Origin of the sequence: Nitrosospira sp. Nsp18 (genome assembly GCF_900103145.1) — a bacterium.
Classification (GTDB): Bacteria; Pseudomonadota; Gammaproteobacteria; order Burkholderiales; family Nitrosomonadaceae; genus Nitrosospira.
On record NZ_FMWY01000009.1, the window covers coordinates 56,599 to 113,801 of the forward strand.

The window sequence follows — 57,203 nt, forward strand, 5'->3', positions numbered from 1 at the left end:
TCATCAGTGATCTCACCTCGGCGGATTCGGGGAAATTCATCGCTTATGATGGTAAGCCAATTCCGTGGTAAGCGCTTGCTCTCCAGCATAGCCGCCGTTGTTAACCGATACAATCTTGCCAGTTAACAGTTACCCGCAAGTAAAACCTGCTTTCATCCGTCGATAGAGGCTTGGTGAATTCGGAGAGTTGCGTTTTCGTAGCGCTTATTCAACGATTACCGCCGTTCCACTAGCCGAAACCATCAGCATCCCATTTTCCTTGCCCATTATCTCGTAATCGATATCAATGCCGATTACCGCGTTTGCACCGAGGTCCTGAGCGCGTCGCTGTAGCTCGTCAAGTGCGATTTCCCGCGCGCGCTGCAGCTCTTTTTCATAGGTTGCGGAGCGTCCTCCCACAAGGTCACGGATTCCGGCAAAGAGGTCTTTGAACAAATTGGCGCCGAGGATCGCTTCGCCGGCGATGACCCCGCAGTATTTCGTGATGCGCTTTCCCTCTATGCTCGGGGTAGTGGTAAGTTGCATAAATCTCCCGTTGACGTTCTTCGATAAAATAAATAATAAGTCATGATGGCTATCCGTAAGGCGTATCCCGCTGCAGGCGCCGTTACTGCGGCGTGGCTGGTTTCGGCCTCTTGCGAAGCTTTTTCAGGGGGCGCTTCCCTTGTGTACCATCACGGGATTTGAACTGATCAGGGGTCGGCATCCCTTTGCGCCGCACGTTTCGCTCAGCAGAAGAACTGCGCTCCGAGGCGTTTCGTTCCGAAGCGTTTCTCTCTGCGTTGTTCCGCTCCGAGGTGCTTCGCTCGGAAGTCATGGCGCGATTGACGGGAGTAAGCGTAATTTCAAGCTCGTTGATCTCATCCCATTCGGCCTCGGTACGCTGTCTTTCCGGAATAGCAAGAAGCTCTTGCAAGCGAATATTAGGCGGACTCGGCTGTAGTTTATCCATGGTATATTTAATGCGATGCTCTACTGATAATTATTATCATTTATAATAAGATTTGATCGATCTCACTGTTGATATCCGGAGTAAATAACGATGTTAAATGCCTGGTTAAAAAAATATCTGAACAAGACTTGCATTGAGCGCATGGCTGGCAACTTTACCGGAAAAATCGGGAGGACGACAAGGGTCCCGACGGAGGCATCATCGTACGCTTCTACGATGATGCCGGGGATCGCGATGCAGGGAATATCCCATTTTACCTATAAAATACATTATAGGTCGCCCTCACGCCCTGGTGGGAAAACTCGGAGGCTTATTCAACGGTTCTTCAGCCAATATATTACTGCAATATTTTGCTGTGCCATTTTCTTTGGCGCCAGCGCATCTCACGCAGAGCAAGTAGTAGTCTATTCCGCCCGGATCGAACAGCTCATCAAACCAATGTTCGACGTTTTCACCAAAGATACCGGCATCAACGTAAAATTCGTCACTGACAAAGAAGGCCCATTGCTGGCGCGCCTCAAGGCGGAAGGAAAAAACACACCTGCCGACATGCTGATCACCTCGGATGCGGGCAATTTGTGGGAGGCCGCTCAAGAAGGACTGTTAAGACCTGTCGAGTCAAAAACGCTCCACGCAAATGTTCCCGCCTACCTCCGTGATCCCCAAAATCAGTGGTTCGGCCTGTCCGTGCGGGCCCGCACTATCATATATAACACACAGAAAGTAAAGCCTTCGGATCTTTCTACCTACGAAGCGCTGGCTGAGCCTCAATGGAAAGGACGGTTGTGCCTGCGCACTTCCAAGAAAGTATACAACCAGTCGCTGGTCGCGATGATGATCGCTGAGCATGGCGCGGTCAGGACCGAAGAAATTATCAAAGGCTGGGTCGCCAATCTCGCTATCGATCCATTGTCCGACGAAACCAAGGCAATGGAATTCGTCGCCGCGGGACGATGCGATGTCACTATAGCCAACAGCTATTACTATGGCCGCCTGATGCAAAAAAACCCGGCATTGCCACTTGCGATTTTCTGGCCTAACCAGGAAGGCAGCGGCGTTCACGTTAATATCTCAGGGGCGGGGATTACCAAATACGCGCATAACGCACCCGCCGCAAGCAGGTTGCTTGAATTTCTGTCATCGGAAAAAGCCCAGAATCTCTTTGCCGACGTGAATATGGAATACCCTGTCAACCCCAGGGTGAAGCCCGACCCCGCTGTCGCAGCCTGGGGCACCTTCAAGCAAAATACGATAAACGTAACCACAGCCGGGGAATTGCAGGCAGAAGCGGTAAAACTGATGGATCGCGCGGGCTATCGATAAGGCGTCAAGGATGTGAGAGATGAAACGCTTAGCTCAACGGAGACTGATTCAGGCACGAAAAATGGCTTTTCAAGCGCCTCAAGCTCCGCCTATCGGGTCTCACACGGCTGGCGTCTAATCCCCTTTCTGGTAGCTGCGGTAGTGCTCGTACCCGTTGGCACGGTCATCTCGTCCTTGTTCGTACCGGCAGGCGATGTCTGGCAACACTTGGTTGAAACGACACTGGCCGGCCTGTTGGTCAATACATTCTGGCTCGCCGTGGGCGTGTCTGCGGGTTCTGCATTGCTGGGGGTGAGCCTGGCCTGGTTTACCGCGGTGTGCGAGTTCCCCGGTCGTAAATTCTTTTCGTGGGCATTATTACTGCCGCTTGCCATTCCCGCATATGTTACCGCGTTCGTGGCTTTGGGCCTGTTCGATTACATCGGCCCGGTGCAAACGGCGCTGCGCGCCTGGTTGGGGCCAGATAGATTCTGGTTTCCGGATATACGCAGCAGGCTGGGCGTTATCATTGTCATGGTCCTGGCGTTTTATCCTTATGTTTATTTGCTGGCGCGAAATGCGTTTCTCACTCAAGGCAAGCGCTCGCTGGAGGCTGCCCAGTCGCTAGGCTTTAATCGCACGCAAGGATTTTTCAAGCTGGCGTTGCCCATGGCGCGCCCGTGGATTGCAGGCGGGACAATGCTGGCGCTAATGGAAACGCTTGCCGATTTCGGTACGGTAGCGGTTTTCAATTACGATACCTTCACCACTGCTATTTATAAAGCCTGGTTTGCGATGTTTTCCCTCACCGCAGCCTCCCAGCTCGCCTCACTGCTGATTGTCATCGTTTTTGCCGTGATAATTGTGGAGCAGCAATTTCGTTCACGCATGCGCTATGCCGAAACCAGGCAAAGTGCAAAGGCGACTCCCATCCCGCTCTCCGGTTGGCGCGCATGGCTGGTTTCAGGGCTTGCGTCAGGCACGCTTTTTTTTGCGTTCCTGTTGCCGGTCATGCAACTGGGCATTTGGGCCGTGGGCGTTGTCGAACGTGATTTCGACCAGCGTTACGTGGAATTTCTCTGGCATTCGCTGCTATTATCCACTTTTGCCGCCCTACTCACTTGTGCCGTCGCGCTGCTCATGGTCTACGCCGCGCGACGTTACCCGGACACCGCCACTCGCGGCGCAGTGCGCATATCCACTATTGGATATGCTCTGCCCGGTGCCGTTCTCGCGGTTGGAATTTTCATCCCCATAGCCTGGCTGGATAGCTGGCTGAGCGAAATGGCTATGCAGTTATTTCATATAGAAACCGGTTTGCTCATCCAAGGCACTCTTTTCACGATGCTGATTGCCTATATGACGCGCTTTCTCGCCGTCAGCCACAGCCCCATAGACAGCGCCATGCAGCGTGTGACCGGCAGTATCGATGAGGCAGCCATGGGACTTGGTTTGAGCGGATGGGCAACACTATGCCGCGTACACTTGCCCATTCTGAAGGGTGGAATATTCACCGCCGCCGCGCTCGTATTCGTGGATGTCATGAAAGAGATGCCCATCACGTTGATGACCCGGCCTTTTGGCTGGGACACCCTCTCCGTGCGGATTTTCGAAATGACGACGGAAGGCCAATGGGAGCAGGCCGCATTACCTGCCGTGACGCTGGTACTGGCAGGCCTGCTTCCCCTGATATTTTTTATGCGGCAAACCGAAAGTTGATTTGAACGATTGCCCATGAACGCGCTGCTTGAGCTCAAAAATATCCGGCATGCCTATGGCCGGCAAACAGTCGTAAACGACTTATCGCTCGTGCTAAAAAAAGGCGCCATCGGCTGCCTGCTGGGGCCGAGCGGGTGCGGCAAGACAACGGTATTGCGATGTATCGCCGGGTTTGAGCCCATCTCGACCGGAGAGATTGCGCTCAATGGCGTAGTCATAAGTAGCGCAGGTTTTGTCTTGCCGCCGGAACGGCGGCACATCGGCATGGTGTTTCAGGACTATGCATTATTTCCTCATCTCACCGTTCTGGCCAATGTTGGCTTTGGCCTGCATCGGATGCAAAAAACGGAGCGCGCGGCACGCATCCACGAGATATTGAAAACCGTAGGCCTTGCTGATGTAGGAGGTAAATATCCGCATCAACTCTCGGGCGGTCAGCAACAGCGCGTGGCCCTCGCGCGGGCGTTGGCGCCGAAGCCTGATTTGCTGTTGCTGGATGAGCCTTTCTCCAATCTGGATGTGACACTGCGTGGCCGCTTGAGCCTGGAGGTGCGCGACATTCTCAAGAGTCAGAATGCTACGGCTATTTTGGTGACACATGACCAGGACGAGGCTTTTGCCATTGCCGACGAGATCGGTGTCATGCACCAGGGCGAAATCCAGCAATGGGATACCGGCTACAACCTCTATCACAGGCCCGCCAACCGGTTCGTTGCAAATTTCATCGGCCAGGGCGTTTTTCTCCCCGGCAAAATACTGGATCCGCATCACGTGGAAATCGAGTTAGGGACGCTGGCAGGAGAGGTCCCGCATCAATGCATGCCGGACTGCCAACTATGCCGCGAGGGAAATCCCGTGGATGTGCTCATACGCCCGGATGACATTGTGCATGATGACGCCAGCCCCCTTCAAGCCGCCGTGATGCACAAGGCTTTCCGCGGCGCCGACATCATGTACACGCTGCGCCTGCCCGGCGGTGGAACTGCCCTATCACTGGTACCTAGCCACCATAACCATGCAATAGGCGAGAAAATCGGTATCAGGCTGGAGGCGGATCACGTTGTGGCGTTCAGCCAATCTACATCTAGCTGAAGCCTCAACGCAACCGCGTTAATCGCTTATCGGTTCCCGCAAAACTTGAGCGAAACGCTCGTCATGTTTCCTGATTCAGCGCGTACCCAGCCTTACAGGGGAGTGCTGAAACTTCAAATCTGCTCGTTGGGATCAGATTCCACCATCGCGTTGCTCTCGTGGTTTCGCTCCCGCCGGTTTTCCGCCGGCGTGGCGTAATCGCGCGGGGCAAGTTTTGATGCCATTTGCCGGTGAAAGGCCGCCTGCTTTATGTCTTCCTCGGCGGTTCGCTTGTATTTGTGCAGCAAAGCTGCGGTATGCGATTGTTTATCTTGTGCCTGTCTGCCATAAAGATAGCTTTTTTCTTCATAATGCTGAAGCAGTTTCTTTTGCTCCTCCGCCTTTTTCAGCATTTCTTGGGCGGTATTTTGGTATTGCTTCGCCAGTTTATCGTGGTCGGCATAAGTTTTCGCGCTCTTTCCAGCTCTGTGAATATTGTCATTCTGCGCTTCGAGAGGACTCATTTGCGCGCAGGAAGCCAACAAGCCAAGCGCAGACAAGATCACAACGAATGTTCCTGATTTTGTTTTCACGATGGAACCCAAATAGAATGAAGGTAGCTTCATGCTAACTCGGTTCATACCACCAAATATATTGGGGAAACCCTGGTTTTTTGCTAAGGGAAACCCTTATACAACTTTTATATGGCAGAAGTTGCTATATAAATGTTGACAGTATATGGGTCGCCCAAGAAAACCAGACAGAAACATCGGACAATCTGACGTAAAACCCAAGGCAATGCCTGCTATTGCGGTTCGGAAATCCAGTGGGTGGCATAACGTATCAAATCCGCACCGTCTTTCAGGTTCAATTTGGTACGAATGTTGAAGCGATGCGTTTCGATAGTTTTAATACTACGGCTAAGCAACTTGGCAATTTCCTGACTGCTATGCCCGGATCCGATCAAGTGCAGTACCTCGAACTCGCTCGGGGTCAGACTGTTGACCAACGGTTCAGATTCCGAATTTCCGGTCGCCACCCGGTTCAACAGCCTAACGTGCATGGGCTTGCTCAGATAAATATTCCCCCTTAACACCTCGCGGATCGCAGTTATCAGCACTTCACCCGGCTCCTGCTTCATCACGTAGCCACGCGCGCCCGCCCGCAAAGCGCGTTCAGCATACACGCCCTCGTCGTGCATGGAAACGACGAGTACGGGTAATGCCGGCATCGGAATGTGTATGCTTTTTATGACCTCAAAACCAGAGAGGGTTTTGAGAGACACATCCATTAAAACGATATCGGCATGTTGCCCCGTTTTGAGGGTGGCTAATGCCTCTTCGCCGTCGCCCGCCTCACCAAATACCTCCATGTCCGGCTCAAGATTGATGAGCATCGCCATACCATGCCGCAACATGGCGTGATCGTCCACCAGCATTACTTGTGCTTTCAAGGCCGACATACCGGGAAACTCCTACACCATTCGCATTTCCAGCCGCACTTCCATTCCCCCTTCGGGGTGTGACAGGAATTCCAATATCGTGCCAAGCTGCCTGGCGCGATATTGCATAATTTTAATACCCATCCCCGGGGTCGCCCCATTTTTTTTGTTAAAACCGGCAAAGCCGCCGCCGTCATCGCGTATCGATAGGCGGAGCATTCCTTCCTCTGAAATCAGCGAAATTGTCACATGCTGCGCGCGGCCATGGCGTATCGCATTATTGGTAGCCTCCTGAGCAATCCGGTAAAGGTTAAGCGCAAAATTCTTATCCTTGATAATGACATTATTTTTGCATATCAAATCACAGGTAATCTTATAGGTAACTGCGATTCTCGAAGCGAATTCCCGCAACGCGTCCATCAGGCCATTAGTCTCCAGCTCAAACGGAAGCAACCCCTGCGCGAGCTGCTTGCATTGCATCACGGCGACCTGTGCCTGGGCGGCGATGGACGCGGCAACCGTTGCCACATCCCCACTTCCCGATACGGATATTTTTTTTTCCAGCGCCTTGGCTTGATATCCAATCGCCGCAATCTGCTGCCCGAGATTATCGTGCAATTCCTGGCCGATCGAACGCTGGTGCTCTTCTGCTATGGAAACCAGTGTCTGTTCCAGACGTTTGCGCTCAAGCCATCTCTCCAAATCGGTCGCGACCGCGTCGATGAGCCGCTGCTCTTCCGGCACCAGGAATGGCGTATCTTCCGGATAGAACACACGCAACTGGCCGCAGAGCTCGTTGTTCGCGTTAATCTTCGATTGCAGTTCGTGTGTGCAGCCCTGGCCGTAATTATCAGAGGTGAAGCACCTGCCATCAAGTTCGATCAAGGCGGTGGCAATCTCCGGGAATTGCATGGCGGGTATCAGGTGCTCAAAAATCTGCTGGCAGACATTATCCACCGACAGTTCCAGCCCCATACCCCGGCGAATTTCGTAGAGACAGGTGATTTCTTTAAGACGCTCGCGCAGCGCCTCGTCGATCTGTTTCCGCTCAAACCACCTCTCCAAATCGGTCGCGACCGCGTCGATGAGCCGCTGCTCTTCCGGCACCAGGAATGGCGTATCTTCCGGATAGAACACACGCAACTGGCCGCAGAGCTCGTTGTTGGCGTTAATCTTCGAGTGCAGTTCGTGCTTGCGGCCCTCGCCGTAATTGTCAGAAGTGAAGGGCCTGCCATCAAGTTCAATCACGGCGGTAGCGATTTCCGGGAATTGCATGGCCGGTATCAGGTGCTCAAAAATCTGACGGCAGACGTTATCCACTGATAATTCCGGCCCCAAGCCCCGTCGAATCTCGTAGAGACAGGTAATTTCTTTCAGACGCTCACGCAGCGCCTGGCCTGCATTTGCATGTTCGTCCATAGGGGGATGGACCGCATCCGCATGTCTTTTATCCTGGCTGGTCATTAACGGCTTTCATCATTCGATCAATTCAATCTCCGGTTTCGCCCGTCTCATGAAATGTACTTGAATATTTCAGCCTATTTTATATCAGCCATACGCTTCTAGTGGGTTCATTGCTATACCGCGAGGGGAATCGCCTGGACGTCCATACGCGAGGATGACATCTTGCATGATGACGTCAGCCTCCCTCAAGTCGCGTGATGCAAAAAGCTTTCCCCCGCTCGCCGATATTATATGCACCGTGCCCCTACCCGGCTCCAGTATGTACTGTTGCTGGTACTCAGCCATGAAATCACGCAATATGCGACAAAATCGGTATCATGCTGGAGCGGACCATGTCTCCGCATTCGGTCAACTTGCACCCGTAACTGCACAACCATAACCGCAACCTGAATGCTCTACATATTCAGAAAAATAGCTCACTGGTTGGCGTTACTTGTTAAAGGGACATAATGTGTAAGGGCGGCAATAAGCGTAGCGTATTGCGCTGCACGAGTGATCAGGATATAAAAATGGAAAAAGATTATTGGCAGGAACGCTGGAAGCAGGAAGAAACCGGCTTTCACCAAAACGAGGTTAATCCGTATTTGCGCCAATACTGGCAGGAGTTACATCTTGCCGCCGACAGCGAAGTGTTCGTGCCGCTGTGCGGCAAAAGCCGGGATATGTTATGGCTGAGTGAACACGGATATGCGGTGCTAGGTGTGGAAACCAGTGCGGTCGCAGTGCAAGCATTCTTCAAGGAGAACGGCTACATCCCGAACCACGCCAGCAGCGAAAAATTCGACCGCTATGATGCGAACAGCATCCGAATCCTGTGTGGGGATTTTTTTGAATTGAGCAAACACGACCTGGCGAAAACGCGCGCGGTGTACGATCGCGCATCGCTAATCGCGCTGCCGCCTGAAATGCGCGAACGTTATGCTGATCACCTGTTGAGCATCCTGCCGCCTGCAACGCAAATCCTGCTGATCACTCTGGATTATCCCCAACTGGAAATGGCGGGCCCGCCGTTTGCGGTTTCTGCGAACGAAGTCGAAACGCTCTACCACGAGCAATTCACGATACGCCAACTGTCGCAAATGGACGTGCTCGCGCAAGAACCATGCTTTCAGGAACGTGGCTTGAGTCGGTTACAGGAAAGTGTCTTCCTTCTGGCACCGCATAAATAGCGAAACTGGGCAGCTATTTCAAAAATCGAGTATCTTCCCTAATCGACTACATAATTCGGGCAGCATTTTCCCCGAGCGGAATGCTGGAATGACTACCAATACGAATGGAGAGTCAAAATCTTGCACAAGCAATTTCAATTTGAATTTCTTGCCGCGCGAATCTCGTCAGCCAGTTGCAGCACGCTCATGGCGTAATTCACGCTGCGGTTATAACGAGTGATGACGTAGAAATTATTGAAACCCAGCCAATGTTCGTTTCCGGTTTCATTTTCCAGTTCGATCAGCGTAGCCTGGCGGCCACCCGGTAGGGCGACTTGCGGCGCAATACCCAATTTTCTCATTCTTTCCACGGTATATGCTGGTCTTTCCCCTGTGTATATTGCCTCCCGGTAGTTTTCGCCGTTGACGAGGGCGGACGCGACTATCGCTTGCTCTGTTTCCCAGCCGTAGCCCTTCAGATAATTGGCGACGCTGCCAATCGCATCCACCGTGCTGCCCGACAAATCGACCTTGCCATCATTATCGAAATCCACGGCATATCGCCGATAGCTGCTGGGCATGAATTGCGGGACGCCGATAGCCCCTGCATACGAACCTTTGATGCTCAGCAGGTCTGAACGCTGTTCCCGCCCCAGCAGCAAGTAATGTTCCAGTTCGTCGCGAAAGAAAGCAGCACGCTTCGGATAATCGAACGCCAGCGTGGTCAACGCGTCCAGCACGCGATGCTTACCGGTTTGTACGCCATAGTTTGTTTCGACACCGATTATGGCAATAATGATTTCTTCAGGAACGCCAAACTCTTTGCGCGCCCGCTCCAAGGTCGACGCATGGCTGTTCCAGAAGACAACGCCATCGGTGACACGCTGGGGGGTAACAAGCATTGGACGGAATTCATACCATGGCTTGGAGGTAGCGGGGCGCGAAATCGCATTGACGATGGCCGGCTGAAACTGGGCCATGCGGAAAATACTTTCGAGTTCAGCCTGGGTGAATCCATGCCGTTCCACCATCTGGCCGATGAAAGTTTCGAGTTCCGGTCGCAATGGTGCTGCTGCCGCGGTTGCGCCAGTCGTACCCGCCGCACATCCAGCGAGCGTCAGAAATCCGAAGGCATAGAATAGCAGTCGCATGAATTCTCCCTAGTTTGCAAGTACAGAAAGCTGTTTATCTTTTTCACTATTGATCATTATTGATCGGCTTCATTCTCTTCAGCAAACTCATCGCTTTTCGGAAAACGCTGAATCAGCTCTCTTCTTCACGGGTGCGCGACGGCGCTTTCAGGATGGCCTGCCAGAAAGGCACTTTACCGCGTATCGCCCCACTCCCGCCATCCCTTCAGTATTGGGAAATAAAGCCCTCGCTTCACCGGCTGGCCATCGAGCGAGCGCATAAGCACCGCATAACGGTCGAGTTGGGCGCGATAGCGCTCCTGCTCGCTGTCGAGAAAGCCTTCCAGGTCCGAGCCTTCGTGACTACTGGTCTTGTAGTCCACCACCCATCGCTGGCCGCTCTCATCGCGAAAGGTACGATCGATAACGAGATCGATATACTCGCCTTCGGCTATCGTTGTCATGCGCAATTCGTTGCGAGCATCCCGCTGTGGGCCGAGCAGCCACTGTCCCCGCCGGTCACTTACCGCATGGGTAAGAGCGGTTATTACCCGTTTGACAGCCGCATCGGTATCGCCCTCATTACCGCTCATGCCGTGGGCAGCGAATTGACGCTTGAAAACATCCCGCAACTCGAGAATCTTCGCCGAGCCCCAGTTCTCCAACCCGTCCTCGGCGATACGCTGTAACCAGCGGTGTACGATGTTGCCGATAATGCGCGCCGTTTCCCCCGCCCATGAATACTCGATCTCGCCCTGAATCGTCGATACCTGCTGCTGAGCCCTCCACTGTATCGAGGGCGGCGCGGCCGGCAGTGTCCAACCCGAGACAAGACGCCGGAGAGACTGATCGATCGCGTATTCACCTACCGCGCGCGGCTCTTTATCATCAGCGGCAAATAACGCGCCTGAAGACATCGCTTGTGCCGCAGCTTCTGCATAAATAGGCTCTACCATCGGCCAGATTTTACTCAGCAGCGTTTTTCCCGCAGGCGACTTCAGTTCAAAAGGGCCGCCCCCTTCGCGAACACCCGCGCTGCCCAGCAGATGCAGGCGCTGTTTGGCACGTGTTGCAGCCACGTAGAGCAAGCGCCCATCCTCCAGGCGTTCTTTTTCACCGTCGAGTTTCTCCAGCCATGAGTAAATGCGGTCAGCCTCCCCACCCGTTTCCTGAATCGGCGCGAGCAATAAGTCGTTACCTTCGCTTGGCTCTTCCGTAGCAAGCGCAGGCCGTAAATACTCCATCCACATGAATAGCTTCTTATCGTTGCCGCGCGATGACCGGCCAAGACCGGGTACGATGACATGATCGAATTCCAGGCCCTTGGCCTTGTGGATCGTCATGATTTGCAGGGTATCGTCCGCTTTTACGTCAGGCAGTGCGAAAAGCCTGACAAGCCCTTCCTCCAAGGCAACGACGGTGAGAACGCTGCTTTCGTTTTCGTTTGCTTCGAGGTAATCAAGATAGGCAGCGGCATCTTCGAAATCTGTCGCATCTTCAATACAGGCGGGGCCTCCCAGCGCAAGCCATGCTGCCTCAACAGTGTCACGCAGCGATTGGCGGCAACGGTGAGCCATGCATTCCACCAATACTTTCCGCACGCGTAGAAGCCGGACATAACCATCGGCGGAAACCGATGCCATGCAAACGTCATCATTGATCAATTCCCACACTGTACGATCAGGTGGCTTTGCCGCGCTATCTCTCCCGTCTGCTTGGGTGTCGCTAACGACCGCATCAGTAATATCGCCAATACTGGGTTGGGAATGCACCGATACAAGTGCGTGCATGTCCGCGAGCGTGAGGCCGCACCATGGCGCGCGCAGCAAAGCGAGCCAAGCCATTCTATCGCCAGGATGCGCCAGTGCGCGGGTCAACGCCAGCAAATCCTGAACGATGGGTCTGCGCGCCAGTCCTTCAATTTCTATCGCGCGAAAGCGAATGCCGGCTTCCTTCAGCCGAGGTATGATTTCACCGAGATGGCTACGGTTGCGCACCAGAATTGCCGTGGTGGAGCCGGGATCATCGCGTTGTGCTTGCGCGACGATCTCCACCACTTTTACCGCCTCGGCTGCGTGGTCATCATTGAAAAACGGATGAACGCTGACCCCTGTGCCTTCCAGCACGCTGCGCGTTGCGATGGAGTGTGCATAAGATACCGCTCCAAGGGCGATATCCTCCCGCTCCGGCATTACCTGCGAGAACGTGGCATTGACCCAATCGACGATGCCTCGCTGTGATCGGAAATTAGCGGAAAGAGCGCTCGGCTGCAATGCGACATTACCTATTCCCTCTGCGCGGGCGCGGAGGAATAACCCAACCTCAGCCTCGCGGAATCGATAGATGGACTGCATGGGGTCGCCGACCGCCAGGACACTGCGGCCATCCCCCGGCTCCCATCCGGCGGTCAATTTCACGACCAGATCATACTGGCTGATCGATGTATCCTGGAACTCATCTATCAATAAGTGCTGAATACGGTAATCGAGCGCGAGTGCAAGATCGGTAGGCATCTCGGGTTCGCCGAGCGCTCGCAGGGCGCCCTGCGCGACCTCGGTAAAGTCCACCTTGTTATGGGCTTGAAACACAAGCCTGAGCTGCGCCACTGCGCGCGGAAGCAGTCGCATTATCGAGCTAAGCACTTGCCATTGCCGTTCGGTGTAAGCAGGGGGCGGAAGCTTTTCACGAATGTCATATAACGCCAGGCAAAGCGCGCTGTCATCTTGCTCAGCCAGATGCGTAACCAATGCCCGCACCCTGTCCTTCCATGAGTCCGCCATGGCTTTTCTGGCCTTGGGCTCCGGGGGAAAACCCTCTGTTATGGTGTGTCGCTTGCGCCATGCGCCTTCTTTTACGAGCAACAGTTCGGCAATGGCATGCCAGCAGGGAACATCTCCCTCGTCATCGCCAGGAAACGTGCTGAGTTCGCAAAGCTGTGCATAGTCGACGACGGACGAACCCTTGCCGCTGTTCGCCAGATTGCGTGAGGAGTAGCGCATCAGCTCAACCAGTTCGTCCCGGCTCGAGGCAGGAAATAGTGAACACAAGCGCCGGAGCGCATCACGGCGCGCGTTCTTCAACGCCCCTTCCAGTTCATCGCGGTCCTTGCCGTGAATATGCCGCAGCCAGTGATCGCGTCGCGCCAGCATTCCGATGAGCAATATAGCAACGCGTGCCGCATCATTGTCGAGATGCTCCAGCAAATGCTCGACATCCTGCGCCACGACATCGTTCCCCTCGACAAGACCAATGGTGGCACGCGCTGCATCGGCATATAAATCAGACGCGTCCTCGATAGTTTCTGGCTGAGAGCCGAACTCCGACAGCACAGGCATCTGCCGCGTCAGCGATGCGCACAGTGAATCGAATGTCTGGACACGCAATCGGGCCGGACTATCGAGAATATGCCAGCCAGCCCGTTCGTCCCGCTGCAAGACAGCGACAGCCAGCTCCCGTGTCAGCCTTTCGTACTCCGTTTGAAGCATTTCAGACGGATAAGATGACGTATCGCGGGCCTGCACAAGCGCCGCCATCAATCGTTCACGCATCTCTGCAGCCGCTTTTCGCGTGAATGTAATCGCAACGATTTCTTCCGGCTCATCCACAAGCGTCAACAGCTTGAGATACCGCTGTATCAGAAGCCCGGTTTTGCCTGATCCGGCAGGCGCCTGAACAATAAAGGAATGGGCCGGATCAAGTGCACGACGCCGCTCGGCAAAGTCCGGGGCCGGACCGGACGCCAAGTGCGGCGCGAGTTCCGTATGGAACAAAGGCGATGTGCTGCTCATCCCTCCTCTTCCTGCTCGGTAAACTCCTTCCCTGCCCGCTCATAAATACGGCAAACGGATCGCACGTCACAGTAGCGGCAAGTGTGCGGATAGGTCTTGGGATCGATTTTGGCATTTCCGCCGATGAAATCGGCCGCGATACGGGCTAGATCGGCATGCCAGGCCGCAACCAGGTCTTCCCACGATTCATGCTGATCCGCCAAGCGTGACTCGCCCAGCGCTTTTCCACCCGGCAGCAGGTCGCCATCACGCGCAAGTGCAGTGAACCGCATCTCTCCCGCTTTAACCTGCGCAAATGCAACCGCAACCGCGGCTGGTTCGGCAGTAATGAGATACAAGGGCAGTTGCGGTTCTTCCGGACGCTCGCCAAGCATGGCGCTCACCGATGGCGCCCGCGTTTTGTAATCGATGACAATGCGGCGTCCGTCGCTGAGCTCGTCTACACGATCGAGACGCGTCGTCAGTTCAAGCCCGCCGATTTCGATGCTGCGTTTGTCTTCGATAGCAATGACCGCAAAGTCATTCCGCTTCTTGTCTTCATTAAGCCACTCGTGGGCCAATCGCACCAGGCGCCGCTGCTCGATCACCGCAAAACGACCCGAAAGCGTAGTCGGACGGTCGCGATGGATATGTGCGGTCGCGTCTTTCGCGGCCTGCATGAGCATCGCTCCAAGATCGTCATCACTCATGGCGTCAAGCGCATTTTTGGTTTTGAGCTGACCCCAGACCTGCGCGAGTACATGATGCACCAGTATGCCGCGCTGCATTGCATCCAGCCCAATGCCCGGCGCTTTTGTTCCGGACGCACCCAGTCGATGGATAGCGAAAGCCCGGAATGCGCAGGCCGCCTGATCTTTTATCACCGCCATGCCGCCATTGGCCATACCGCTAGCGCCGTTGCCTGCATCTATTGCCGGTGCTTCGTCATTTTTTATGCGTTCAAGCCGTCCGGCGCGATGGATCAGATCGCGGTGATTTGCATAATCGGGTAGTTCAAGCTCGCAAACGGCAATATCCGCTATCAGCGGGCTGGGTGCGAGCGCCCGCCCATCGCGGCCGTCCCCATGCCGTGGGTGACTCAGGATAACTTCGTTCGCCGCCGAGAACCAGGCTTTGGTAAGCCGGGACGCAAGCGCCAGGGAAGCGCCGGCCGAACCCTGCGGCAATGCGGCGGCTTGCTGAAGTTCAATCGGCAGAAAAGGATTGGGACGCGGCTGTGGCGGCCACGCTTCATCAGATAAGCCCATTACCCAAAGATGATCGAACGTCATGCCGGCAGCTTCGAGAACGCCAAGTATCTGGATAGGAACATCCGGGGTCTCAGGCTGAAACAACACCTCGGCAGCCATATGGCGCAGACGCGATAGTGCTTTGCCGTAGCTAGAGTGCGGCATAACGCCGTCGAGGGCAGCGAAGTCGGCGAGAACCTCATGCCATTTTTTCAATATCTGATATTCCGCCGAATCCAGAGCACGTTCGCCCGGAAAACCCATGATCCTCAGCACCTCGGAAATGACCCTGGCCAACGCTGAGGGCGCTTGCGAACCGCGTAGCTTTACTTTGCGGAACTCGGCATAGGCGATTAGAACCCTCGCTAGAACCGGGCAGCTTTTACCGTCATGTTCGCGCTCGATAAGAGCAAGCAGCCGTTCAAGTGTAATTGTGGGCTCGGTACGATTGCGCAGTTGAGCATCAAGCCTTGCGCGCTGTGCCATTTCAGTTTCGCCGCCGCTGAGAAAAGGCGATCGGAGCAAGAGGCTTGTGCGCTCGAATCCGATTTCTCCCTTGCCGAGTTCGAGTATCAGGAAGGCGGCGTTTATCAAAGGATACGAAGCCAGAGTCTTACCAAGCGATGCATTAAACGGCAATACGCGCTTGGCTGCACCCGGTAGTGATCGCTGGATATCGGGCTCCATCATCGAACTGAAGATGCGCAGGATGGTGCTTCGGTGCTCTGAAAAGGCCGGAACGACGACGCCAACGCGAGCCGAGCCATTTGCTTCGATTCGTGCCCGCGCCCAAGCAGCCGCGTGATAAATCTCCTCACCGGCGTCGTCATATTGCACGCGTCGCGAACCGGGATTTTGCGATGACCGTTGTGGCTGCGGTTGCGCCAGCATTACTTCACAACCTGCATCCTCAAGCTTGACCAACAAAGATGCCTGCTGCGGGGTAATGATATCGAAACCATAGCAGATCAAGCGCCTCGGTTTTTTGATTTCAGGCCGCAGGCACAGCTCGGCTACGAGGTTGCAAAGCCGTGCACGATCGGTCTGCCGTGCGCGGTGGGTTGTTTCCTCATAGTATCGCGACCAATCCCGAAACGCCTTGCCATCTTCATTCAGCGGGAAATTCGCGAGCTGCGGGGTGAGGCGCCATGCATGGGCGAGTTGCCATGCCTCGCGAGCTAGCCGTGCAGCCTCCGCGACGGCAAGCAAAACCGTGCCCGTATCCGAACGGGCAATGGCGTCCTCCCATAACACCTGCTCTTGGGCAGGCCTGAGCAACGCGGGCAGGTGAGAGGCTTGCGCGGAGTAAAGCGCATCCTCGTAGAAACGTTCGATGAATGTGGAGATCGGCAGGATATCCGCCGAATCCCAGGCAGAGATGACTTCGGCTGACCGCGTCCGGTCGAACTCGCGTTTCAGTGTAGCTGCGAGCCGCCGGTTAGGCGTAACGACCGTGACACCGTCCATTGAGCCGACGTCACGGCCGGCAAAAAAATCCGTCAGAAGAACTTGGGGGAAATTCAGAATGGAGGACATGCGGTAAAAAGCGACCGCTGCCGGATCAGCGTTCCAGTTTGTCCAGTTTCCCGGTTACCTTTGCCCAGTCGTCGGCATCGGGGGGAGAGTCTTTTTTCTCGATGATGGGCTTCCATGCTTTCGATAACTCGGCGTTGAGCGCCGTGAAATGCTGTTGATCCGTCGGCACGTCATCCTCGGCATAAATTGCATCCACTGGACATTCAGCCACACACAGAGTGCAGTCAATACATTCATCGGGATCAATTACCAGAAAATTAGGCCCCTCGCGAAAGCAATCCACCGGGCACACATCCACACAATCAGTGTATTTGCACTTGATACAGCTTTCTGTTACTACATAGGTCATGACGGATCCTTGCTGGGCTCTTTGAGAATTCGCAATTTTACCAGAAAATTTACGAATGCCGCTATAACTCTACAACCCGGACCAGGCCGCCTGTATGGGTTTAAGGTGAGAATCAAACTGTGATGCCGCCGTTGAAAGCGGAGTATGCCAGACTATGTATAACCGCACCTATAGGATGAGTTGCCGCCAGGCCGCTTTTCTTTTTGCACGTTTGTACGTTTGTACTTGAGCATTTGTATAATTCCGACCGGTCCACCGCGGTTACAGAAAATGTCCCGTCACGACATTTGTCGTGCATTGATTGCCAGCGAGACAACTAACGCTCCAACTGTTACCGGCCATTGCAATTTCAAAGTCACAGCCTGCATGATTTTTTCGAATCCCTCTTCCGACTGTGATACCGAATAATAAGGCTGCGCGTGTAAATCGGCTGGAACAGATGCTTTCAGTTCGACGCTTCCTCCCAGCACATCATCATCCAGCGTTATATCGGTCATAGAAGACAGCTCGAGTAGTTGACCGAAACCACCCGGAATTTGTCCCCGATAAATATAGCGCCCCCCCCAGCCATCGCAACTTGGCATTGCAAGGTTGATCTCGGTACAAAATATGCCCTCCGCTTCAGCGGCGAACAAATATGACACCTGCAACCAGTTGCCCGCAAGGGTGATACTTTTTTTTACGTATTGCGAATACACCTCCGTCTGGCAGACTGAATCATCACCATTGGATGGTTCATGCCGATAGGTTATAAAATCATCATTCAAGCGATCCACAAACAACCCCCGAGCATGATCGTCAGCCACCATATCCCCGGCAGTTATCTTATCCTTGAAGCTGAGCCGTTCATGCGCCGAGGCAATTCCGGCATTGCTGTGCTCATGCGGGTTATCCTCGCGTTGATGGATTTTGCGATAATAATGCTCGCCCTGGCGCCGCAACGTATCGCCAAAATTATGCGTCAGCAGATAGGAATCCAGTTCGCAGATAACGCCTCCGTCATCCATCTTCAATACCGCCTGGATTTTACCGGTCTGCAAATACATTTCCTCGGTCCCGTCGAGATCAGTATCTTCCAAAAATCTTGCCGGGCGGGGGGCGCAGGCGTCGAGCATCGCTTCCAGCTCGACGATGGCTTTAAATACCGCGCGCCTGAGATGAGGGAGATACAAGCCTCCGAATAAGCCATGCCAATATGCATCGTTGGCCTGAGACTCATACAGCTTATGCTTCATGGCGACGCTACGTTGCCGCTCCGGCAGCGAGGCAAGCCGCCTGGAAAGGCCCAGCATGCGCTTGTGCATCCAGTTGGATTCCGGATAGCGCGAAAAAAAATTTTTCCAGATGCCACCGCGCAGGAACGCCTTGTTGCCGTCATACCAGCCCGCCGCCTTGGCCTGCTGCACAAGGTCGGCATAAACATTGGCAGGCCCTGCAGGAAGTGTCCACTCGTTCATTTCTATATATGAAGTGGTTGGGAGATACACTACACCCCGGGTTTTCTCGACGGCATGATAGTCCCGATAGTGCTGGGTGCGAATTATGGGCGACGCCAGCACTCCTTGAATGAAGTTATCAAGCCAGCCTTTTTCATATACCCACTGATAAGTTTCTGGCCAGATACCGAATTTTTCGATATCGTCAAAATAGACGGCGGCATTGCCATGCCCGGCTGTACTGTTTTCAGCCAGAGACTCTATGTACGCTACCGCTTCATCCGCCGGAGAAAACGGCAGCCGGTAACGCAACGCTTCGGAGATGGGAAACAGATCGAGTTTGCGCTCGTCCTCTTCGGTAGTGAAATAACCATCCAGTTCCGCCGCTGTTTTGCCAGCACAAAGAAAATGATAATCGTCCACGATCACGTAGCGGATATCACAATCTGCTAACGCGGGAACTACCGTTGCTTCCCACACGCGCTCGGTCAGCCATGCACCTTGCGGGCGTTGCCCCAGCTTCATCTCCAGCTTATCGGAAAATGTCTGGATCTGCCCGATGCGATCGCGGTTGGGAATCACGGCCAGGACCGGCTCTGTATCGCCTGCGCCGAATAGCTCGACCTGACCGCGCATCACCATCTCCCGAAGCAGCGCCATGTCTTCGGGATAGTGATCAAACAGATAATTCAGCAGCCAGCCGGAAATATGCACCGCGAAACAAAAGCTGGGATAGCGGTGAAGGACTTGCAGAAAAGGCCGGTAACAGCGCAGGTGGGCGTCAGCCAGCACTTCTGGAAAATTGCCGACCGGCTGGTGAGCATGAACGCCGAAAAGCAGGGAGACGGGTCGGGACATCGAGTTCTCCTCGAGAGAAAGCTCAGCCACTCACTTGTGCCGCTACGCGCGGCCCAGGCTGGCGCTGGTCAGGTGAAATGCATCAGGTTGCATCATGTGGCCTGGAAAACCAACTCGACTTTTCCTGGTCGAAATGCCGCTCTCGGGCTTGCGCCGGCAATAATGCGCTACCGGTTCCCTTCAAGAGGCGCGCCGCATTGCGCCCGACTCTTGAGCCACAACGCCGCCGCCGTGGCTGATAGGCTGATGTACGGATACGGGTACCGGCAATTTCAGTAAGGAATAAAGATTAGCCAGATTGTCGCGGAATAATTGGTCAAAGCTCGATACTACGTTCGGCGGATTGTAATCACCTAGCCACCAGAACCAGTCGGAGCTTTCGCAGGAAGCGAGTTGCCGTTCGGCTTTAGCTCTTTCCTCCTCGGTCAAGCGTCTGCTTTGCATCACTAGGTCATAGCTATGCTTGGCCGCGCAGAGTAAATCCCAGGCACAGTTTTTGTCCTGATCGCCGATCCATGTAGAAAATGTTCCGTATACCCAGCTCCCTGCCGTCAATATCGGCAAGCGGACGACGTCGGCCTGCTTTATGCTTCCCAGATAATCCTTATAAGTGGTCACCTCGATTGCGGGGTGGTTTTCAAGAATTCCGTAGAGATCATTGAGGAAGTAATAGCCGTTGTAAGGATAGTATTCCCACGCATTCTCGCCATCGAGAATAATGCTTACCACTGGACTTTCTCCCGATAGTGCATTGCGGCCGATATCTTCGAGAGAGTGCACCAAATGCTCGGCGGCATCTCGTCCAAACCACTTGGAGTACTCAAAGCCAATCATGTCGGATAGTTTTTCGTCTCGAAAGAAGCATGTGACGCTATTGGCCTTACCCTCCAGATGGTAGGGCTTGTAGAGATAGCGGCCTCGCTCCGGCAAGGGTCTGCCCCCATACGACTTGCGCAGGCTATTCGCCAACACATTTTCGCCGCTGGCGCTCCATTGACAATCGTGGTCCGCCAGAATCTCGAGCATTGCAGTTGATATCGCGCCTTCCGCAGGCCATACGCCGCCGGGCCTTATTCCGAAGCGACTCGCATGACTCTCGATAGCTGACGTCAACTGAAACGCGACACGGTTTTTCCCTCCAGGATAAGTACTTTCGACCGGCAGTCGCACCTCGGGCATGCTATCGCGCGCGGAAGAAAAGTCTATCAATAGCGGGGCGAGGGGATGGTAATGCGGCGTGGTGGATAATTCGATCTGGCCTGACTCAGCCAACTTGCGATAGCGAGGAATCAATCCCTGTATCAACTCTCCGATCACATTAAGCAAGTCTATCCGGTCGGCATGGGTGAAGCCTCTGTCCTGCGTCATCAATCGCACTACTGCCTCATTGGTCCTGCGCACGCTTTCGCCTGTCCACGCCAGGTGATACCACACGATCAGATCCGCCAGATACTGCCCCGAAAGATAGGACAGTTCAGCCTCTCCGCGTGCCCGCAACGTTTCGTGCATATCATGCAGCCGCTTGTACGTTGGGTAGGGTTGCATCATGGTGACATGATTGCTGCGAAAACAACTGTCAAACGCCCGTATGCGATCTCGCGCAGAAACCTGTTCCAGGTCGGGCGTCGCCAGCAAACGCAAGAGCGGGTCCCGAAACTGACCCGACGCGAACTGTGCCGCATAATCCTCAAGCTGATCCAGTAGTACCGGCACAAAATTAACCACCGCCTTCATGGACGGATGTGCTTCAAGGTGGGCCACCATGTCGCTGTAGTCCTTGATGGCGTGCAGATACACCCATGGCAACGTAAATTCGCCAGTTTCGTAATTGCGGTAATCCGGCTGGTGCATATGCCACAGCAAGACTAAATGTATTGGTTGCATTTCTATCTGACCTGATGGAAGGAGTCGTCTGGACAAGCCCTGCGGTCGGGGCGGAACCTGCTTGATCGGCATAAATTATTTGCCTTATGCCCTCGCTGTCTTATTTCAACTTGTTTATCACCTGACATAATGTATTTTTTGCCCCAGCATTTCCGGAGTAATAAGCGTAATGCCATTTTCGGTGACATAAAAGCGCTCGCGGTCCTCCTCCGGGTCAAAACCAGCCATCAACCCAGGAGGAATTATACAATTCTTGTCCACAACGACGCGTCTCAGGCGCACGTTCCGGCCGATGTCCACGTTGGGCAATATTACTGAATCCTCGATACTGCTGTAGCTGCGTACCTGTACATTTGAAAATAATAGCGAGCGGCGCACGGTTGACCCACTGATAATGCACCCCCCAGAAACCATTGTATCCAGCGCTTGTCCACGCCGGTCATCGTCGTCGAAAATAAACTTGGCGGGGGGCAGTTGTTCCTGGTGAGTCCAGATTGGCCAATCCTTGTCATATAGATTGAGGTCCGGCGTAATACGGGTTAGATCAAGGTTCGCCTCCCAATAGGCATCAATGGTGCCAACGTCACGCCAATACGGCACACCCGACGCCATATTGACACAACTGTGGACAAAGCGGTGGGCAAATACCCTTCCGCGAGGCACCAGGCGCGGAATCATGTCCTTGCCGAAATCATGGGACGAATGCTCGTCATCATGGTCATGAATCAGCTGTTCGAAAAGAAATGACGCATTGAACACGTAGATACCCATGCTCGCAAGCGCGTGCCCAGGCTGGCCGGGAATGGCTGTGGGAACTGCAGGCTTTTCTTCGAAACCGTTGACGCGCCATTCGTCATCGACGCTCATTATCCCAAGCCCACCTGCCGTCTCCAAGGGTACGTCGTGACAGGCTATCGTCATCTCGGCGGACCTTTCGACATGATCGGCAAGCAGCTTGCCATAGTCCATTTTGTAAACGTGATCACCGCCCAGGATCAGCACGTAATCCGGATTATGAACTCGAAGTATATCGATATTTTGATACACCGCATCGGCGGTTCCCTGGTACCAGGTTTCTTCGATGCGCTGTTGAGCTGGCAATAACTCGACAAATTCATCGAATCGCCCATCAAGAAATCCCCAGCCGTGCTGAATATGGCTGATCAGGCTCTGCGCTTTATACTGTGTTGCAATTCCGATACGCCGGATGCCGGAATTCACACAATTGGAGAGAGGAAAATCAATAATACGGAATTTGCCGCCGAATGGCATGGCCGGCTTTGCACGCCAGTCTGTAAGCTGTCGCAAACGGCTGCCGCGCCCGCCCGCCAGTATCATCGCTACCGAATTACGCGTAATCTGGCTGATATAACGCAAGCCCGCTTCTCCTTTTGTTTAGAGAACCTCGCCTCTGAAGAAGTTCCCAGTACGTCGCTCATCGATGGCAGAACCGCACTATTCAAACTGATCAGGCGTGCACGACGAAAGCTCGCACTTACTATTCGTAAAGAGCAACGCCAGGAAGCGTAACGCAGTGAACGTCCGCTGGAACCCGGAGTGAAAGGGCGCTCCCTGCAAGCTGCCTGCTGTGCCAGGCTCCAAGCCGAAAGGAGGCGCCCCCAAAGCATCGTAATAAGCCACCGTCGGGTTCGGCAGTGCCGGGATGCCGCGCGGGAGTCTGTTCCGGTCCTTACCCCACGCATCTCCCGCAACAGGCGTATGCGCGGGCTCCTACGTCTCAGGAAATCCCTTCTCCTGGAGTCCGTAAAACTGCCTCGCATACACTCAGGCTTATCCGGAAACTCCCTGGGGTTGAACTTCTTCCCAGGTTCCATCGAGCTTGATATAGAACAGTTTTGGCTCGAATCCAAGCGAACGGGCAGTATCCGCCGCCTTGTAAAGGTCCTCCTTTACCGCACCGGCGCCACAGTCCTCGTGAACGGAGAGCACAGCCACGTGGCTATCATGCAGCCTCTTCGAAAGCCCCAGATGAGTTTCAAGCTGTTCTTTATTTGCCGCGCCCCCGGCGCATATCACTCGATCAAACGTTCCCTCTTTAACATTCAGGTGCTCAAGTAATTTTTCAATTGTGCCCTGAATCCGAAAGTCCATACATCCAAACACAGCGTGAGAACATGTATGCATTTGTTTTTCCTTATTTTATTTATCCCCAAGATACTGGAGCGAAGCAATGAAGGGATAGAGATTGTGCCCCTCTCCATATTCCCCGTCAAGTAATCCGTTCAGTTCGTAAAGAACGAATAAACTGTGCGAGTCTGTCGCAAACGTCTGTCTGGTTTCACGCTATCCCGAAGGGGAAGAGCATGAGGAGGGGAGCATGAAGCGGACAAGAAGGTTACAAGAGGTTCAGGAAATTACCCACGTTGAATTTCAATTCATGGCCATGTTCCGCCTTATCCTTCAAGCTATAATCGACGTATGCAATCCGATCTGAAACATCACGGCGTAACGGTCAAAGTCGACCCATCCCTGGAAGCGCTGTTGGCAGCTCGACTTCATAATCCTTTCAGTTATCTCGGTGCTCGCATTGAGCATGGCCATAGCTTGATTCGGGTATTTTATCCGTATGCGATAAATGTATGGATCAATATAGAAGGTAGCTTCGAGGGGATGAAGCGGGCACATCCTGCCGGAGTTTTTGAATGGCGCGGCGTCGCGTTACCGTTCATGCCATATCTGTTGCGCGTCGAAGACGGTAGCGCATGGCCGGAAGCATGCTTGTACGAAACTTATGACGCCTATGCCTTCCAGCCGCAAATTTCCGATTATGACGTCTATTTGTTCAATGAAGGCCGATTACGGCAAGCTTATCGAACCCTGGGTTCGCATATCGCGGAACGAGGGGGTATAGCCGGCGTACTTTTTTCGGTATGGGCGCCTAATGCCGAGCGGGTAAGTGTTGTAGGCGGCTTTAACCGATGGGACGGCCGAGTGCATCCGATGGCGGTTCATGACTTCAGTGGCGTTTGGGAACTCTTTATTCCCGGCCTCTCCCCGGATTCACTCTACAAATATGAAATACGCAACCGCGACAGTGGTGCAATCCTTCTTAAAACCGACCCCTATGCCAGACACTATGAATTGCGGCCCAACAATGCAGCGCGCACGCCCGTGGTTGGCAAATCAGCATGGGACGACGCTGAATGGATGCTAAACCGTGCAACGTGGAATTGGTTGCAGGCGCCGCTGAACATTTACGAAATTCATGCCGGGTCCTGGAAGCGGCATCCTGATGGAGGTTTTTACTCTTATCGTGAACTCGCCCGGCATTTGATTCCTTATGTGCGTGAAATGGGCTACACCCATGTTGAGTTGATGCCAATTTCAGAGCATCCACTTGACGAATCCTGGGGTTATCAGACGACCGGCTATTTCGCACCTACCAGTCGTTTTGGTTCACCTGACGACCTGAAATATTTCGTTAATGCCTGTCATCTGGAGGGTATCGGCGTAATTCTAGACTGGGTGCCGGCGCACTTTCCTCAAGATGCATTTGCGTTGTCGCGATTTGATGGCAGCGCACTGTATGAACACGAGGATCCTCGTATTGGCCTGCACCAGGACTGGGGAACACATATCTTCAATTTTGGGCGCAACGAAGTCAAATCATTTCTGTTATCCAGCGCCCATTTCTGGTTATCGGAATTTCATCTTGATGGCCTGCGCGTGGATGCCGTTGCGTCCATGCTCTATCTGGACTATTCACGCAAGCCGGGTGAATGGTTACCCAACAAATATGGAGGCAGGGAAAATCTGGAAGCTATCGATTTCCTGCGTGAACTGAATATAATGGTGCATGAGGAATTCCCCGGTGCATTGACGCTGGCGGAAGAATCCACTTCATGGCCAGCAGTATCTCGCCCTGCCTATACTGGCGGTTTGGGATTTTCCATGAAATGGAATATGGGCTGGATGAACGATACGCTATCCTACATCCGTAATAATCCGGTTTATCGGCGTTTCTACCAAGACCAGCTTACTTTTGGCCAGTTGTATGCGTACACGGAAAATTTCGTCCTGCCGCTTTCGCATGACGAAGTAGTGCATGGCAAGGGATCGCTGCTGGGCAAAATGCCGGGCGACGCGTGGCAGCAATTCGCAAACGTACGCCTGTTATTCACTTATCAGATGACTTATCCCGGTAAAAAGCTCAACTTCATGGGCAATGAATTCGCCCAGGGACGTGAATGGAATTCAGGACGGGAACTGGACTGGGGTCAATTACGCGACGAACAGCACCGCGGCGTCAGGGCTGCATTACGCGACCTCAATCATTTGTATGGCAGTATCGTCGCATTACACCAGCTCGATTTCTTATCTGATGGTTTCGAGTGGGTGGATTGCCATGATGCCGACAACTCTGTCATAAGCTATTTGCGCCGCGCGTGCGATGGCTCATTCGCCCTGATCGTTCTCAATTTTACGCCTGTGCCACGCACACGTTATCGCATCGGTGTACCTGCCAAAGGCAGGTACACCGAATTATTCAACAGCGATTCCTCACACTACGGCGGCAGTAATCTGGGCAACATGGGGTGCATCGATACTACCGGCGAATCATGGATGGGAAGGCCCGACTCGATCGTTATCTGCCTCCCGCCGCTGGCGGGGATTATTCTTTCGCTTGAATAATGCTCCCTTGGCAAGATATGAATGGATGAGATGGGGCTTGCCGCATCGCCCTATCGCGCTTCTAATCGATAATCGCCCGACAACGGCTGATGCGTTCGAGTCGCGAAGACACGTCAAATAAACAAGACTCTACCGATCGTCTTTCTTTCCAGCAAGCCGTAGCAAAACGTACCTGACAATCGAACTCGCCTTGCACAACGGTCGCCAGGAATACTCAGCGCGAGCCTGGGCCAGCTCATTCCTTTTCTGATGAATGGCGGCATCAAGACGACGCCTTGCTCGATCAGCTGGTTTCGGATGGAAATCAGTGAAATCCCGGACTGATCTTCATTTCTCGTTCTTTCCAAGAAATCTTAATGGGTGGACCTCATGTCACGAGCTTTAGCAAATTCCAACTCCGGCATTCTGTTTATCACGCCGGAAATTTATCCCCTGAATAAAACCGGGGGCCTGGGGGATGTCAGCGCGGCGCTACCCCCAGCGTTGCGCCAGTTGAAGATCGACGTACGTTTACTCATCCCAGGCTATCCTCAAGTACTGTCGGGCCTCAAAAACAAACAAAAGATCGCCGAATTCAGGAATCAATTCCCATTTCCGCCGTCGACGCTGCTATCTGCAAAGCTGCCGTTGGGCGCATCCTCATTTCTTCCCACTTTCATCATTGATTGCCCCGTACTGTACAGCCGGGAAGGTGGCCCATACGTGGATAGTGCCGGACACGACTGGCCTGATAATGCTTTGCGTTTCGGACTTCTCTCGAAAATTGGCGCAGTTCTGGCCAGTGATGCCAGCCCGCTTGTCTGGCGTCCACGCGTTGTGCACTGCAACGATTGGCAAAGCGGCCTGGTGCCGGCGTATTTGCATTTCCATAGAGGAAAAAAAGCGGCATCGCTGATGTCGATACACAATCTCGCTTTCCAAGGTGTATTTCCGCCCGATACGGTAGCTCAACTGGGCTTGCCTGCCGAAAGTTTTGATATAAATGGCCTGGAATATTACGACGACATGTCATTTCTCAAGGCTGGGCTCTACTATTCCGACCACATCTCCACCGTGAGTCCGACGTATGCTGAAGAAATTCAGACGGCGCCGCTGGGCTTTGGCATGGAAGGGCTGCTGGCTGCACGGCGCGAGCATATCAGTGGGATCATCAATGGCATCGCTTCAGAATGGAATCCTGCTACTGATCGCTATATTACGCAAAATTATGCGATTACCAATCTTGCAGCCAAAGCCCACAACAAAACTGCATTACAACAATTGATGGGGCTGGCTGCCGAACCCCATATCCCGTTATTCGGCGCCGTCGGGCGGTTTACTTATCAGAAGGGTTACGATCTTTTATTGCAAGTTGCAGCGCGGTTAACCGAAATACCGGCCCAACTGGTGATTCTGGGCAGCGGTGAAACGGCGCTGGAGCAGGAGTTTGCCAGGCTGGCAAACAATTATCCGGGGAAAATGGCCGTCCGTATCGGCTTTGACGAAAAACTTGCCCATTTGATAGAAGCGGGCGCAGACAGCTTCCTGATGCCTTCACGCTTCGAACCGTGTGGCTTGAACCAGATGTACAGTCAGCGCTACGGTACGCCTCCGCTGGTCCACGCGACCGGCGGCTTGCGCGATACCGTAGTCGATTGCACGCCTGCGGCTCTGGCCGACAAAAGCGCCAGTGGTTTCATGTTCCACGACATGACCGCAGACAATTTTCTCAGCGCGATTCGGCGGGTCGCCGTTGCTTATCACGATAAATCAGTGTGGTGCCGCTTGAAAAAAAACGGCATGACAAAAGATTTTAGTTGGCATTCAAGCGCTGCTGCGTACCGGCAAATCTACTTGTCGCTTTTCTCCTGATTTCCCCGCCGAGATAGAGCAATTGCCGGGAAAACCTGGAGCCTTATTCGGCGTTTTGAATCACAGGGAGGATATTTGTTTCAATGACCGGGTGGGGACCGGGTGGGGCCGCGAAGCATGGCGCTGGCGCGCGCCCCCTTGGACTAAATTGAAAAAAGGAAATTACACCCACACCATCATTCCCATTTCAAATGGATGCGTCAGCAATAGTTGATATGGATAAACGCGTATGTAATAGTCCAGCTTTCCGCATAAATCCGGAGTAAGGCTCAGTGAATACAGGTGCTCGCCCGATTCTTCGATGCCGCTAAATTCGAACCTGATATGATTGAACTCACGTAAAGTGACCTTGTTGCGCTGACGGCAAATCAACATTTCCACTATCACGTCCTCAGGCTGTAAACCATTCAGCCTTACCGCGACATCAAACTGCACAGCATCACCAAAACTGATACGCTTGCGTGGCGTATCTAATCGACGAATCGCTACGCCTTCCCATGTTTTCCGTACGAAAGCTTTCCAGGCCGCGATTTTTTTCGCCCCGCTGAAGTCATCGGCGGCGTAAAGTGCCCCTTGCCTGCTGGCCGGCACATAAAACTTCTGGGTGTACTCCCTTACCATGCGCGCGGCCGTGTAGCGCGGCAACAACGATATCATTGAGTCTTTCGCCATTTTCACCCACCCTGGGGAGTAACCCAATTTATCGCGCGTATAGTAGAGCGGCACCACGTGATCCTGCAGCGTTTCATAGAAATCCCTGCTCTCTTCCTTGTCGCGCCGCGCCATATCCATGTTTTCCGGTCCGGGCTTGATCGCCCAGCCATTCTTGCCGTTATAGCCCTCGCCCCACCAACCATCGAGCACGCTCAGGTTGAGTGTTCCATTTATACCTGCTTTCATGCCTGAGGTCCCGCTTGCCTCCAGCGGATATACCGGGTTGTTGAGCCACACATCGACTCCGGCCACCAACCGCCGGGCTAGACGTAAATCGTAATCCTCAACCAGCAAAAGTTGTCCCTCGAATTCTGGTAGCTGGGCAACCTGGTTGATGCGGCGAATCAGGTCCTGCCCCGGGACATCGGCGGGATGCGCCTTACCCGCAAAAATAATCATGACCGGGCGGTCCTGATTGAGCATGATCCTGCGCAACCAGTCGAGGTCATCGAATAGCAGTGTCGCGCGTTTGTACGTGGCGAAACGGCGCGCAAAGCCGAGCGTCAGAATGTTTGGATTTATGGGATCAGTGAATCTCAGCAGGCGGTCGAGATGCGCTTCAGAACCATGATTGCGGGAAATTTGAACCGCGAGACGCGCACGTATGCTATATAACATCTGGGATTTCAGTGTTTGCCGCACACTCCAGAACAGGTGATCGGGAATGGCGCTGATACGCGACCAGTAATCGGTATCACACATATTGTTACGCCATTCATAGCCGAGATAGCGGTCGAATAAATCCGGCCATTCCTGAGCCAGGAAGGTCGGCACATGCACGCCATTGGTGATATGCGCCATCGGATTTTCTTCCGGCTCGATCTGTGGCCATAAATCTCTGCAGATTCGCGCGGAAACGTTGCCGTGTATCTTGCTCACGCCGTTCTGAAAACGCGAGCCATGAATGGCAAGATTTGTCATGTTAAAATCGTGGCTGCCGCGAACGCGGCCCAGCGCCATAAATTCTTCCCGGGTGATTTCAAGATCACGGTAAAACCCTTCGAAATAAGCGTCCATCATGTCATCGCCGAAGTGATCATGTCCTGCCGGTACCGACGTATGGGTTGTGAACACCGTGCTTGCCGCCACTGCCTCCAGCGAGCTCGCAAAATCCAGCCCTTCTTGCACCAGATTACGCATACGTTCCAGCATCATGAACGCAGCATGCCCTTCATTGATATGCCATATCGTGGGCTTGATTCCCACCGCCCTCAAGGCGCGGACACCGCCAATGCCCAGCAGGATTTCCTGCTTGATGCGCAGGTTCCGGTCGCCACCATAGAGTTGATGCGTGATATCGCGGTCTTCTGGAGAATTTTCCGCTAAATTCGTATCAAGCAGATAAAGCGTAACGTGACCGATCTTTGCCTGCCAGACCTTCACGACGACCTTCCGTTGCGGCATTTCCACTTCGATTCGTACTTCGGAACCATTGTCGCCCAACACGGGCGCTACGGGGAGATCTTCAAAATCCGAATCAGTATAGGTAACTCTTTGATTACCCAGATTATCGATGGTCTGGAAGAAATATCCCTGACGGTAGAGCAAACCCACCCCGACGAATGGCAAGCGCAAATCGCTCGCTGCCTTGCAATGGTCGCCCGCCAGGATGCCAAGGCCACCCGAATAAATTGGAAAGCTCTCATGAAAACCGAACTCGAAACAAAAATATGCCACCCGGTCATCAGGGTGCAAGCCTGCCGTTGCGCCGTTTCGCACGGGCTCTGAATGATATGAATCGTAAGCCGAAAGAACGCTGTTGTAATTAGCCAGAAATACCTGGTCCTCCGCGGCTCTCAGCAGCAGCGACTCATCCACGCGCTTGAGAAAGTCTTTGGGGTTGTGTCCCACTGTCGCCCAAAGGCTGGGATCCAGCCGGGAAAATAGCGAGCGCGTGGAGCGGTCCCAACTGTACCAAAGATCATTCGCCAGTTCCTCAAGCCGCAATAGACGAGGGGGTATTTTTGGATTGACAGCAATAGTAAATACAGTGCCGGAGGACATAGGTAATTTGAAAGGGAAAGTGGAGAGTTGCCTCAACCCGAAAGCCGAGAGGGAATCGCGTAGCTGGATTTTAATCAGCGCTATGCTTTGATAAAGTGCTCGCGATAGTATCTCATCTCAGCAATGGAGTCGTAAATATCCGCCAGCGCCTCGTGCTTGCATTGCTTTGTCAAGCCTGCCGAGATTTCCGGCTTCCAGCGTTTTACCAATTCCTTCAGGCTGCTTACGTCCAGATTACGATAATGAAAATACGATTCCAGCTGTGGCATCCACCGCGCCAGAAAACGCCGATCCTGACATATAGAATTGCCGCACATGGGAGAGATTCCCGCGGCAATATGCTCTTGCAGGAACGTAATCATGGACGCCTCTACCTCGGCTTCCTTCAGGCTGGAAGATCTCACCTTGTCCATGAGGCCGGATTTTGCATGCGTAGACTTATTCCAGTTGTCCATGCCGTCAAGCACGGCTTCGGACTGGGATAGGACCAGCACCGGCGCTTCCGCCACCATATTCAGTTGAGAATCAGTTATCACGAGAGCGACCTCGAGGATATGATCATCCTGCGGACTGAGCCCGCTCATTTCCATGTCTATCCAGATGAGGTTATTATTGTCTTGTGCCATAATTTGATCACTTTGCTGAATTTTCAACGTGTAATTGTGTCATATCGGTACTGACCCGTCACCTTTCATTGTGTTGCCGCTGCGCCCACTCATAGACCATGCAAACGTTCACCACCCTCTTTCTTGCCGCTCTGACGCTTACTTTTTTAGCGCGGATATGGCTGGCAACACGTCACATCCATCATGTTCTCGCACATCGAGATCGCGTGCCCGACGATTTCTCTTCCAGGATTACATTGGAGTCGCACCAAAAAGCGGCTGACTATACCTGTGCCAAAACGCGGTTGGGATATATCGGCATAACGCTCGATACGTTGCTTCTGCTGGCACTTACCTTGGGCGGCGGATTAAATGCTTTGGCGGGTTTCTGGTCAAATTGGTTTGGCGACCCGCTGATACACGGCATAGCGCTTATTGTCAGCGCGGTGCTACTGATGAGCGTAGCAGGAATTCCGGTAAGTTATTATCGAACTTTTGTTATCGAACACAAATTTGGCTTTAACAAAATGAGCCCTCGCATGTTTTTTCTCGACCTGATCAAGCGCGCGATGCTGGGAGGACTGCTGGGCATCCCGCTGCTACTCGGTATTTTATGGTTAATGCAGAAAATGGGGCCGAGCTGGTGGTTTTACGCCTGGCTCGCATGGATGGGCTTCAATCTGGTGGTTCTCGCCATCTTCCCGACCTGGATCGCGCCGCTTTTTAATAAGTTCACTCCGCTTGAAGACGCTCCGCTCAAGGCACGTATTGAACAACTGATGCGGCGATGTGGCTTTAAATCCAGCGGGCTTTTCGTAATGGACGGCTCACGCCGCAGCAATCATGGGAATGCTTATTTTACCGGTTTCGGCAAGACCAAGCGGATTGTTTTTTTTGACACATTGCTTTCTCGTCTGGATACACCCGAGATCGAGGCGGTATTAGCGCATGAATTGGGACACTTCAAACGACGCCACGTTATCAAACGTATCGTATGGACGTTCGCCATGAGCCTTGTATTTTTATGGGGACTGGGTTATTTGATGCAACAGGACTGGTTTTACGAGGGATTAGGGGTTTCCGTTTCGCACATGCCTTCCTCCGCTATGGCGGTGCTGCTGTTTTTTTTAGTAATGCCCACGTTCACTTTTCTGTTCCAGCCCGTGGCAAGTCTATACTCGCGCAAGCATGAATTCGAGGCTGACGAGTATGCTGCAGGTAACGCATCGGCCACTGACCTCATACGTGCGCTACTAAAACTCTATCAGGATAACGCTGCCACGCTGACTCCAGACCCCTTGCATTCGGCATTTTATGATTCCCACCCGCCCGCCGCGATGAGAATAGCGCGTCTGCAAAACCTGGCGCATAATTGAACTTCTGGAGTAGGATCAGCTATTTTTTTCACTGACCAGCAGGAGTACCAATGAGCGCCACTGCCAATGATCTCACTAGAAAGCAATGCAAACCCTGCGAGGGCAACATGCCTCCACTTTCTCCCAAGGAAATAATGCTGCTGATGCAACAGCTCGAGGGGTGGGAGTTTTTCGATAAAATAATTAAAAAAAGCTATAACTTCAAGAACTATTATCAGACGATGGCTTTTGTTAATGCCGTTGCCTGGATTTCCCATCGCGAAGATCATCACCCGGACATCATGGTTGGTTACAATAAATGTAAAGTCGAATATACCACCCATGCAATCAACGGATTGTCCGAGAATGACTTCATTTGCGCGGCGAAAATCGATACCCTATTCAACATTTGAGAACACTTCAGCGGGTTCCAACCACGTCGCCGATTACCGGGCAGATAGTCGCCGCATTCGGCAGATCTTTTCTCGTTAAAACCGTAAGCGGAGCAGCACTGTCGTGCGTAATGCGTGGAAAAAAGGGGGGGGTCGCCTGCGGCGATGTGGTGGAGGTTCAGCCGACAGAATCAGGGCAAGGCGTAATTGAAAACATAATGCCTCGTAGCGCGCTATTGTATCGTAGCGATGCTTTCCGCGAAAAACTCATCGCCGCCAATATTACGCAGGTTATTATCGTAGTGGCTGCGGTGCCGAGTTTTAGCGAAGAACTGATTAATCGCTGCATCGCTGCAGCTGAGAACCAGCGTATAAAAGTACTGATCGTACTTAACAAGGCGGACCTGATCCAGCCGACAAGCACTGCTTCCAACATCCTCTCCCTCTATCGGGAACTTGGCTATTCGTTACTGCAACTCAGCGCAAAGACAGATATTGAACCGTTATTACCCCATCTGCACGACCATCTCAGCGTCCTGGTGGGCCAGTCCGGAATGGGCAAATCCACTCTTATCAATGCGCTCATCCCGGCGGCGGAGCGCGCCACCTCCGGTATTTCCGTTGCGCTTGATACTGGGCGACATACCACTACCCATGCCCGACTCTACCACCTCGATGACAATAGCCGGATAATCGATTCTCCTGGCATGCAGGAATTCGGTCTTCATCATATTGACAGGGATGCGTTGGCGTGGGGATTTGTCGAATTTCGCCAATACATGGGACGATGCAGATTCAATAATTGCCGCCACGCGAATGAACCTGGCTGCGCGCTTGCACAGGCTGTTCAGGAAGGCAGGATCAGCGCCCGGCGCTTCGCTTTTTATCAAAAGCTGGCTAAATGACTCACCTATATAACTTCACCCCTTATCGTGAACATGATGGCGCCTAACTGAAGCAACTTCGGTCCAAATGAAAAAGTTAAGCGTTCCGGCAAAACAACGGGAGGTACTTAAATAAGTACCTCCCGCAGAATTAATGTTCCCGAAACGGGAACTGGCTTTTGCCCTTAGACTTCGTTGACTGCCGCCTGACGCGTATCCATATCAACCTCGAATCGCGCTAGAGGCAAATCACCGTACAACAGCGCTTCCCTCTCGGTGCAACGCTCTACATTGGCATCGCCTTGCGCTTCGAATATCCGCAGCCATTCGACATATTCGCTCGGCAGGCCATGCTCGATGGCGCCCAGGACGACCATCGCCTTATGCCAGTGATAAGGCCGGAGCACCGCCTCTTTGTAACTCCCGGCAAAAGTCAACGCGGTGTGTGTACCAGTTGACGTAACGACTGGAATATTCAGTTCGCTGTAGCCTGTTCCAAGGCCTTCCGCCTGATTCAGGCTTTCTCTATCCTTTATGCTTATCTTATAAAGAACGCCATAAACCCGGTTCCTCTGATTACCGGTTGCTTCGATATTGCTTTTCCCGGAACCGTCACGACTGACCTTTCCAAAGGTAAACCTGTGCCCTTCGATGAAGCCAATGTCTACCGCTACTGCTGATGGCGCGATATTCGAGGCGTTTATCCTGCGAGAGAACATGTTCGCCCCGTAAGCGAAATAAAGAAATGTGTTAGTCGATGTTAGCATGATGGAAATGCCTATAAATAGGTTAGCTGGTCAAAAGTAAAACGCCCAAGTTTTGCATGTATAACTCGTCACTCAATGACAACGTGTTACTGACGGTATGACAACCAGGGTAAGAATTACGCTTTCATGCCGATCTTTTACACCGAGATGAACACTTGCTTCATCCATCCTATAAAGAAGCTCGACCACCAAATCGCACTTCCCTGACATTTTTTCCCTCTTGAATCGCTTGTAGAAACATTTTTAAGCGGACTAAGGGTATTTAACTACTTCACAAATACTTGACATGAAGTATACACATTTTTCACAAATTCACAACTATTTTATGCATTCACCACAAATTCTTCACATCCTGGATAAAAAATTTTTAATCTTTTGGGCGCCTAGTGGGGGCGGACCAACAAAATTGAAATTTCGACATCTTTTACCAGTTGCTCCGCCACAGAGCCAGTAACCAAGCGCTCCAGGCCGCGGCGGCCTTCCGTACCCACAACGACCAGGTCAGCGCCCCATTCCGTAACGGCAGCGGCGATGGCCTCCACGATAGCAGTCCGGCCGTATCTTTCTTCTGCTTCCAGTAAACGAGTCTCCACTATAGGCGTTGCACTGGTAGTAGCCGTTGTCCTGGCACGTTCCAGCAGCGCCGCTCCGGCTTTCCGGTTATTAACCTCATCATCGTCGATCCCCTTCATCCCTTTCGTCACAGTATGGACGATGCATAGTACGGCTGCATCGGTTGCTGCAATATACTGGGCCTCCTCCAATGCGACCCGCGAAATTTCATCGTCGGCGATAGCTACCATGATCTTCTTGTACATTAAGACTCCTTTTATAGGTGATTCATAAAAAGGGGCGGCATCAGTGCCCGCCCCAATTAAATTGTATCCCCGGTCAGCTAGTCAGCGGTGCCGCCTGTCGAAAATTTCTCGAAATATTTCTTGATGATGACCTTGCTCGGTATCTTGCCAGCCTGTTGAAAAACCAGGTAGTTGATAAGCCCATGAACCGCCAGTGCTACCAGCATGCCTTCGAAGATGCCTATCTTGAAGACCAGCAAGGCGGTAAGAACTGAAAGCATCAACGCATATTGTCCGTAGTTCGCGACGTGCCACAATCCCATGACCATTTTCCAGCCCGAGAAAATCATGATTGCGGCCAGCGAGAACTTCGGCAAATACTCAAGATAGTGCGAATTGAAGAAGAAGAAGAGAACGACCATAGCGACGATGGCATTGGAGAACTTGGTATATGCCCCGGCCAGTCTGTTGGTGGTGCTTTTAGCCAGTCCGTCCAGGTTGGTCATGCCACCAAAAAAACTCGCGCCCATATTGCTTATCCAGATAGACCACAAGCTGTTATTGGTGTTGCATTTTCGCCCCAGCGGATCTATTTTTTCGATCGCAGCGTTGCTCATTACCTGCTCTATCACATCGATCGTAGCAAGCATTGCGGCGAACCCCACAATGTACACCCACATCATTGCGCTCTCGATATGCGGTACCGGGAGGGAAAGCGTAAACGGAACATCCTCCACGAATAGCATGGACAACGGCAAGAATTGAGCGAGCACGATACTTGCTATTATCAGCAGGAAATAAGGAATTGCAGGCTTCGTATCTTTGAATTTTGAAAACAGGTATACAAACCCGGCAAAAGCGACTATCGATATAAGCACGATCTGGATGCGTGCCTCGTTCCAGAATACATCGGCTGTTTCCTGGTCTGCCGGTATCTCATAGCAAAATGTGGCAAATTTGAGCCCTATCTTCAGGCCCACTCCCGCCAAAAGCCCTTCTACAAGATAAACCGGTACCGCCTGCAAAATATACCGCTGCCAATTGTATTTCCACACGACCGCTTGCATGGTGGCTGTCAGGAAAATGACAAAAGCCATATTTTCTAGTCCGAAAGCATGAACGCCCATCGCCAAAGCAGGCGCGAGACCTGCCGCCACCCCCGGCACGCCGATATAATTGCCCGGCTTGAAAAAAGCATTGACCCATCCGATGAAACAGGCAAAAACGACCGTCGCCAGCGCTACTTTGATAGGATACTCCGACATCATGGCAATTCCGATCGATAGCGGGACCGCCATGGTTCCAGTTATAATTCCAGCCTGAACGTCGCGAGCGAGATACTTGACCTGAAACCCTGCCGACCCTGGCGCGACAACTTCTTCCGGGGTGGCAGCGGGCACATGATCGTCGGTTGACAGCGACTTATCGATAGTAGATGAACTCATGGTACCTATCCTTCCTTTTTAAAAAATTTAAACATAACTTCAAACGAAGAAAAAACTGAGAGGGACCTGCTTTCCGGTGGTTGTTCGACGTCTGCTCAATTTCGTCATAAGTAAAAAACAGCTGATCTGGAAGTAACCTCAAGTCCTTAACTGGCTTGCCCACAATCAGATGCTGAAGCGTTTGCTTAGCCGGCTTTGGCAGCCGCTTTTGCAGCGGATTCAACATTTAAATCTCTACAAATCCATTAAGGCATTAAAAGCAACGCTAACATAGCACCAGCGATGTGAAGAATATGTCTGTTAAATGTCAAGAATTTGTGAAGTTTTAAATATCTACTTCACATCACGCAAAAGCAGGTTTGCTCATTCTTGTGCCAATATGCGTTTAAGTCGTTTTTATACAGCTACTTAACTGATAATAATTTCGGGATATGACACGCTTTGAATCGATGGTATTTGTGACATATGTCAATTTTATGTAGGTAAATCGGAATTACCGCATAAGGAGTAAACGCGCGTCCAAGCCCAATTAAATGGAAGGTGTGCGTTAACCGAAAAAGAATTGAGATAGTATTCGGGCTGAAGCCCTACTATGCTTTGGTGCGGTGATTTGGGCCGACGACGTGATCCCGCGAAATAGCTCGGAGATCAACTGTATTCTGGAAAAGCTGCCATAGTCACGTGCCGTGTTTTCCGGTTCGCGTGGACTTGGGGACTTGGGCGGGGATGCATTTAACCTGAATCGGCCCCAGCCGCTCATTTTTCAGCTCGCTTGTCAGCTCATTGTCAACTAAGTGCTAAACCGAAAAGAGATTTTTGTACCCATCCATCTGCCGGATCAGGTTTAAGAAGGACCTGCTCAGGTGGTGAATACCGCCTGTTCCTTGTTGAGCCGAACCACAATTTTCCCTGTTTCTCAGAGGCATGCGGGGGCAAGGTCAGGCACACGATGAATCTGGGTAAGTGGGGTAGAAGGTGTGGGCGGTAAATCCGATGGGCTACCCATTGAGGCAGAGTGGCCTCTCCAAAAGATGGCGTGGACCAGGAAAGAGCAGGCGCCCGAAGCGCGGCCGCGGCAATTCGATCGTGCGCAATCCCGACTTCACGCTTCTGGATTATTTTTCTTCTGGCCCGTTCTTTGCGGTGGATGCACGGCCGTTGCATCTGTTTTTACGTGGTGCGCCAGCTTGGACCATCCATGGCGGCGAAGCAACTGATATACCGTCGATGTCGACACGGACCCGCCTACGCATCTTTCAAGTTCGGCTTTCAGTTCGTGTATAGGAAGAACGCCAGTGGCCTGGGCTTGGGTAACGAATGGAGCGAGAAACTGTACTTCTTCATCGAGACTCATTCGTGCGTGATTGCGCAGTCCCTTTTTTGTTTTGACCTGTTCAGCGCCGGCCTCAATTCGCTGAAACCGCGTCCGCAGTTTTCCCGTTCTACTTTTAGATAAACCGATGATGACGGCTGTCTGTTCCAATGACAGCCCGAATTCCAGCGGAAGAAGTAATGCCTGAGCAGCACGCAACGCCTCGACTGTTTTGGCTGAGGCGATTTTTTCCTTCGCCGCTTCCACAAACTCCCGTCCTGTCGCAGGTCTCGCCATTTGTATTCTCAGCTCAGGTTTATACCGAATAATTCGGTTAATTTCAGCTACAATTCAATTTCGCCAGCAGGTTGATCAATTAGTTGGATCTCGATCGTTAAACTCGAATCAGGAAACTACAGTCAGCTTGCGAGTCAAGCCATCCTTCACTCCATCTTCCGATTCGGCCGCCCAAGACGCCAATTCCGTTGAGAACGCGGCCTTACCATCTTTCATACCTTTTGGATTGAAGTGCGAAATCCATAAAATCCGTTCCCTGCACCGACTGGAACGGATCAGTTCCCCGGCTGTTGCGTTTGGCATAAGCCGGGGAACTTGATGGTGCCCCGTCAGGAATAGTTGCCATAATTATTAATAAGCCGGACGGCGATAGAGGCGCAAAGCCAACTAGCAACGTCTTTCCGGGAAATTGATGTTTTGGCATAATCAACTCCTCAGGTTATTAGAAACAGGCAATGGTCGATTTAAAAACTCAAAAAGGCGCATTCTCTTTCTTCTTACTTCATATCCTTGAAGCGCCACGCTGATAGACGGATCAGTAGGAAGCAGCAGGTCCTATAATCCATTTGCAGTCCGAAATCAGGCACATTCCGCCATATTCTTTCAATTTTGGCCGAAGCGCCATCACCACTCTCTCAGCCTGCTTTTCTTCACAAGCCAGAATCACTACGGCATTTCTTTCTTCCAGAGCAATGTCATCCGGGCGACGTTCGCCGCGCGACCCAAGGCCTCCTCCATGTCTCATGAACGTGTAGCCGCGCACATCGGCTGTTCGTAACAAGGCAATCAGATCACCGAGCTTTTCTTCATCGATGACGATCTCGATGCGTATCATCGAAATTAAAACGTCTGCTCTATTAAACATGGTTTCTCTCCCCAGAATATTTATGCGTTGATAGTCGGATTTGAATACTCAGCCGGGCCGAAATATATCTCGAAAGGATTTCAATGAATTGATGAATCATCCCCAGATAACAGCGGCATCCGTTTTCGCTACACACCCGCCAGATACTGGGCGGCAGCGTAATACATAGGAATACCGATTACCACATTAAACGGAAAAGTCACGCCGAGTGACAGAGTCAGGTAAAAAGACGGATTAGCCTCCGGCACAGCCAGGCGCATCGCCGGCGGCACCGCGATATAGGAGCAGCTCGCTGCAAGCACGGTGACCAGCGTGACTCCGCCTACCGAGTATCCAAGCCAGAAGTGACCGACCATGAGGCCGCAAATCGCGCCGATCAGAGGCATCGCGATACCGAAACAGACGAGGAAGACTCCTACCGCCTTAAATTCCGACAGCCTTTTTCCCGCTTCCATGCCCATATCGCACAGGAACAGGCACAAGGCGCCCATGAATATGGTTTCAAAAAACGGCTCGATCTTATGATAGCTTGGGTCCGAGACCACTGCACCGATTCCCATGGAGCAAAACAGCAGCAGAATACTGCCATTGGTGAAGGCTTCGCGCAGCAGGTGCATATACATCCCCTTCTCGCCCTTGGCTGCCCCACCCATTACTTTTCGCGAATAGCCGGCCAGCACCAGACCGATCATGATCGCGGGAGACTCCATGATTGCCAGCATGATGACCGGATAAGCTTCAAAGGTCACGCCGATGCCGCCCAGGAACGCCACCGCCGTCATGTAAGTGCCCGCGCTCACCGAGCCGTAGTGCGCCGAAATTGCCGCGGCATTGAGCGGGTCGATCTTTCCGAGCCCCCGCAAAATAATGTATGCGACGATAGGCAAGCCAATGCCAAACAGAAAAGCCGCGTACACCGCAGGCAGCGCATCGCCCATAGACCCTTGCGTCAGGGCCTTGCCGCCATGCAGCCCGATACCTATCAGCAAGTAGATAACGATCATCTTGTGCATGTCGGGTGGAAACTTGAGATCCGATTTGATCACCTGCGCGAACATACCGAGGGCGAAAAATAGTATCGCCGGTACGAGAAGACTGGTAATTGACATGGTAAACCCTCCTTATGTAGTTATTAACCCACTTGAACTATTACGATCACCCGGCCTTCAGGACCAGCCGTGGTGAGCGCACTCGAGCCATTGGCTTGTATGTTCGAGCGGCCAGGAGCTCGATGGAGAGTACTTCACCGACGTACCGGAAAGCAGCCGAGCCCGCAAGCCCGTAGAGGTTCCCGTCGATGAAGATCTTCGATCCGATCTCCGCAATATTTCCACGGGAATGGCGGAGTTCGCACTTTTCGCGGGCCTGTTCTCAGCACGGGACTTTTTTGCATCTCTCAAGTATATGATTGTCATATGGCCCTCCGAAGGTGAATGAAAATTTCTGGAACGGTGACGGAATCGGTAACGATTCTTCGCTGGGTTCGCATCGGTTTATCCTTATTTGTAAATCGAAAATGTATAGAATGGTGGAAGCTGCAGCGGTAACAATAGTTTTCTTAATACCAGTGAAATCATGGAACAACTCACCGCTTTACGGCTGCGAAACAAACGTTATAGTTGTGCTGCCATGAAGCACAGATTGCCACAACCCATGTGAAGAACCTGTCGCGGGGTTGTGATTAATTTGTGAAAGGCAAAAAAAGAACGATCACGAAGCGTGATGTTTGTGGAAACCGCAAATGCAGGGGGAATTACGGAAAAGTAATGTGGAAGGTTGCGCCTTTTCCCGGCGTGCTCTCGACCTCTATGATCCAGCCATAGTGGTCGCAGATACGCTTGACAATCGCAAGGCCGATTCCCAGGCCTTCGCCTTTCGTCGACCCGCGGAAGAAGCGTTCATAAAGGAGGGGCAGATAGGAAGGTTCGATACCGATGCCGGAATCGGAGATTGAAAGACGCTTCCGGCTAAAATTTACGCGAATGAAACCGCGCTCTGTATATTGCACCGCATTGCGAAGCAGATTCACAAGAGCCGTGTGCAATGCTTGCCGGTTTAGCGTGAGGACAGCATTCGGCTCTACTGCAACCTCGAACATGAGGCGCTTTCGGTATATTTCAGTGCATACAGGCTCCACTGCATCATAAACGCACTCGGCGATTGCGACGGGCTCCATGATGCCCAGCGCCTGCTCGCGAGCAAGGAATAACAACGCCTGCAATTGTTCTCCCATGCGAGTCGCTGCGACTTCGATCATTCCGATGCGCGCACGCGCCCTTTCCGAGAAACCGGGTTCCGTAACGAGCAGTTCGCAACTCGTAAGGATGGTGGTGATGGGGGTACGCAACTCATGACTTATGTTCGCGGTGAACTCCTGCTCGCGCCGCAGCATGCGTGTGATGCGGTTCTGATAATCGTCCAGTGCGCGGGCTAGTTGCGCCACTTCCTCGTCCTGACCGGGCTGGATCATTGTGGCGTCCTGTCCCGCGCCGGGCGCTAGATGTCTTACTCGCTCCGCGAGATCGGTAACTTGCCTGACAAGTACTCCTGCAAGCAGATACCCCACCAGCAACGCAACCCCGACCACCGAAAGAAGCGATAAAATGATAAGAAGCCTGAGTTCCTGTTGCCGCTGATCATGAAGCCCGATTTCATAGGCAACAAGAAATTTGACGCCGTCGACATGGCGTACCGCGACCCGAATCTCCTCCGGGCCCCTGAAAACCTTGTGGCGTCTATAGTTGAGCCCTTGCAAGTACTGTGGGAGTTTGGATTCCTCGGCGGGATCATGGATGATGTACTTTTCGAGATTTGAGCCCACCTGGGGAACAAAATCACTACTCTGGCGATAGCGCTCGAGCAGATAGTCCATCTCGGTTTCCATGATCTGCTCGATATGCGCCTCTTCGATATCGTCAGAAGCAATATACAAGCTGATACCAAGCGTTCCGACGACGACTATGCAGAATACCGCAAAGGCCAGCGCAACTCGTCGGCGTAGGCCACGTTTAATCCCTGGCACGGGAAATGAGGCGGTACCCAAGTCCATGAATTGTCTCAATCGGATCATAGCCGCCAGCGCGACTTAATGCACGGCGCAATTCGTGCATATGGCTGCGCAAGGTATCGCTGGTTCCCTGCGTGTCGCCCCAGACTTCGGATTCAAGTTCCCTGCGACTGAATACGCGGCCGGGCTCGCCCATCATGAGTGCGAGCAGGCGGATACATTTGGGGGGCAGCTTAACGGGTGTGCCGGCAAAAAGTACTGATAGCGTTTTGGGATCAAATGACAGATCGCCGGTTTCCAGCATGCGGCTGGTAACCTTTCCGCCATGCCGTTTATGCATCGCGACGAGACGGGCTTCGACCTCTTTTAGCGCGAACGGCTTGATCATGTAATCGTCGGCGCCGTGATCAAATCCTTTGAGCTTATCCTCCAGCGTATCGCGCGCGGTCAGCATCAGCACCGGCGTGTCAAGGTCTGCTTCCTGGCGAAGTTTCCGGCACAATGTGATGCCGTCCATGGCCGGCAGACCAAGATCAAGCAGAATCCCATCAAATTTCTGCGTTACCGCGAGATGCAGACCCGTGATGCCGTCAGCGGCAGCATCGACACTGTGACCGCGCGCCTCAAGAAAATCGTAGAGGTTTGTGGCAATAGCCGGATCATCTTCAATAATAAGTATATGCACGGGAAGGCTTACTAAAAAATTATAAGATAAAACGGCTATTTAATTTTAACAACACCCTAAAAATATGCCCGATTTGAAAAATATAGCTGATTCCGACGGAAATCAACATCGACCCAAAATCGCTACTCGCGCTTAACTTGGCTCGGGGTTCGTTGAGAATCTAGCACAGTTCGATATGTTTTGTTGGTATTTAATGCCTTTTTTATTTATAAAATTGCGTATTAGCGATATTTGCGGCTGAGGGCATGAACTGCTTCCACCAAGGTCCGGGCATTCTCCGGTGGAGTAAACTGCGAAATGCCATGGCCAAGATTGAAAACATGGCCGTTGCCTTTTCCGTAACCGGAAAGAATTTTTTCCACTTCAGCAGCAATCACTTCCGGTGTGGAAAACAGCACTGCGGGATCAATATTTCCTTGCAAGGCAACTTTGTGTCCAACCCGTCGGCGTGCCTCGGCGATATCTACGGTCCAGTCGAGTCCAACCGCATCGCAACCACTATCCGCAATGCTCTCCAGCCATAGCCCGCCACCCTTCGTAAAAACGATGTTAGGCACGCGCTCACCACCATACTCGCGCTTTAGTCCCGCCAGTATCTGACTGATATAGCGCAAAGAAAATTCCCGATAGGCTGCGTGAGACAAGGCACCGCCCCAAGTATCAAAAATCATCACCGCCTGGGCGCCGGATTCGATTTGTGCATTCAGATAAGCGGTTGCAGCCTGCGCGGTAATATCGAGAATGTGATGCAACAGATCCGGTCGCCGGTACAACATGGTTTTGATCTGGCGGAAATCGGTACCGCCGCAACCCTCCACCATATAACAGGCAAGCGTGAAAGGACTGCCGGAAAAGCCGATCAGCGGAACCCGGTTGTCCAACGTCCTTCGGATTTGAGAGACCGCATCCATTACGTAACGCAGGTGTACCTCGGGATCAGGTACCGTAAGCGCACGAATCTCCCATTCTTCACGTAAGGGTCGCTCGAACTTGGGCCCCTCGCCATCGGAGAAATAGAGCCCCAACCCCATCGCATCGGGGATAGTTAGAATGTCCGAAAACAATATTGCAGCATCCAGCGGGAATCGCGCCAGAGGCTGCATCGTAACTTCAGTCGCGAAATCCGGATTTTTGCAAAGAGCGAGAAAGTTGCCGGCACGAGCGCGCGTCTGGTTGTACTCGGGCAAATATCGCCCAGCCTGGCGCATCAGCCACACCGGTGTATATTCAGTAGGTTGCCGCAGGAGAGCCCGCAGCAGGGTATCGTTCTTCAATCTTGTCATCGGCTCCAGTTTAATCGTACAAATTCAGCAAGAAACAGCATCGTTTATGCGCCAGTTCCCGGGTAACAGCTTGTGTCCCGGATCATACCCCGTTGGAACTCATCTTCCTGAGGACAGATTGTTCGCGGGCTTAACTTGTTAATGTTATCAGCTATTGGCTTCCGGGTACATGATCGCCAGCAAGTGGCGATTGTGGCGGAACTTTATCCTTGTCGGCGCCAGCCTTTACGGTGACCCCAAATAGGCAGCAAATGAAATGAATAAAAGATGTTAAAGACATAGTAGCAGCAAACGCATAGTAGAAGCGTCAGCTCTCCTCGATGGCAAATAACCGTCTATATTCCCGAATTGCATAACGATCGGTCATGCCGGCAATATAATCGGCCACCGCCTGATGCTTATCGTGATGATACTTTGACTGAAATACTGGAGGAAGCAGCCGGATATCCGAGCAAAACGCCTTGAAGAGTGCCTGGATCGTGTGTCGCGCCTTGGCGCTCATGCGCGCCACTTTGTAGTGCCGGTACAGATAATCACGCAGAAATTTTTTCAGTTCCTGTTGTTCCTGCCAGATTCCCTTGCTGAAACCAATCAGGGATGGAGCCGCCCGCACAGCCTCAAGACTATCCGGACGGGTATCCGCGATATTGGCGGCGCTTTGACTGATCAAATCCCCCACCAGCGTATTGATCATGCGTCGGACGGTTTCATGAATCAGACGCCGTCCCGAGATGTCAGGGTAATGACTTCTTGCCATCGATAAATGCCGCTCGAATATTTTGACTTCCGCAAGTTGCTCCTGGGTAATCAGGCCGGAGCGCAAACCGTCGTCTACGTCGTGGTTGTTGTAGGCAATTTCATCGGCAAGATTGGCCAGTTGTGCTTCCAGTGACGGTCGCTGATCCGAAAGGAAACGCTCGCCCACATCTCCAAGTTTAACGGCATTCTTTCTGGCGCAGTGCTTGAGGATGCCTTCACGAGTTTCAAAGCACAGGTTCAGGCCGTCAAATGCGCCGTAACGCTCTTCCAGCACATCTACCACACGCAGAGATTGCAAGTTGTGCTCAAAGCCGCCGTAATCTTTCATGCAGTCGTTCAGCGCTTCCTGCCCGGCGTGACCGAATGGCGTATGGCCGAGGTCGTGCGCCAAGGCAATAGCTTCTACCAGGTCTTCGTTGAGATTCAAATTGCGCGCCACCGAACGGCCGATTTGCGCCACTTCCAGGCTGTGCGTCAAGCGCGTGCGGAACAGGTCGCCTTCGTGATTTACGAAAACCTGAGTTTTGTATACAAGCCTGCGAAACGCGGTGGAATGAATGATGCGATCGCGATCACGCTGGAAGGCGGTACGTCCTGGCGCTGATTCTTCCGCGATGCGACGGCCGCGCGAACTGGCCGGCGTTACCGCATAAGGCGCCAGCTCATGCATTGGCAGTACATTCCACAAGAGTTTCAGTCAATATATCCGCCGGTACATCGGAATGGAGCACGGCCTCGCCTATATGCCGCAGTAAAATGAAACGCATATTCCCTCCCTCTACCTTCTTGTCCAGTCCCATCAAGCGCAGGTATGTTTCGGGACCGAGAGCGGGCGCTATAGCAGAAAGCCCTGCTTGCGCATAAATTTTCCGGATTCGCTCTACCTCGGCCTCACCGATCATTCCCATGCGCCTGGATAGTTCCGCAGCCAGCATCGTACCGGCTGCAACTGCTTCGCCATGCAACCAGACACCGTAACCCATCGCATTTTCGATGGCGTGACCAAAAGTATGCCCTAGGTTGAGTAATGCGCGACCACCGCTTTCGCGTTCGTCGGCTTGCACAACCTCCGCCTTGTTTACGCAACTTCGGCGTATTGCCTCGACCAGCACATCAGCGTCGCGGATAAGGAGCTTGGCCATATTCTGTTCTAGCCACTCCAGAAAGCCGGGGTCGCGGATAAGGCCGTATTTGATGATCTCGGCAATGCCTGCGCGCAATTCCCTTTCCGGCAACGTATCAAGCGTTGCTGTGTCTGCCAGTACGACCCGGGGCTGATAAAAAGCGCCGATCATATTTTTGCCAAGCGGATGATTGATACCGGTCTTACCGCCTACCGAAGAATCGACCTGTGCCAGAAGTGTCGTTGGAATTTGAATAAACGGCACTCCCCGCAAATATGTCGCGGCGGCAAACCCGGCCAAATCACCCACGACTCCGCCGCCAAGGGCGATGATGGGCGTGCTTCGCTCACAGCGGTGACCAAGAAGCGCATCGAATATGGAGTTCAGCGTCCGCCAATTCTTGTGCTCTTCCCCGTCGGGGAGAACGATGGGTACGGTCGCCACGCCTTGGCCTTCCAGCACGCTGCGCAGCTTTTCCATATAAAGGGGCGCTACCGTAGTGTTTGTGACGATTGCGGCGCGCTTTCGCGGCAAATGGTCCAGGATAATTTCGGAATGGCTCAGAACCCCATTGCCGATATGTATCGGGTAACTACGCTCACTTGGCGTAGAGGCAAAATCTACCGTGATTGTTTGCATGGTTTAGCGGTTCTCGAAGCACGATTTCTATTCTTGTCTACCTGATGATCAACAGGTTTTTGTTGGGCGGAACTCATCATGGAATAGCAAGCAATCTTTCAAAATGGCTTAACCACAACCAGGATTACCACTGCAATCAGGATCGCCACCGGAAATTCATTAAACCACCGGTAATAAACATGGCCGCGCCGATTGCGATCATACTTGAAATCGGCGAGCAGTTTTCCGCAGTAGAGGTGATACGCGATCAGCACGATGACGAGTGCAAGTTTTGCATGCAACCAGCCGCCAGAAATTCCATAACCCAGCCAGAGCCAAAGACCAAAGAGAATTGTCAGCACTGCGCCAGGCGTCATGATCCCATAATAAAGTTTGCGCTCCATCACCTTGAAGCGCTCGATGCCTGGTGGGTCATCGCTCATCGCATGATAGACAAACAGACGCGGCAAATAAAACAATCCTGCAAACCAGGTCACCATGAAAATGATGTGTAGCGATTTTATCCAGAGCATCTGTGATTCTTCTTAGCCTGAACCTGGCATCTATATGAGGTCGGGGGATAATGTATGGCGCGAGAGCAAGCACGGGCAATCTGCCGCGAAAACCGGGCGACCCGCTCTGCAAGAGCCGTAAAAAACAGCAAAAAAAACGCAGCAGCCGATTAGTTCATTGGGTGCCGGTAGGCCAGCACCCTGCCATGCAGAAATCGAGCATACCATAGCCGATCATGCCCGGATGAAAAGGAATATCATCGAAAACGCATCTTGGAGCAGCAAAACGAGGAAGAACCTACATACTGCAAAGCACGTGGCGCCCAGTCTTTATAGCGCGACAACTTCGATATCGGGTTCTATTGATCTCAGCATATTCTGAATACCTCGCAACGTGCCTGAGATCGAGCTCGGGCAGGTGCCGCAAGCACCTTGATAATGAACGCTAAGCTTGTTGCCATCGAGCCCGAGCACATGCAGGTCGCCGCCGTCATTTTGGAGATAAGGACGAACCTCCTCGTCGAGCATGACATTGATAGTATCGAGCCGCTGCTGGTCCTCCGGACTTAAACCGGCAATCGCACTGGTTGCCGCAGCTACTGTTGCGGCTGATTGCGCATCGGCCGCGGGCGCGGCGCGGATGGGATCGGCCACCTCGCGTGCAAGGTCTTGCCAGTCGGCGCCGCCGTCTTGCGTTACCGTGATCCAGCGATCGACATAAAATACGTTAGTCACATGATCGATGTCGAACAATGCCGAGGCAAGTGGATCGTCTTTCGCCTGCTCGGCATTGTCATACGAACATGTCACCCCCCAGGTCAATGGCTCCTTCAGGATGAACTTCAGCGCGTTTCGATTTGGGGTGCCTTCTATTTCCGCTATTTTTGGCATTTCCTGTTCCTTTCAACCTAAATCAGGTAGTTGGACGGGTGAAGTGGAGGGTCAACTACCGGATTCAGGTTCAAGCATCACCTATTGGAGCATGCATCGGGTCATCCTCGGACTCGGTCGAGGTAGTGGTCACGGCATTGAGCGCAGCATGCAGCGTATGCCACGGCAAAATCGCGCATTTTACACGCGTTGGCAGATCACGCACGCCTGCAAACACGGTGAGCCGCCCCAGATGATGCTGGCCCTCGAGATCGAGCGTGCCGGTCGCCATATCACGAAACTCCTTGATCAGCGTCTCTGCATCCGCGCGTGTTTTGCCTTTCACGACGGTGGTCATCATCGAAGCCGATGCCTTGCAGATCGCGCATGATTCACCGTGGAATGCAATGCCGTCAATGCGCTCTCCCTCGAGGTTTAGCGCAATGTCGAGGTGATCGCCGCATAATGGGTTATGGCCAACCGCATGGTGGCTTGCTTTATCAAGCGTGCCATAATTACGGGGCTTCTTGTTGTGGTCGAGAATAACTTCCTGATAGAGTGATTTCGTGTTCATTACATGAAAATTTTTTGCACGGTGCGAAGGCCCGCGATAAATGCATCCACCTCGGCCATCGTATTGTAAAAAGCAAACGAAGCACGTGTCGTCGCGGGTACCTTGAGGCGCAGCATTACCGGCTGTACGCAATGGTGCCCGGTCCGTACCGCGACCCCTTCCTGATTCAGGAGCGTGCCGATATCATGCGGATGCACGCCCTCGACCTCAAACGACAGTACCGCGGTCTTCATTGCAGCCGTGCCGATAATACGCACGCCCGGCATACAGCTCATCTGTTCAGTCGCATAGTTGAGAAGATCAAGCTCGTACGCGGCGATTGCGTCCAAACCGATCGAGGATAAATAATCAACCGCGGCGCCGAGTCCGATCGCAGCTGCGATCGGCGGTGTACCTGCTTCAAATTTGTGCGGTATGGAATTGTATGTGGTTTTTTCGAAAGTTACCGACAAAATCATGTCTCCGCCGCCCTTGAATGGCTGCATGCGCTCAAGTAGCTCAGCTTTGCCGTAGAGCACCCCTATGCCCGTTGGTCCGCATAGCTTGTGGCCGGAAAAAGCGTAGAAGTCGCAGTCGAGATCTTGCACGTCCACCGTCATGTGCGGCACGGCCTGCGCGCCATCGATCAGCACCGGTACATTGCGCGCATGCGCGAACGCAATCATTTCCTTGACCGGATTAACTGTACCCAGTGCATTCGACACATGCAACACACCTACGAATTTGGTTCGCTCGGTAAACAGTTTTTCGTATTCATCGATGAGGAGCTCCCCGGCATCGTTGATGGGCACAACACGGATCTTCGCGCCCTTCTCTTCCGCGAGCATCTGCCAAGGCACGATGTTGGAATGATGCTCAAGTGTAGTCAGAATGATTTCGTCGCCGGCACCGATGAATTTTCGGCCGTAACCATGCATAACGAGATTGATCGCATCGGTGGTGCCACTGGTGAAAATGACTTCCCTGTCTTCGCGCGCGTTGATGAAACGTTGCAATCTACGGCGCGACCCCTCGTATTCCGCAGTGGCCAATTCGGATAAATAGTGCACGCCGCGATTGATATTGGCGTGCTGGGTCGTCTGGTAGCGTACCAGGCGGTCAATTACCGGTTGCGGCATCTGGCTGGACGCCGCGTTGTCGAGATAGACCAGTGGTTTACCCTCAACCTGGAGCTCGAGGATCGGAAAATCAGCGCGAACGCGGTCAACGTCGAACGTCGAAGCGAATTGCGGCTTTAGAGTGGAATCTATTATCTTCATGGTCAATCTCGTTGAGTCCGCTCAAGTACCGTTCGCTCAAGCCGGTGCTTGAGGGATGCAATGGAAATGCGATCGATAATTTCGGCGCCAAACGCGTAAGTCAGCAGATTGCGCGCCATTACCTCGGATAGTCCACGACTCTTGAGATAAAACAGCTCCTCACTGGCGAGTTGACCAACGGTGGCGCCGTGCGCGCACTTTACGTCGTCCGCAAAAATTTCAAGCTGTGGCTTGGTGTCGACACGCGTCTTCCCACTCAGCAGCAAGTTGCGACTCGATTGCGTAGAATCAGTATGTTGAGCCCCTGGACGTACTATTATCTTACCGTTGAACACGGCGTGCGCAGCGCCGTCCACGATGCATTTATGTAACTGGCGGCTTGTGCAATTCGGCACCGCATGATCAATGCTGGAATGGGTATCGGCAAGCTGGCGTTCCGTAATCAAGGCGAGCCCGTCAATCGTGCACTCGGCTCCCTCCGCCGCAAGCAGCACATTCAAATCATATCGTGAAATACGCGCACCCAGCGCGACGCTGACCGATCGATAGCGGCTAGCATGCGCTAGCGATACCGCACAGTTTGCGATATGAAACGCGTGGATGCTATCTCGCTGCACCCGGATGTGATTGACCTCGGCATTATCTCCCAGCGCGATTTCTGCCACCGCATTGGTGACATACGCGCCTTCATGAAGCGTAACATAATCCTCGACGAGCGTGACCGAACTACCCGATTCGGCAATCAGAAGGCAACGCGGATGGCTTGCAGCCTCTGGCTGTGTTGCAATGAACAACACATGCACCGGTTCCCTTGCCGCCGTCTCACGCGGTACCACGACCAATGCCCCGTGGTGGAGAAACGCGGTATTCAGTGCGGTGAACAGGTTATGCTCAAACCCGGCATGGCGCCCAAGATGCGGCTCTATTGCCACGCCATGCGTGGCAATAGCCGTCGACAGATCCGTGACTACCAAACCGAGCTCCTTGGCCCTATTCGGCGATGTTGAAAACTGCGGCATATATGCGCCATCGACGAACACGAGCCTGACCGCCGCTTCGTCCAGATAGAAACGTTCCACGTCGGCAGTTTTCACCCTCGATGCACCGCGCAGCGGCTGGAAGGACAGCTTGGCAAGCGGTGAAATATCGGTAAAGCGCCACTCTTCGTCCCGAGTAGTCGGCACCTTTAATGTACCGGCACGGTCAACAGCATTTGCTCTCAACTGATTAAACCATGCGAGACGGCTGGGCGGCAGTTGTGGCTGTCCCTGAAGCAAGCTTTCGAGATAGCTGTTGCCGGTAACCATGCTCATGCTCATGCCTCGACCGCAGCACGTTGCTCGGCGCCGACCCAGTCATATCCACGATTTTCGAGATCGAGTGCAAGCTCTTTGTCGCCGGTCTTGATGATGCGACCTGCCTCCATTACGTGCACGTAGTCCGGCACGATGTAATTAAGAAGGCGTTGATAATGGGTGACCAATATGATTGCATTATCCTTGTTGGCCAGGCGGTTCACACCCTTGGTGACGATCCTTAGCGCATCGATGTCGAGTCCGGAGTCGGTTTCGTCGAGAATCGCCAGCCGTGGCTCAAGCAGCGCCATTTGCAATATCTCGTTCCGCTTTTTCTCACCGCCGGAAAAACCTTCATTGACGCCACGATCGAGAAAATCGGGGTTCATGTCCAGCAATTTCATTTTTTCACGCACGAGGTCATCAAATTCGAGCGGATCAAGCTCGTCCTTGCCGCGTTGTGCCTGTACTGTATTGTAGGCGAGGCGCAAAAAGTGGCTATTGGCAACGCCGGGGATCTCGACCGGATACTGAAAGGCGAGAAATACGCCCGCGCGCGCGCGTTCTTCCGGTTTCAGATCAAACAGATCATTTCCTTCAAACGCTACCGAACCGCCGGTTACCTGGTATGCGTCGTGGCCAGCCAGCACCTTTGCAAGGGTGCTTTTGCCCGAGCCATTTGTTCCCATGATAGCGTGCACTTCACCGAATTTGACCGTAAGGTCTATACCCTTGAGGATTTCGATACCGTTGACAGTCGCTCGCAGCCCACGTATTTCAAGTAACGTTTTGCTATCCTGATAAATCATCCGACGCTCCCTTCGAGCTTGAATCCGAGCAGCTTGGTCGCTTCGACCGCGAACTCCATCGGCAACTGTTGAAATACATCCTTGCAGAATCCATTAATGATCATCGATACCGCTTCCTCGCTGCCGATACCACGCTGGGCAAAGTAAAATAGTTGGTCTTCACCGATCTTTGACGTTGATGCTTCATGCTCGACCTTGGCTTCCTGGTTGCGAACCTGTATGTAAGGAAAGGTATGGGCTCCGCATTTGTCGCCGATCAGCATTGAATCACACTGTGAATAATTACGCGCCCCAGTAGCGGTAGGCGCGATTCTGACCAGTCCGCGGTAGCTGTTATTGGAATGGCCGGCCGAGATACCCTTGCTGACTATGGTGCTGCGCGTATTTTTTCCGATGTGAACCATTTTGGTGCCGGTATCTGCCTGCTGATAGTTATTGGTGACAGCCACCGAATAAAATTCTCCTACCGAGTTTTCGCCCTGAAGAATACATGAAGGATACTTCCAGGTAATAGCCGAGCCGGTTTCAACTTGGGTCCAAGAAATACGCGAATTAACGCCCTTGGCCAAGCCACGCTTGGTAACGAAGTTGTAAATGCCACCCATGCCATTTTCGTCGCCCGCATACCAATTTTGCACTGTCGAGTATTTGATGTCGGCGTTGTCCAGCGCTACCAGTTCAACCACAGCGGCATGCAATTGATTCGTATCGAATTTGGGCGCGGTACAACCCTCGAGATATGAGACCGATGAACCCTCCGCGCCGATAATGAGAGTACGCTCGAATTGTCCCGATTCCTCCGTATTGATTCGGAAGTACGTAGCCAGATCCATGGGGCATTTCACGCCTTTGGGAATAAAGCAGAATGTCCCATCCGTAAAAACGGCCGAATTAAGCGCAGCGTAGTAATTGTCGCCCACCGGCACCACCGTGCCAAGATACTGCTTCACCAGGTCCGGATGCTCATGAACGGCTTCCGAAATCGAGCAGAATATTATGCCCACCTCGGCAAGCTTCTGCTTGTAGGTCGTCGCAACCGACACGCTGTCGAAAATCACATCTACCGCTACGCCGGCGAGCGCTGCCCGCTCATGCATCGGCACCCCGAGTTTCTCAAAAGTGCGCAGTAATTCGGGATCAACCTCGTCCATGCTGTTCAGCTTCTTTTTCTGCTTCGGCGCCGCGTAGTAGCTGATTGACTGAAAATCAATCTTCGGATACTTGACGTTAGGCCACCGTGGCTCTTCCATCTTGAGCCATTGCTCATACGCCTTCAGCCGAAACTCAAGCAGCCATTCGGGCTCCTCTTTCTTTGATGAGATGAGGCGGATAATGTCCTCGTTAAGCCCTTTTGGCGCGATATCGGACTCGATCTCGGTAACAAAGCCGTGCTTATAAGGCTGATTGACCAGTTTTTGTAATACTGCACTCATGTCGATTGCTCCAATGTCGTTTGCCTTGAGGATACGTCAAGGCATTGCCGCTCCGTATACGGCTCTTGTTTTTTTACTTCTCAGATCTTTGACATAACTAAACTTTGGCTGGTTCTTTCAAACTGAAGCTTTCACCGCAGCCGCATGTATTGTCGACGTTGGGATTTTCAAATTTAAACGAATCATTAAGCCCTTCCCTGACAAAGTCCACACGGGAACCATCCAGGAAAGGCAGACTGCTGGCATCAACCACTACACTGGCGTTATAAGATTCGAACATCTGATCGCCAGCAAGAATTTCGTCAGCATAGTCGAATGTATAAGCAAACCCGGAGCAGCCCACCTTTTTCAAGCCGATGCGCAGCGCCAATCCCTTGCCCCGCTTTGCAAGCTGCTTACGGATCTGTTTGGCTGCGTTTTCGGTTAATGTTACTGCCATGCTATTCTCCAATTACCATTCGCAAAATATGGCGACCAGAATAAAAGCGGAGGTCCTTGATCGGAATCACGCCGAAAATGCGGCATGCCCAAGCTCAGGCACAGCCTTTTCCGGCGGAATCACGTTTCGCATATCGAGCATTTGCATAACGCCATTCTCTCTCGCCTTGTTTGCATCACTTCTTGCTTTCTGGTCATCAACCAACTGTTTCAACGTCACTGCACCAAGGTGATCGAAAATGAGTTCATTGAGCTTTACCCATAAGTCGTGAGTCATGCACTTTTTATCGTTGTGACAATTTTCCTTTCCGCTGCATTGCGTCGAGTCGATCGGTTCGTCAACAGCGAGGATAATCTCCGCAATCGACACGTGCGCCGTGTCCTTAGCCAAACAATAACCGCCACCCGGACCTCGCACACTGTCGACGAGCCTGCGCTGGCGCAGTTTGGCAAACAATTGCTCAAGATAAGATAGCGAGATTTGCTGGCGCTGACTAATTTCGGCGAGCGTCACAGGGTGAGCGCTGTGCTGCATTGCAAGATCCAGGAGTGCCGTTACCGCAAACCGTCCTTTGGTTGTTAGCCGCATGATAAACTCCTCTTTACTCTTGTGATTCAATCAAATAGGGATATTGATCAAAAACCGGTTCAGTCATTACCAATACATGACTGATTTAGTCAACTATAAGATACCTGATTGATTTAGTCAACTATAACAAAACGTCACCGGCAGAAGGTCAACATCTGCCGTAAATAAGCGCGGGACACGTCTGTCACCTTTCCCAGTTGCGGCAATTGCCTGAGACAGTCGTTCACGCTCGATAGCGGCTCCGCAGACGCCTCGATCGGCGAATATCCGTTTACACCCCACTTTGTTCAAAGCGTCTATCTGCAAACCCGAATTCTGGTCACGGGTGGATACCGCGCATAGCCAATTATTATGAATTTCCTTTCTTTATTTTTGCCCTTGCCCTTTTGCAATAAGCAGGTTTCTTGCCTCAACTGATTCAACTTCTAAACACTTGGAAGTGGCGCTTACGCTCTGGAGCATAGGAAGCGGAAATCTGTCTTGGTATGACGACAGGAAAAAATCTTATAGTTCATGTGCTTGATTGAAGCACATGAACAAGCGTCTCCCGTGGGGGACGAAATTTTGCTTAAAACTGGCAAAATATCTGTAATCCACTGATTTAACGATTAATATTTTCTGGCATACAAATTGCTTTTATGCCTATAGCCGCGCTATTGCCGTGTTTGTTTCATTAGACGCCATTGGCCGGCTGCAGCTTCATTTTTTTCAAAAACAATATTAAAAACCTGGAGAATAAGCATTATGAAAATTAATAAGAAAAAGGTGGTACTCGCCCTCGTTGCGGTGTTTGGGCTCGCGGCGGAATCGTCAGCATCTGGCGGATTAGGAGTTTCTGCAGGATTAGGAGCACCTACGGGACTTAGCGTTTCCACAGGCTCAGGCGCTTATGCCGGATCCGGCGCTTCTACGAACCTAGGCACCTCTACAAGCTTAGGAACTTCCGCCAACATGGGAACTGCTACCGGTGCAGACATAGATTTGGGAGTTTCTAATGACCTGGGAGTATCTACCCGCTTAGGGGTTTCCGCAGGAGCCAAGGTTTTAACCAGCACATCCGGTCTAACCGCGCTCGATGCTGGCATAGCAGCCACCATGCCGGTGCCAGCCACAACCAAGGTAACGTTGAGCTCACCGGCGATCGCCGTCACGAGCGAAGTCATCGCTGCACAAGCGGTGGATAATACAACCACGATTACGGTGGGTGCACCCGCTGTCACCGCGATCACCAAGGGCGATGTCACGGCTCCAAAGCTCAGCCTCTTTGCTGATGCAGATGCCTCAACCTCTACCGGGATCAGCGCGTGGGTCGCATCGGCAGCTGGAACCAACAATACCGGAGTATCTGCCGTGCTCGGTACAGATATCGCATATGCAGGTGCTGATATAGCAGGTCAATTAACTGACACCCCTGGTTTCAGCACAACAGTGGGGGTCGAAAACCCGCTTCCCCTCCAACTGGCAATCACGGGGGACGCTGCAGTTTCAGCAGTTCCGGAAGCCAACGAATATGCCATGCTGTTGGCCGGGCTCGGACTGATGGGTTTCATGGTAAACCGTAGAAAGGTAAAGCTGAAATAGAAATACAGAAAGCCTGCTGAGGTGCGCCCGGGGCGCTTGGTTTGTTCAAGCGCCCCAGGCGCACCTCAGCAATATTCTTTTGTTGCCTCCTTATTTACCCAAACGACGCCTGATGCCCCGGATCGTCCACTTCAGCCACTACCGGGTTTTTCCACTCGGATTCGACCGCGCTGCCCATTCCGGCACCTGGCGCCACTCCCCCTAGATTTGCTGCTGCGCACCTAGACTCTTTTTGTAGTCACTGGATGATGATTTGAACTTGCTTGAACACTGTTAAACGGATTTTTGTAAAAGAAACAACTGGCAGGAGAGGGTCCCTCGAGAATCCAGCTAACTGGAAGGTTGCGTCAAGGTACTCTTGCGGCGACGGAGATTCATATGGGCTTTTACCAACTCAATCGCCTGATGGCGAAACTGATTGCCATCCGTATCTTTTACCCACATATGCAACAGTCCGATAAAAAATAGATGCGTATCCATCGCCAACTGAGCAGGATCGCGCAATGGATGCAGCTGCTCCTGGGCTTCCGCGCGCTCGTAAATCAACCGCAATTTTTCCTCGATATCAGAACAGTTACACAAAATTTGCTGCAAAACAGTAGCGAACTCATCTACATATTCACACTTTATCATCAGGATTTCATATACCTGGCGCGTTTCGACGCTGTCCACCAGGGATTGAACAGTACCGCATAAAAAATTTTCTATACACGTAAGCGCATCTTCACAACCTTCGACCAGCAGAGTATCGTCCATGCGATCAATCAATGGCAGCAATACTTGCTCACGCATGGCCTGAAACAGATCGAGTTTATTACTGAAGTGCCAATAAATCGCACCCCGCGTGACGCCGGCCTGGACCGCGATATGTTCCATCGTTGTGCGGCTTACACCGCGCGTCAGAAATACCTGGTGCGCCGCCCCGATCAGGCGCTGCCGGGTTAATTCCGAATTTTCCTTTGTTTTACGGGCCATGGTCCAGTTGCTTTTCCAGTCATTAATTTATTTACATTGATGTGCTTCTCGCGTTGCGCCATAGAAAAAGGTTACCGAAACAGTTTTGCAGTTAACGTTGTGCCATAAGGAAAGGAATTCATTTTAGTGCATCGAAGATGATTT

At 52.6% G+C, this 57,203-nt stretch carries 50 protein-coding genes (1 of these 50 running past the window's edge); 11 read left to right on the forward strand and 39 right to left on the reverse strand.

Going from position 1 to position 57,203, the window contains the following annotated elements:
• A protein-coding gene (locus tag BLS94_RS06005; protein ID WP_090958514.1) for an SDR family oxidoreductase crosses the window boundary here: on the forward strand, window positions 1–71 show its end. The gene continues 628 nt to the left of window position 1, outside the view; 71 of the gene's 699 nt are visible here — the last part of the coding sequence; its start codon lies off the left edge, out of view; its stop codon occupies window positions 69–71.
• A gap of 133 nt (window positions 72–204) precedes the next feature.
• On the opposite strand, the gene BLS94_RS06010 is transcribed toward BLS94_RS06005, so the two are convergent.
• Window positions 205–525, reverse strand: a complete 321-nt coding sequence (locus BLS94_RS06010; RefSeq protein WP_072767154.1) for a heavy metal-binding domain-containing protein — start codon at window positions 523–525, stop codon at window positions 205–207.
• Window positions 526–607: 82 nt separating this feature from the next.
• Window positions 608–952, reverse strand: coding sequence for a hypothetical protein (locus BLS94_RS06015; RefSeq protein WP_090958517.1), 345 nt, complete (start codon window positions 950–952; stop codon window positions 608–610).
• 336 nt (window positions 953–1,288) lie between these two features.
• Between BLS94_RS06015 and BLS94_RS06020 the strand changes: the two genes are divergently transcribed.
• The 3 genes from BLS94_RS06020 to BLS94_RS06030 are packed head-to-tail and all read left to right on the forward strand — an operon-like array spanning window position 1,289 to window position 5,065.
• Window positions 1,289–2,275 (forward strand): Fe(3+) ABC transporter substrate-binding protein, encoded by a 987-nt coding sequence (locus BLS94_RS06020; protein ID WP_256325307.1) that lies wholly within the window; start codon window positions 1,289–1,291, stop codon window positions 2,273–2,275.
• 12 nt (window positions 2,276–2,287) lie between these two features.
• Window positions 2,288–3,973: an ABC transporter permease gene (locus tag BLS94_RS06025; protein WP_090958520.1), complete on the forward strand. Its 1,686-nt coding sequence runs from the start codon at window positions 2,288–2,290 to the stop codon at window positions 3,971–3,973.
• 15 nt (window positions 3,974–3,988) lie between these two features.
• The gene (locus BLS94_RS06030) at window positions 3,989–5,065 is read left to right on the forward strand and encodes an ABC transporter ATP-binding protein (RefSeq protein ID WP_090958524.1); all 1,077 of its coding nucleotides are present in this window, start codon (window positions 3,989–3,991) and stop codon (window positions 5,063–5,065) included.
• 113 nt (window positions 5,066–5,178) lie between these two features.
• On the opposite strand, the gene BLS94_RS06035 is transcribed toward BLS94_RS06030, so the two are convergent.
• The 4 genes from BLS94_RS06035 to BLS94_RS06050 all read right to left on the reverse strand — a co-directional run bounded on the left by BLS94_RS06035 (window position 5,179) and on the right by BLS94_RS06050 (window position 8,234).
• Window positions 5,179–5,670, reverse strand: a complete 492-nt coding sequence (locus BLS94_RS06035; RefSeq protein WP_256325301.1) for a hypothetical protein — start codon at window positions 5,668–5,670, stop codon at window positions 5,179–5,181.
• A 179-nt stretch (window positions 5,671–5,849) separates the two neighbouring features.
• Window positions 5,850–6,506, reverse strand: a complete 657-nt coding sequence (locus BLS94_RS06040; RefSeq protein WP_090958527.1) for a response regulator transcription factor — start codon at window positions 6,504–6,506, stop codon at window positions 5,850–5,852.
• 12 nt (window positions 6,507–6,518) lie between these two features.
• Window positions 6,519–7,949 (reverse strand): sensor histidine kinase, encoded by a 1,431-nt coding sequence (locus tag BLS94_RS06045; RefSeq protein WP_090958531.1) that lies wholly within the window; start codon window positions 7,947–7,949, stop codon window positions 6,519–6,521.
• Between the two features lie 84 nt (window positions 7,950–8,033).
• Window positions 8,034–8,234: a hypothetical protein gene (locus tag BLS94_RS06050; protein ID WP_090958535.1), complete on the reverse strand. Its 201-nt coding sequence runs from the start codon at window positions 8,232–8,234 to the stop codon at window positions 8,034–8,036.
• Window positions 8,235–8,458: 224 nt separating this feature from the next.
• Between BLS94_RS06050 and BLS94_RS06055 the strand changes: the two genes are divergently transcribed.
• Window positions 8,459–9,118 carry a thiopurine S-methyltransferase gene (locus BLS94_RS06055; protein WP_090958623.1) on the forward strand — a complete coding sequence of 220 codons (660 nt, stop codon included), beginning with the start codon at window positions 8,459–8,461 and terminating at the stop codon, window positions 9,116–9,118.
• Window positions 9,119–9,252: 134 nt separating this feature from the next.
• Here BLS94_RS06055 and mltB read toward each other — a convergent pair whose 3' ends face one another.
• The 8 genes from mltB to BLS94_RS06095 all read right to left on the reverse strand — a co-directional run bounded on the left by mltB (window position 9,253) and on the right by BLS94_RS06095 (window position 23,452).
• A complete protein-coding gene (mltB, locus tag BLS94_RS06060; RefSeq protein ID WP_090958537.1) occupies window positions 9,253–10,248 on the reverse strand; it encodes a lytic murein transglycosylase B in 996 nt (331 codons plus the stop codon).
• 173 nt (window positions 10,249–10,421) lie between these two features.
• Complete coding sequence (locus BLS94_RS06065; RefSeq protein WP_090958540.1) at window positions 10,422–14,015, reverse strand: UvrD-helicase domain-containing protein; 3,594 nt, start codon at window positions 14,013–14,015, stop codon at window positions 10,422–10,424.
• Window positions 14,012–16,780 carry a PD-(D/E)XK nuclease family protein gene (locus tag BLS94_RS06070; RefSeq protein ID WP_256325302.1) on the reverse strand — a complete coding sequence of 923 codons (2,769 nt, stop codon included), beginning with the start codon at window positions 16,778–16,780 and terminating at the stop codon, window positions 14,012–14,014. Before BLS94_RS06070 ends, BLS94_RS06065 begins: the two co-directional genes overlap by 4 nt.
• A gap of 25 nt (window positions 16,781–16,805) precedes the next feature.
• Window positions 16,806–17,129: a ferredoxin FdxA gene (gene fdxA / locus BLS94_RS06075; RefSeq protein ID WP_025040257.1), complete on the reverse strand. Its 324-nt coding sequence runs from the start codon at window positions 17,127–17,129 to the stop codon at window positions 16,806–16,808.
• A 278-nt stretch (window positions 17,130–17,407) separates the two neighbouring features.
• Window positions 17,408–19,423 carry an alpha-amylase/4-alpha-glucanotransferase domain-containing protein gene (locus BLS94_RS06080; protein ID WP_090958543.1) on the reverse strand — a complete coding sequence of 672 codons (2,016 nt, stop codon included), beginning with the start codon at window positions 19,421–19,423 and terminating at the stop codon, window positions 17,408–17,410.
• A gap of 180 nt (window positions 19,424–19,603) precedes the next feature.
• Entirely contained in the window at window positions 19,604–21,307 is a 1,704-nt protein-coding gene (locus tag BLS94_RS06085; protein WP_090958628.1) for a glycoside hydrolase family 57 protein, read from the reverse strand.
• 117 nt (window positions 21,308–21,424) lie between these two features.
• Window positions 21,425–22,684, reverse strand: coding sequence for a glucose-1-phosphate adenylyltransferase (glgC, locus tag BLS94_RS06090; protein ID WP_256325303.1), 1,260 nt, complete (start codon window positions 22,682–22,684; stop codon window positions 21,425–21,427).
• A gap of 414 nt (window positions 22,685–23,098) precedes the next feature.
• Window positions 23,099–23,452 (reverse strand): carbonic anhydrase, encoded by a 354-nt coding sequence (locus BLS94_RS06095; protein WP_090958546.1) that lies wholly within the window; start codon window positions 23,450–23,452, stop codon window positions 23,099–23,101.
• Window positions 23,453–23,746: 294 nt separating this feature from the next.
• On the opposite strand from BLS94_RS06095, the gene glgB reads away from it, so the two are divergent.
• Window positions 23,747–25,960, forward strand: a complete 2,214-nt coding sequence (glgB, locus tag BLS94_RS06100; RefSeq protein WP_090958549.1) for a 1,4-alpha-glucan branching protein GlgB — start codon at window positions 23,747–23,749, stop codon at window positions 25,958–25,960.
• A 369-nt stretch (window positions 25,961–26,329) separates the two neighbouring features.
• Window positions 26,330–27,811 (forward strand): glycogen synthase GlgA, encoded by a 1,482-nt coding sequence (glgA, locus tag BLS94_RS06105; protein ID WP_090958552.1) that lies wholly within the window; start codon window positions 26,330–26,332, stop codon window positions 27,809–27,811.
• Window positions 27,812–27,973: 162 nt separating this feature from the next.
• On the opposite strand, the gene glgP is transcribed toward glgA, so the two are convergent.
• Complete coding sequence (gene glgP / locus BLS94_RS06110) at window positions 27,974–30,529, reverse strand: alpha-glucan family phosphorylase (protein WP_090958555.1); 2,556 nt, start codon at window positions 30,527–30,529, stop codon at window positions 27,974–27,976.
• A gap of 80 nt (window positions 30,530–30,609) precedes the next feature.
• Complete coding sequence (gene orn, locus BLS94_RS06115) at window positions 30,610–31,155, reverse strand: oligoribonuclease (protein WP_072767166.1); 546 nt, start codon at window positions 31,153–31,155, stop codon at window positions 30,610–30,612.
• Window positions 31,156–31,253: 98 nt separating this feature from the next.
• Here orn and BLS94_RS06120 point away from each other — a divergent pair, with 98 nt between their 5' ends.
• Genes BLS94_RS06120 through rsgA form a run of 3 tightly spaced genes read left to right on the forward strand, consistent with a single transcriptional unit; the run spans window position 31,254 to window position 33,786 of the window.
• Window positions 31,254–32,510 carry a M48 family metallopeptidase gene (locus tag BLS94_RS06120; RefSeq protein WP_090958558.1) on the forward strand — a complete coding sequence of 419 codons (1,257 nt, stop codon included), beginning with the start codon at window positions 31,254–31,256 and terminating at the stop codon, window positions 32,508–32,510.
• Between the two features lie 50 nt (window positions 32,511–32,560).
• Window positions 32,561–32,902: a 4a-hydroxytetrahydrobiopterin dehydratase gene (locus BLS94_RS06125; RefSeq protein ID WP_090958561.1), complete on the forward strand. Its 342-nt coding sequence runs from the start codon at window positions 32,561–32,563 to the stop codon at window positions 32,900–32,902.
• Entirely contained in the window at window positions 32,899–33,786 is an 888-nt protein-coding gene (gene rsgA, locus BLS94_RS06130; RefSeq protein ID WP_256325304.1) for a ribosome small subunit-dependent GTPase A, read from the forward strand. Before BLS94_RS06125 ends, rsgA begins: the two co-directional genes overlap by 4 nt.
• A gap of 164 nt (window positions 33,787–33,950) precedes the next feature.
• On the opposite strand, the gene BLS94_RS06135 is transcribed toward rsgA, so the two are convergent.
• The 22 genes from BLS94_RS06135 to BLS94_RS06245 all read right to left on the reverse strand — a co-directional run bounded on the left by BLS94_RS06135 (window position 33,951) and on the right by BLS94_RS06245 (window position 54,860).
• A complete protein-coding gene (locus BLS94_RS06135) occupies window positions 33,951–34,532 on the reverse strand; it encodes a gamma-glutamylcyclotransferase (protein ID WP_090958566.1) in 582 nt (193 codons plus the stop codon).
• A 383-nt stretch (window positions 34,533–34,915) separates the two neighbouring features.
• Window positions 34,916–35,350: a universal stress protein gene (locus BLS94_RS06140; protein ID WP_090958569.1), complete on the reverse strand. Its 435-nt coding sequence runs from the start codon at window positions 35,348–35,350 to the stop codon at window positions 34,916–34,918.
• Window positions 35,351–35,427: 77 nt separating this feature from the next.
• Window positions 35,428–36,774 carry a SulP family inorganic anion transporter gene (locus BLS94_RS06145; RefSeq protein WP_090958572.1) on the reverse strand — a complete coding sequence of 449 codons (1,347 nt, stop codon included), beginning with the start codon at window positions 36,772–36,774 and terminating at the stop codon, window positions 35,428–35,430.
• A 1,102-nt stretch (window positions 36,775–37,876) separates the two neighbouring features.
• Window positions 37,877–38,383 (reverse strand): COG3415 family protein, encoded by a 507-nt coding sequence (locus BLS94_RS06155; protein WP_090958579.1) that lies wholly within the window; start codon window positions 38,381–38,383, stop codon window positions 37,877–37,879.
• Window positions 38,384–38,585: 202 nt separating this feature from the next.
• Window positions 38,586–38,807: a hypothetical protein gene (locus BLS94_RS14525; RefSeq protein ID WP_143021654.1), complete on the reverse strand. Its 222-nt coding sequence runs from the start codon at window positions 38,805–38,807 to the stop codon at window positions 38,586–38,588.
• A 111-nt stretch (window positions 38,808–38,918) separates the two neighbouring features.
• On the reverse strand, window positions 38,919–39,248 hold the full coding sequence (locus BLS94_RS06165; RefSeq protein ID WP_256325305.1) for a P-II family nitrogen regulator: 330 nt from the start codon (window positions 39,246–39,248) through the stop codon (window positions 38,919–38,921).
• 128 nt (window positions 39,249–39,376) lie between these two features.
• Entirely contained in the window at window positions 39,377–40,357 is a 981-nt protein-coding gene (locus BLS94_RS06170; RefSeq protein WP_090958585.1) for a sodium-dependent bicarbonate transport family permease, read from the reverse strand.
• Between the two features lie 644 nt (window positions 40,358–41,001).
• Window positions 41,002–42,297 carry a sensor histidine kinase gene (locus BLS94_RS06175; RefSeq protein ID WP_090958588.1) on the reverse strand — a complete coding sequence of 432 codons (1,296 nt, stop codon included), beginning with the start codon at window positions 42,295–42,297 and terminating at the stop codon, window positions 41,002–41,004.
• A complete protein-coding gene (locus BLS94_RS06180; protein ID WP_072767179.1) occupies window positions 42,257–42,940 on the reverse strand; it encodes a response regulator transcription factor in 684 nt (227 codons plus the stop codon). Before BLS94_RS06180 ends, BLS94_RS06175 begins: the two co-directional genes overlap by 41 nt.
• Window positions 42,941–43,161: 221 nt before the next feature.
• Window positions 43,162–44,223 (reverse strand): uroporphyrinogen decarboxylase, encoded by a 1,062-nt coding sequence (hemE, locus tag BLS94_RS06185; protein ID WP_090958590.1) that lies wholly within the window; start codon window positions 44,221–44,223, stop codon window positions 43,162–43,164.
• A 307-nt stretch (window positions 44,224–44,530) separates the two neighbouring features.
• Complete coding sequence (locus tag BLS94_RS06190; protein ID WP_090958594.1) at window positions 44,531–45,652, reverse strand: deoxyguanosinetriphosphate triphosphohydrolase; 1,122 nt, start codon at window positions 45,650–45,652, stop codon at window positions 44,531–44,533.
• Window positions 45,645–46,745: a 3-dehydroquinate synthase gene (gene aroB, locus BLS94_RS06195; protein ID WP_090958597.1), complete on the reverse strand. Its 1,101-nt coding sequence runs from the start codon at window positions 46,743–46,745 to the stop codon at window positions 45,645–45,647. The genes BLS94_RS06190 and aroB overlap by 8 nt, the downstream gene beginning before the upstream one ends.
• Before the next feature lie 98 nt (window positions 46,746–46,843).
• A complete protein-coding gene (gene hemJ / locus BLS94_RS06200) occupies window positions 46,844–47,257 on the reverse strand; it encodes a protoporphyrinogen oxidase HemJ (RefSeq protein WP_090958600.1) in 414 nt (137 codons plus the stop codon).
• A gap of 309 nt (window positions 47,258–47,566) precedes the next feature.
• Window positions 47,567–48,127 carry a NifU family protein gene (locus BLS94_RS06205; protein ID WP_072767184.1) on the reverse strand — a complete coding sequence of 187 codons (561 nt, stop codon included), beginning with the start codon at window positions 48,125–48,127 and terminating at the stop codon, window positions 47,567–47,569.
• 70 nt (window positions 48,128–48,197) lie between these two features.
• Window positions 48,198–48,680: a Fe-S cluster assembly sulfur transfer protein SufU gene (gene sufU / locus BLS94_RS06210; RefSeq protein ID WP_090958604.1), complete on the reverse strand. Its 483-nt coding sequence runs from the start codon at window positions 48,678–48,680 to the stop codon at window positions 48,198–48,200.
• Entirely contained in the window at window positions 48,680–49,939 is a 1,260-nt protein-coding gene (locus BLS94_RS06215; protein ID WP_090958607.1) for a cysteine desulfurase, read from the reverse strand. The genes sufU and BLS94_RS06215 overlap by 1 nt, the downstream gene beginning before the upstream one ends.
• Before the next feature lie 2 nt (window positions 49,940–49,941).
• Entirely contained in the window at window positions 49,942–51,252 is a 1,311-nt protein-coding gene (sufD, locus tag BLS94_RS06220; protein WP_256325306.1) for a Fe-S cluster assembly protein SufD, read from the reverse strand.
• A gap of 2 nt (window positions 51,253–51,254) precedes the next feature.
• Window positions 51,255–52,043: a Fe-S cluster assembly ATPase SufC gene (gene sufC / locus BLS94_RS06225; protein ID WP_072767187.1), complete on the reverse strand. Its 789-nt coding sequence runs from the start codon at window positions 52,041–52,043 to the stop codon at window positions 51,255–51,257.
• Window positions 52,040–53,476 (reverse strand): Fe-S cluster assembly protein SufB, encoded by a 1,437-nt coding sequence (gene sufB, locus BLS94_RS06230; RefSeq protein ID WP_072767188.1) that lies wholly within the window; start codon window positions 53,474–53,476, stop codon window positions 52,040–52,042. The genes sufC and sufB overlap by 4 nt, the downstream gene beginning before the upstream one ends.
• Before the next feature lie 97 nt (window positions 53,477–53,573).
• Window positions 53,574–53,915: a HesB/IscA family protein gene (locus BLS94_RS06235; RefSeq protein WP_072767189.1), complete on the reverse strand. Its 342-nt coding sequence runs from the start codon at window positions 53,913–53,915 to the stop codon at window positions 53,574–53,576.
• A 66-nt stretch (window positions 53,916–53,981) separates the two neighbouring features.
• Window positions 53,982–54,503: an Rrf2 family transcriptional regulator gene (locus tag BLS94_RS06240; RefSeq protein ID WP_090958609.1), complete on the reverse strand. Its 522-nt coding sequence runs from the start codon at window positions 54,501–54,503 to the stop codon at window positions 53,982–53,984.
• Between the two features lie 117 nt (window positions 54,504–54,620).
• On the reverse strand, window positions 54,621–54,860 hold the full coding sequence (locus BLS94_RS06245) for a recombinase family protein (RefSeq protein ID WP_090958612.1): 240 nt from the start codon (window positions 54,858–54,860) through the stop codon (window positions 54,621–54,623).
• A gap of 387 nt (window positions 54,861–55,247) precedes the next feature.
• On the opposite strand from BLS94_RS06245, the gene BLS94_RS06250 reads away from it, so the two are divergent.
• Window positions 55,248–56,084: a hypothetical protein gene (locus BLS94_RS06250; RefSeq protein WP_090958615.1), complete on the forward strand. Its 837-nt coding sequence runs from the start codon at window positions 55,248–55,250 to the stop codon at window positions 56,082–56,084.
• A 330-nt stretch (window positions 56,085–56,414) separates the two neighbouring features.
• Here BLS94_RS06250 and BLS94_RS06255 read toward each other — a convergent pair whose 3' ends face one another.
• Window positions 56,415–57,059, reverse strand: a complete 645-nt coding sequence (locus BLS94_RS06255; protein ID WP_090958618.1) for a TetR family transcriptional regulator — start codon at window positions 57,057–57,059, stop codon at window positions 56,415–56,417.
• Between the last annotated feature and the right edge of the window lie 144 nt (window positions 57,060–57,203).

Coding starts and splice junctions, on each gene's coding strand:
- BLS94_RS06010 (WP_072767154.1), bottom strand. CDS start 525: ATGCAACTTACCACTACCCCGAGCATAGAGGGAAAGCGCATCACGAAA.
- BLS94_RS06015 (WP_090958517.1), bottom strand. CDS start 952: ATGGATAAACTACAGCCGAGTCCGCCTAATATTCGCTTGCAAGAGCTT.
- BLS94_RS06030 (WP_090958524.1), top strand. CDS start 3,989: ATGAACGCGCTGCTTGAGCTCAAAAATATCCGGCATGCCTATGGCCGG.
- BLS94_RS06035 (WP_256325301.1), bottom strand. CDS start 5,670: ATGAAGCTACCTTCATTCTATTTGGGTTCCATCGTGAAAACAAAATCA.
- BLS94_RS06040 (WP_090958527.1), bottom strand. CDS start 6,506: ATGTCGGCCTTGAAAGCACAAGTAATGCTGGTGGACGATCACGCCATG.
- BLS94_RS06045 (WP_090958531.1), bottom strand. CDS start 7,949: ATGACCAGCCAGGATAAAAGACATGCGGATGCGGTCCATCCCCCTATG.
- BLS94_RS06050 (WP_090958535.1), bottom strand. CDS start 8,234: ATGGCTGAGTACCAGCAACAGTACATACTGGAGCCGGGTAGGGGCACG.
- BLS94_RS06055 (WP_090958623.1), top strand. CDS start 8,459: ATGGAAAAAGATTATTGGCAGGAACGCTGGAAGCAGGAAGAAACCGGC.
- mltB (WP_090958537.1), bottom strand. CDS start 10,248: ATGCGACTGCTATTCTATGCCTTCGGATTTCTGACGCTCGCTGGATGT.
- BLS94_RS06065 (WP_090958540.1), bottom strand. CDS start 14,015: ATGAGCAGCACATCGCCTTTGTTCCATACGGAACTCGCGCCGCACTTG.
- BLS94_RS06070 (WP_256325302.1), bottom strand. CDS start 16,780: ATGTCCTCCATTCTGAATTTCCCCCAAGTTCTTCTGACGGATTTTTTT.
- fdxA (WP_025040257.1), bottom strand. CDS start 17,129: ATGACCTATGTAGTAACAGAAAGCTGTATCAAGTGCAAATACACTGAT.
- BLS94_RS06080 (WP_090958543.1), bottom strand. CDS start 19,423: ATGTCCCGACCCGTCTCCCTGCTTTTCGGCGTTCATGCTCACCAGCCG.
- BLS94_RS06085 (WP_090958628.1), bottom strand. CDS start 21,307: ATGCAACCAATACATTTAGTCTTGCTGTGGCATATGCACCAGCCGGAT.
- BLS94_RS06095 (WP_090958546.1), bottom strand. CDS start 23,452: ATGCATACATGTTCTCACGCTGTGTTTGGATGTATGGACTTTCGGATT.
- glgB (WP_090958549.1), top strand. CDS start 23,747: ATGCAATCCGATCTGAAACATCACGGCGTAACGGTCAAAGTCGACCCA.
- glgA (WP_090958552.1), top strand. CDS start 26,330: ATGTCACGAGCTTTAGCAAATTCCAACTCCGGCATTCTGTTTATCACG.
- glgP (WP_090958555.1), bottom strand. CDS start 30,529: ATGTCCTCCGGCACTGTATTTACTATTGCTGTCAATCCAAAAATACCC.
- orn (WP_072767166.1), bottom strand. CDS start 31,155: ATGGCACAAGACAATAATAACCTCATCTGGATAGACATGGAAATGAGC.
- BLS94_RS06120 (WP_090958558.1), top strand. CDS start 31,254: ATGCAAACGTTCACCACCCTCTTTCTTGCCGCTCTGACGCTTACTTTT.
- BLS94_RS06125 (WP_090958561.1), top strand. CDS start 32,561: ATGAGCGCCACTGCCAATGATCTCACTAGAAAGCAATGCAAACCCTGC.
- BLS94_RS06135 (WP_090958566.1), bottom strand. CDS start 34,532: ATGCTAACATCGACTAACACATTTCTTTATTTCGCTTACGGGGCGAAC.
- BLS94_RS06140 (WP_090958569.1), bottom strand. CDS start 35,350: ATGTACAAGAAGATCATGGTAGCTATCGCCGACGATGAAATTTCGCGG.
- BLS94_RS06145 (WP_090958572.1), bottom strand. CDS start 36,774: ATGAGTTCATCTACTATCGATAAGTCGCTGTCAACCGACGATCATGTG.
- BLS94_RS06155 (WP_090958579.1), bottom strand. CDS start 38,383: ATGGCGAGACCTGCGACAGGACGGGAGTTTGTGGAAGCGGCGAAGGAA.
- BLS94_RS14525 (WP_143021654.1), bottom strand. CDS start 38,807: ATGCCAAAACATCAATTTCCCGGAAAGACGTTGCTAGTTGGCTTTGCG.
- BLS94_RS06165 (WP_256325305.1), bottom strand. CDS start 39,248: ATGTTTAATAGAGCAGACGTTTTAATTTCGATGATACGCATCGAGATC.
- BLS94_RS06170 (WP_090958585.1), bottom strand. CDS start 40,357: ATGTCAATTACCAGTCTTCTCGTACCGGCGATACTATTTTTCGCCCTC.
- BLS94_RS06175 (WP_090958588.1), bottom strand. CDS start 42,297: ATGGACTTGGGTACCGCCTCATTTCCCGTGCCAGGGATTAAACGTGGC.
- hemE (WP_090958590.1), bottom strand. CDS start 44,223: ATGACAAGATTGAAGAACGATACCCTGCTGCGGGCTCTCCTGCGGCAA.
- BLS94_RS06190 (WP_090958594.1), bottom strand. CDS start 45,652: ATGCATGAGCTGGCGCCTTATGCGGTAACGCCGGCCAGTTCGCGCGGC.
- aroB (WP_090958597.1), bottom strand. CDS start 46,745: ATGCAAACAATCACGGTAGATTTTGCCTCTACGCCAAGTGAGCGTAGT.
- hemJ (WP_090958600.1), bottom strand. CDS start 47,257: ATGCTCTGGATAAAATCGCTACACATCATTTTCATGGTGACCTGGTTT.
- BLS94_RS06205 (WP_072767184.1), bottom strand. CDS start 48,127: ATGCCAAAAATAGCGGAAATAGAAGGCACCCCAAATCGAAACGCGCTG.
- sufU (WP_090958604.1), bottom strand. CDS start 48,680: ATGAACACGAAATCACTCTATCAGGAAGTTATTCTCGACCACAACAAG.
- BLS94_RS06215 (WP_090958607.1), bottom strand. CDS start 49,939: ATGAAGATAATAGATTCCACTCTAAAGCCGCAATTCGCTTCGACGTTC.
- sufD (WP_256325306.1), bottom strand. CDS start 51,252: ATGAGCATGGTTACCGGCAACAGCTATCTCGAAAGCTTGCTTCAGGGA.
- sufC (WP_072767187.1), bottom strand. CDS start 52,043: ATGATTTATCAGGATAGCAAAACGTTACTTGAAATACGTGGGCTGCGA.
- sufB (WP_072767188.1), bottom strand. CDS start 53,476: ATGAGTGCAGTATTACAAAAACTGGTCAATCAGCCTTATAAGCACGGC.
- BLS94_RS06235 (WP_072767189.1), bottom strand. CDS start 53,915: ATGGCAGTAACATTAACCGAAAACGCAGCCAAACAGATCCGTAAGCAG.
- BLS94_RS06240 (WP_090958609.1), bottom strand. CDS start 54,503: ATGCGGCTAACAACCAAAGGACGGTTTGCGGTAACGGCACTCCTGGAT.
- BLS94_RS06250 (WP_090958615.1), top strand. CDS start 55,248: ATGAAAATTAATAAGAAAAAGGTGGTACTCGCCCTCGTTGCGGTGTTT.
- BLS94_RS06255 (WP_090958618.1), bottom strand. CDS start 57,059: ATGGCCCGTAAAACAAAGGAAAATTCGGAATTAACCCGGCAGCGCCTG.